Below are 53,292 nucleotides of genomic sequence, written 5' to 3' on the forward strand. Positions count from 1 at the left end.
GAGCAGGACGCCGACATGGTCATCCTCCTCCACCGCGAGTCCGCCTACGAGAAGGACAACCCCCGTCAGGGCGAGGCCGACTTCATCGTGGCCAAGCACCGCAACGGCCCCACCGACACCATCACCGTCGCTTTCCACGGCATGTTCTCGCGGTTCGTGGACATGCCTGTCTAGCCAGCGAGGTGTCGGGCCTTGCCTCTCGAGCGTTCGCTTCTTGGCGATTTGACAGACCGCATGGTCGGTTTTATTGTGGGGGAGGAGGACGACATGACCGGTAGCACATCGAAAGGCGAGGCGACTCGCGCCGAGATCGTTCGTGCCGCGGCCGGCGTGTTCGCCGCGAAGGGGTACGCCGCCACACGAATGGACGACGTGTTCCGGGCGGCCGGGCTGTCGAAAGGTGCGGTCTACTTCCACTTCACCTCGAAGGCCGACCTGGCGCGGGCCGTGGTCGCTGAGCAGAAGCAGCGCTGGCTGGCGCTCACCACCGAAGCGATCGCCGGCGGAGCGACGGCCACCGAGCAGCTGGCCTCGATGGGCGAGCTGCTGCTGAAGCTCATGTCGAGCGACTCGTCGGCCTGGAATGTCGTCAAGCTCAGCGCTCAGCTCGCGGCCGAGAACGACGAGGTCGCGCGAACCGTGGCAGCGGAGAACGATCCGCTGCGCGACTGGGTCTCGGTCGTTTCCGGCGTCATTGCTCGGGGCCAGTCCGACGGCGAGTTCACCGGATCGGCCACCGCCGACGACCTCGCGGCTCTCGTGGTCGGCTCGTTCGACGGGCTCAAGACCGTCAGCGACGCCCTCGACCCGGCCGACAGTAGAGCCTTCGCACGACGAGGGGCGCTACTGGTGGCGAGTATGCGCTCGATGCTCGTCGCCCCCTGAGCTCGCCCCGTGCATCCCCCGCTCATTTTTGCCCATAAAACAAACCATCTATGCTGTTTGGAGAAATCATGACCACCACCCTAATCACCGGAGCCTCGTCGGGAATCGGTGCAGAATTCGCTGCTCGCCTCGCCGCCCGCAAGCACGACCTCGTGCTGGTGGCGCGAAGCCGGGACAAGCTCGCCGCGCTCGCCGCACGCCTGCGGCAGTCCCACGGGGTCGTCGTCGAGGTGATCGCTCTCGACCTCGCGTCACCCACCGCTGCAGCAGAGTTGCACGCCGAGACCGACAGGCGAGGTCTTCAGATCGACTGGCTGATCAACAACGCCGGCTTCGGAATCCACGGCGTCTTCGGCGAGACCGACCTCGCGCGGCTCGCCAGCCAGGTGCAGCTCAACTGCGGAACCCTGGTCGATCTCACCGGCGCCTATCTGCCCGCGATGCGCAGGCGCGGCTCGGGTGCCGTGATCAACGTGGCCTCGACCGCGTCGTTCCAGCCGATTCCTCGCATGGCGGTCTACGGAGCGACGAAGGCGTTCGTGCTCTCGTTCACCGAGGCGCTGTGGGGGGAGAACCGCACGACGGGCGTGCGGGTGCTCGCCGTGTGCCCGGGGGCGACCGAGACGGGGTTCTTCGAAGTGGCGGGCGAGGCGGCGGCGGCAGGAGCGAAGCGGAGCCCGGCCCAGGTCGTGACGACCGCGCTGACTGCACTCGATCGCAATCGGCCGAGCGTGGTCGACGGGTTCGGCAACGCTTTCGTCTCTCGACTGCTCACGCGGCTGGTGCCGAAGCGCGCCCTGATCGGCATCGCTGGTCGCGCCGTCGCGGCCTGACGTCGGCGCGGCTCAGCCCGCGAGGGCGTTCTCGGTCTGGGCGATCGCCGCGGCGATGAAGCGGTCTCTGACGGGATCGGGGTCGCCGTCGCGCCAGAGCAGGCACACCCTGCTCGGCGAGAAGCCGGCGGACGGGACGACAGTCACGTCCGGTCGTCGGTAGGCCGCCGTCGTCGAACGCGGCAGAATGATGAATCCTCTGCCCGCCGCCACCAGTTCGAGCTTCTCCTCCACGGTGTCGGCGGCCGGCCCGCCTGCGGCGTCTCTGCGGCGCGACGCGGAGGCCTCCGCGAGCCACTCCGGCGCGACGGCGGTGTCTTGCAGAAGCAGTTCGTCGCGGAGGTCGGCCGGCGTAAGGCTGCTTCGTGTCGCGAGAGGGTGCCCGCTGGGGAGGACGATGTCACGCGGCTCTTGGACGAGCTCTCGGACGACGAGACCCGGAACGCCGGTGAGATCGCGTGCGTAGGCGACGTCGACGGCGCCGGATCGAACGGATTCCACCTGGTTGTTCCAGCCGAGTCGGATCACGTTCACCCGGCATCCGGGGACGGCGTCTTGGAAGTCGGAGATCGCACGAGTGGCGAGCAGCCCGGGCATGACTCCGACGAGCAGCTCGAGGTCCGAGTGCTGAAAACGCGCCAGACGCCTGCGGATCAGAGACGCGTCGTCGAGCACGATTCGGGCGTCGACGAGAAGCTGCGCGCCGGCGTCGGTCAGGGTCGTGCCGTGGGAGTCGCGGACCAGGAGGGCGATCTGCAGGTCGTCCTCGAGGGCTCGGATCTGTCGGGAGAGGACGGGCTGGGCGATGTGGAGGCGATCGGCGGCTCTGCCGAAGTTGAGTTCTTCGGCGACCGCGACGAAATAGCGGAGCTTGCGCAGGTCCAGGTCGGCGGGCATGTGTTCCATCCTCGCGGTCGTCGCTGGTGATGTCCATGGGGTATCGCCACGGACGGAATGAGTCTTGGACAGGCGGCGGCGCTCTGACGAGGCTTGAACTCGTCAACCGCTGAAAGGAACCCCACCCCATGTCACTCTCAGAATCGCGCGTCCTCCTCGTCGGAGGTACCTCTGGCCTCGGCCTCGCCACCGCGAAAGCGCTCGAATCCCACGGCGCGGTGCCGATCGTCGCGAGCCGCAACCCCGAAAGCGTCCGCCGTGCCCTCGAAGGGCTGACGTATGCCGAGGGCTTCACCGTCGACCCGACCGACGAGGAGAGCCTCGCGGACCTCGTCGGGCGCGTCGGCGACATCGACCACCTCGTCTACACGGCCGGCGAACCCCTCGCGCTCGTGCCGCTCACGGACCTCACTTCGGAGAGGATCGCCACGTTCCTCCAGACCCGCCTCCTGGGTGCGGTCGCGACCGTCCGCGCTTTCGCCCCGCATGTTCGTCCCGGCGGTTCCATCACGCTCGTCACCGGCACGGCGGCGGAACGGCCTGGTGCGGGCTGGGCTCTCGGGGCGATCGTCTGCGGGGCCGTCGTCTCGCTGACTCGGCAGCTCGCCATCGAGCTGGCTCCGATCCGGGTGAACGCCGTCATGCCCGGTGTGACTCGCAGCCCCCTCTGGTCGGGCTTCGGCGAGGCCGAGCAGCACGCGATGTTCGAGTCGATGAGTGGGCTCCCGCTGGGTCGGGCCGGCGAGGTCGACGATGTCGCGCGCGCGTTCGTGTACGCCATGGAGCAGGAGTACGCGACCGGCACGATCCTCACTGTCGACGGCGGGTCGCTGCTCGTATGACCGGGCGACGCATCCTCCTCGCCGCGGGTATCGCCAGACGGTGGCGACACCCGGCACCCACGCATCCCGCCGTCTCCGATCCGGAGTTCCAGGACGCCCTCCTCGACCGCTGTGCGCGATTCACCGGCGTCACCCTGCCCACCCTCACCCCGAAGGGGACCTCATGACCACCACGACACCTCCCGTCGCCACAACGGCTGCGCTGCCCCGCGGCATCGTCCTGCTCCTCTCCATCGCGACCGGCGCAATCGCGGCGAACCTCTACTACGCGCAGTCCCTCCTCGACGTGATCGGACGGAACCTGCACGCCCCGGGCAGGGCCGGCGTCCTCGTGACCGGGTCTCAGATCGGGTTCGCGCTCGGCTTGATCCTCATCCTGCCTGCCGCCGATCGCTTCGAGCGCCGCCGACTTCTGACGCTCCTGCTCGGAATCGACATCGTCGCGCTCGTCGGCGTCGCAGCATCGCCGAGCCTCGGCATCGCCCTCGCGGCTTTCGCCGTCGTCGGCGCCGCGAACGTCGCCGCGCAACTCCTGGTCCCCGCCGCAGCCAACCTGGCCTCCGACGCCGAGCGCGGAAAGGTCGTCGGGACGGTCATCTCCGGCCTGCTCGTCGGCGTCCTCGTGTCTCGGACCGTCTCGGGCGTGCTCGGGCAACTGATCGGATGGCGTGCCGTGTTCCTCATCGCAGCGGGTCTGACCCTCGTGGTCCTCCTCGTCCTGCGCCGGATCCTGCCTCCGCAGCCGGGCACGTCGACCGCGCACTACGGCTCCCTCCTCCTGTCGGGCCCGCGCCTGCTCAGGCAGTACCGCACCCTGCGGCTCCGCGCGATCTTCGGCGGCCTCGGTTTCGCGGCGTTCAGCGCCTTCTGGGCGACGGTGTCGCTGCATCTGGGCGGGGCCCCGTTCCATCTCGACTCGAGCCTGATCGGTCTCATCGCCCTGCTGGGCGCGGCCGGAGCGATCGTCGCCAACCTGACGGGGCGGATCCGGAACCCGGAGAAGTCCCGCCACACGCTCCTGGCCATCCTGGTCACGGCCGCGGCCTTCGCACTCCTGTGGGCGGGCGCGAACTCCGTCGCCGCGCTCCTGGTCGGCTTGATCGTGCTCGACATGGGAGTGCAGGGGATCCATGTCCTGAGCCAACGGCAGATCTACGAACTGGACGCGGCCGCCCGGAGTCGGATCAACAGCGTCTACATGACGTTCTACTTCGTCGGCGGCGCCGTCGGTTCCGCCGCCGCCACGACCGCCTGGAGCCTCGTCGGATGGACCGGGGTGTGCGTCGTGGGCTTGGTGATCGCCGCCGCTGCCTTCGTCCTCTGGGCGGTCTCGACACCCCGAACCAGGCGACTGCAGAGAGCCGAAACGCTGTAGCCGCCCGGGCGGAGGAGTCGGACTACCGTTCGGTCGACGGCGACGGGCTCTCTCGGATGATGTCCTCGAGTTCACGACTTCGAAGCGGGCGTGACTTCACCTCGGCCGTCAGGTTCGTGAAGCCGGCCAGCAGGAACGCCGTGTGGCGCTTCCAGGCGATGCTGTCGTCCACCCCGGCCACGTCGATCACGCCCGCGATGGACCACAGGGCGATCGCGACGTCCTCGGGAGTCAGGTCGGGACGCACGGTGCCGGCGTCGATCGCCGCCGTCACGAGACGGGTCTGCGACAGCCGCGACGCCGCCACCAGCTCCGTCGTGGCGGGAGAACTCCAGATGCGTGACAGCGTCCCGCGGTTCGCCTGGAGAACCCGGCCCACCTCGTCGAAGTAGCCGAACAGGCCGCGCCCGACGGGATCCCGTTCGTGGTGCTGCGCGATCGCGATGACCTCGCCGAGGAGGCGTCGGACGAGTTCGAGGACGAGCGCCTCCTTGTTCTCGAAGCGTCGGTAGATCGTTCCGAGACCGACGCCGGCGTTCTCGGCGACCACCTCGATGCTCACCTGGAGTCCGTCGCGAGCGAAGGTGGACCTGGCCGCATCGATGATGCGTTCCAGGTTCGCCTCCGCGTCCGCTCTCATCCGTCGAGGCGGCGACCCCGCCCCGGCGTCCGGCGAATCAGGCAACGAGCGCGGCCACATCGGCCAGGAACGTCGGGTTGCCGGTGGAGTGGGTCGGCCGGAGGCGCACGGACGTGATCTTCCATCCATCCGGCTGCCGGTGCAGGTGGTGGGTGCCCTTGCCGAAGATCGTCCAGGTGTTGATGTCCGGACCATCACCGAGGGCGGGATGCACGTGCAGAGCCTGCTCATAGAACGTCACCACGGCGTCGTCTCCGTCGATCGAAGCGACGACGCTGCTGATCATGTGCTGCGTCACCGCCACCGGGCCGATCGTGGCCGCCGCGGAATCGCGCAGGTCGTCGCGGCTGATGCGACCACCTGCCGGGCCGTCGTCGGACGCGGTGTCGTTGACACCGCCGAAGTCCACTTCGACCATCTCGGCGTGCAGGTCGCGGTAGGCGTCGAAGTCCTTCGCGTCGGGCGCGGTGAACGACGACAGGACGACCTGGGTCACTGCGACGACATCTTCATTCGTGGTCATGAATCTCTCCTAAACGGGAACTGATTTCCGCTTATGACTATAAGGAAATCATTTTCCGGTTGCAAGCGCGGTCGATGGTGCGGCGATCGGCCAGGCCCGAGCCGTGACCGTCGTCGGCGAGTCGCGTCAGTAGAAGAGACCATCCTGATTTGTCGTGAAGTCCACCACGGTCCAGGCGACGACGACGAAGCCTGCTCCCCCGGCGGCGAGTGCCGCGACAAGCCATCGCGTGGCGAGGTCGGTTCCCCACGGCGCGAGCGCCACGGTGAAGAGGACGACCGTCGTCGCGGCCGCAGTCGCGAATGCCACGACGATCAGGTTGGTCGGCGTCAGGGATTCGAGCACGCATCCGGTCAGGCCGCAGACGGCGAACGACGAGACGGCCCGTGCCACGTAAACCACGATGAAGCAGAGGGGAACCACCCAGGCGAGATTGAGGAACCTCACTCCCCGGCGTCGAGCGTCATTCGACATCGGACCCCCTTCGCTTGGGATTCTGCCGAGCCACGAGGTCCGGTCACCACCCCCACTTGTGGAGCTCGATGGCGGTCAGGCTCGATGGGCTCCGGGCAGTCACCCGTTCTGGGGACTGGCGGCGAGTTATCGATCATCGTTGTCTTAACGGCAATCGATAACCCGAGGAGCCCGCCATGCCGACCCGATCATCCACCCCTGCTGTCCGAGTGCTTCTGATCGCCATCGGCCTCGTCACGCTCGTCTGGGCGCTCGGCGTGGTCGTCTTCGGGACGGTCGACCTGATCACGCAGCTCGCGGCCCACACGATCCGCCCCACCATGTACTGGGCCACCGACCAGTACCGGTTCACGGACGATGGCGACGGGCGCAGCGGAGTGAAGATCTCCGGAGACGGGGGAGGCGTCACCACAGCGGTGACGGGGGTCTCGACCGGGACCATCGGCATCTACGCGGCGGCGACCATCGTGCGGCTCCTCATCGAACTGGCTCTCGGGGGCCTTGCGGTGACCCTGATCCAGCGGTTCCGATCGGGGCGCCCCTTCGTCGGTGCTGCCTGGCGCCTCGTTGCAGCGACCAGCGTTGCCGTCCTGGCACTCGGCATCGTCAGCCAACTGCTCGCCTGGTGGAGCCGCCTCGCCATCATCGCCGACGCGGGAGGGACCACGTTCTCGAAGGCGTTCGTCTTCGACCCGTTGACGGTGACGATCGGCTTGACCCTCGCCCTCGTCGCGATCGCCTTCCGCGTCGGCGAGCGGCTCCAGCACGAGACCGAAGGACTGATCTGATGGCGTCGGCGGACACCACGGACGACGGCGGCCTGATCCACTGCCGCCTCGACGAACTCCTCGAGGAACGGGGGATCACGCTCACTCGGCTGAGCGAGCTGGTCGGCCTCAGCTTGGTCAACCTCTCGGTTCTGAAGAACGATCGCGCCCGAGCGATCCGCTTCTCCACCCTCTCCGCCATCTGCGCGGCCCTCGACTGCGAGGTCGGCGACCTCCTCGTCACGGTCAGAACCTGACTGTGGACATGGACTCACGTCTAGATCCAGGTACCCGCGACTCGGATTCAGCCACCGCTGCTGAGAGCTACGCGACGGGCGCCCAACCGAGCTCGGGGCCGAGGTGCTCGGCCAGGTCGGTGAGGATCTGCGCGTAGTCGTCGGGCTCGAACGAGAAGGGCAGGGCGAAGGCGACCTCGTCGACGGCCTGGTACGCGGCGTCGGCGTGCAGGGCGTCGGCGATCTCGGCGGAGGTTCCGACGAGATCGGCTGCGAACAGCATTTTTCCCGGACCCTGGGGGATGCCGACGCGACCGACCCGCGATTCGGCGTAGGCCTCGTAGCGGGCTCGCTGCTCGGGAGTCGCCGAGTCGGTCGGCACGACGACGAGGCCCTGCGAGACGCGGGCGGACGCGCCGTCCGGGTGGGCGTCGCGGTACGCGTCGATCTGGGCGCGCTGATTCGTGGCGAAGTCGGTGCCGTCATCGGCGCGGGTCACGCTCGAGGCGAGCAGGCGGAACCCGTTCTCGCCCGCCCACACCGCCGAACGCGTGCTGCCGACACCGCACCAGAGCCGGTCGGCGAGGCCGGGGCTGTGGGGCTGGACGATGCCGCTGAACTCCTCGATGCCGCGTCGACCCGGCGACTCGCTCACGACGTCGCCCCGCACCAGGTTGCGGAGGCGGAGGAGGCGGTCGTAGCCCATGTCCTCCTGGTCCGCGGTGTCGGGGTAGATCGCGTCGCGGTAGAGGTCGAAGTTCATCGGGGTTCCCGCCGAGAAGCCGGGGTTGAGTCGGCCGCCGAGCAGCACGTCGACGGTGCCGAGGTCTTCGGCGAGACGGAACGGGTTCTCGGCGCCGATCGGAGTGACGGCGGTGCCGAGCTCGATGCGGCTCGTCCGTTGCGATGCCGCCGCCAGGATCGCGACGGGCGACGAGATGCCGGGCTGCAGGTGCCGGTGGCGCAGCCAGGCGCTGTCGAAGCCGAGCTGTTCGCCGCGCTCGATCACGCGCAGGGTGTCCTCGAGGCCGGCGGCCGGGGCCGCGGGGTCGAACGACCCGATCGTGAGGAAACCGAGGCGCTTGAGCGGGGAACCGTGGACGGGCATGCCTCAAGTCTGGCAGGGAGAGCCCGCCACGATCATGACGACACCGATGACGACGAACCCGGCCGCTACCCACGACTACGCTGCACACCGTGAACGTTCACGGCCCTCGAGCCCCCTCAGTCGTCGGCTCGGCCGGAAGCGTTTCCTCCTGGCGGAATGCGGTCATGGTGCTCTTCGCTCTGGGCGGCATCGCTCTCGCGACCTGGGGGCCGCGTTTGCTGAGCATCCGGGACTCGTTGCACATCGGGGACGGCCTCGTCGGCATCGCTCTGGCCGGCGTGACGATCGGGTCGATCACCGGCGTGGCGGTGTCGTCGCACGCTCTGACGCATCTGGGCCCGAAGGCGGCGATCGGATGCGCGGCTGTCCTCATCGCCGTAGGAATCGCCATCATAGGCACCGGCGCGGGATTGGCTGCATCGGTGCCTGCCACCGTCGTCGGATTCATCGTCGTCGGCTTCGGTGTCGGAGGCTTCGACGTCATGATCAACGTCCAAGGGGCTCAGGTCGAGAAGGCGGCCGGGAAGACCTTGATGCCCCTCCTCCACGCAGCCTGGTCCGCGGGAGCCGTCGTCGGATCCGGGATCGGCGCCGGCGCCGCGGCCCTGGGCATCGACTTCGTGTGGCAGTTCCTCGCAGAAGCCGCGCTCATCGCCGTCGTGGCCTTCGGCGCCATCCGCTTCCTGCGCGCCCCTGACGAGGTCGCTGCATCGGACGGTCCTTCGACCGAAGGCGCGTGGTGGGTGCGCCTGGGGCAGTCGGTCCGGCGACTGCTCGACCCGCGTCTCCTCCTGATCGGCCTCGTCATGCTCGGCGTGGAACTCGGCGAGGGAACCGCGAACAGTTGGCTGTCCCTCTCGGCGAGTGACGGGCACCACCAGACGGAGACGGTCGCGGCTCTGTTCTTCACCGTGTTCGCGATCTCCGAGACGGCCGCCCGCGTGGCGGGTGGTCCTGTCGTGGATCGCATCGGCCGCGTCGCGACGGTCCGAGCGACGACGGCCATCGGCGTCCTGGGCCTGGTGCTCTTCATCCTCGGCGGCCCTGTCTGGCTGGTCCTGATCGGAGTGGTGCTGTGGGCGGTGGGCGTCTCCATGGGATTCCCCCTCGGAATGTCCGCGGCAGCCGACAGCGGAGCGAACGGGGCCGCCCGAGTCAGTGCCGTCGCCTCGATCGGCTACCTCGCCAACCTGGCCGGCCCGCCCATCATCGGCAGCCTGTCGGAGGCGGTCGGCCTTCTGGGGTCGTTCTGGCTGGTCGCCGTGCTCCTGGCAGTGGCCTTCCTGGTCGCCGGCTCTCTCGGCACCCGCCCCCGGGCGACCCTTCGTCCGCCCAGCCAGGACGACCTGCGGTCGGCACGAGGCTGACCTCCTTCACGTCGACACAGGGCGGCGGGGTGTGGAACGCGGGCGTGCATCCCACGCTGCAGGGTTCGTCTCGGGGTGGGGGAGGGTCTGCTCCGCGAGGGGCTCTCGACAGACCCGTCGCGACACGGTCGCGCTCGAGGCCGCTCTCGATTCGGCGGTCGACCACTTGCGCTCGCTGTCGGCAGGAGTCGTGGTCTGAGCGGGTCCCGCGCTGACACGTGCACCCCTGGAGCCGCCGTCGACCCCTCGTCGACGGGGGGTCGCCGAGCGTAACGGGGGTGCGGCTCCGCGGGTGCGGGGTGCGGGTGCGGGGGAGGCGGGTGCGGGTGGCGCACTCGCCGATGATGAGAGAGGCCGGGCAGCGCCGCCGACCTCCGGGTCGGGCACTGATGCGAGGGGTGGCGGCAGGATCGGGGCCGACTTAGGATCGGGACGACCAAGGGGGAAGCACATGACGACATCGAACCGCCCACTGCCCATTCGAATGGCATTCGTCGTTCTGCGTGCCATCGGCCACCTGGCCGTCGTGGCCGCCCAAGTTCTGGGTGGGACGAATGGCGCCCGTTCCTTTGACCAGCCTGCCCGACCGAAGCCGCCGGAGTACCGCCCGTAGCCTGGCTGCTAGCGCAAGCCGTCCAGGAACACGTCGACCAGGTCGTGGGTGAACGCGACGTCCTCGTCGGGAACGGGGTGGCACAGGAGGGCGACGGCCGTGATCACGTGCTTGGCGCTGAGCTCGGAGCTGATGGCGCCGGCCCGGCGGGCCGCCTCCAGGAGGGTCTCGAGGGCCGGCTCGAGGTGCTCGCGCACATGGGGGCCGACCTCGAGGAGCGCGGGATCGTCGGAGTTCAGCGCGGCGGCGAAGCCCCGCTTGGTCGCGACGAGGTCGGTGTAGAGCCGGACCCAGGCCTTCAGCGCATCACCGGGAGAACTATCGGCGGCGATCGTCCGAGCGGCGTCGGCGCAGGCGTCGATCTCGCTCGCCATGACGGCTGCAACGAGGTCGGATCGCTTCGGAAAATGCCGGTACATCGTGCCGATGCCGACGCCCGCACGGTCGGCGATCTCCTGACCCGGAGCATCGACGCCGGACTCGGCGAAGACAGCCTTGGCTGCGTCGAGCACGGCGTCGAGGTTGCGCTGCGCGTCGGCTCGGAGGCGGCGGGGAGCCGCCGATGCGGTCTCGGACTCTGCGCTCATCCCGGTCCTTTGCTTGCGTAATCGGAGGATGCCTCCATATAGTTACGGAGGCACCCTCCGGTTGATGTCGAGTCTACGACGATCGACGGTGGGATGCGCATCCCACCGTCCCTCGGATCGGAGATCCCCCTCATGCAGTACCGCACCCTCGGCCGCACCGGCATCAAGGTCAGCCCCTACGCGCTCGGCGCCCTCAACTTCGCCACCCAGTTCGGCAATGCCGAGGCGGATTCCGCGCGCATCATCCACAAGGCCCTCGACGCGGGCATCAACCTCGTCGACACCGCCGACTCGTACGGCGATTCCGAGGAGGTGGTCGGTCGCGCCCTCAAGGGCCGCCGCGACGACGTCGTCCTCACCAGCAAGTTCGGCCTCGGCGCCGACGAGCACCACCGTGGTGCCTCTCGCCGCTGGATCACGACGGCGATCGAGAACTCCCTCCGCCGCCTCCAGACGGACCACATCGACGTCTTCCAGCTGCAGCGGCCCGACCCCGAGACCGACATCGAAGAGACGCTCTCCGCCCTGAGCGACCTCGTGCACGTGGGCAAGATCCGTTCGTTCGGCACCTCGATGCTGCCGGCGTCCGACATCGTGAACGCCCACTGGGTGTCCGAGCGCCGCGGCCTCGAGCGTCTCCGCACCGAGCAACCGCCGTACTCGATCCTGAACCGGAGCGTGGAGCGCGAGATCTTCCCCGTCGCCGAGCAGTTCGGCATGGGCATCCTCGTCTGGGGCCCTCTCGGACAGGGAATGCTGACCGGTCGAGTCCGCCGTGGCCAGACCACCGACCTCAACCGCGCGAAGTACTTCACGACGTTCACCGACGAGCGCCGCATCGATGCAGTCGAGGAGCTCGTCACGCTCTCGGAGGAGGCGGGGATCACGATGCCGCACCTCGCGATGGCGTTCGCCATCTCGCATCCCGCGGTCACCAGCGCTCTTCTCGGTGCGCGCACCGAAGCGCAGCTCGACGATCTGCTGGCCGGGGTCGACACGGTGCTGTCGGACGACGTGCTCGACCGGATCGATCAGATCGTGGCGCCGGGAACGGACATCGGCACGCTCGATCAGGCGTACGTGCCGGCCGCCATCGCGCAGGTCGGTCTGCGGCGTCGCCCGGTCGGGCAGCGGGGCGCGGCCTGATCGGGTGTTGGGGCGCTGCCTGATCGGCCCGCGGGGCGCGGCCTGATCGGGCGGCGCAGCGCGGCCTGATCGGCCGACCTGCTGGCGGCTGGATGCGTCGGACCCCGTCGTCGGCGAGGGGGCGTGAAGTCGTCGCGTCCGGCGCCGCTCATCAGACTCGGGCGCGCTGCGGGATCTCGCGGGCGAGGGTCAGCGCGACGAGCCCGAGGAGGGTGCCGGTGACGCGGCGCTGTGCGCGAGCCCAGCGCGGTCGTTCGGCGAGGAAGCGGGCGATGGAGCCGGCGCTGATGACGATGACGGCGTTGACGGTGAGGCTGACAGCGATCTGGACGGCCCCGAGAGTGAACCCCTGCGCGGTCGTGTGGCCTCGAGATGGGTCGATGAACTGGGGGATGAGCGCCAGGTACATGATCGCGGCCTTGGGGTTGAGCAGATTCGTGACGAGGCCCATGCGGAACAGTTTGGCTGCGGAGTCGCGGCGCAGTTCGCGCGTCTCGAAGAGGCCGTGGCCGCCGGGGCGGAGGGTCTGGAACGCCAGCCAGGCGAGGTAGACGACCCCGGCCGTCTTCAGGCCGATGTACAGCCAGGGAACCACGACGAAGACCGCGGCGAGGCCGACGTTGGCCATGGTCATGAACACGAGGAACCCGACGCCGGTGCCGATCAGCGAGACCAGTCCGGCCATCCGCCCCTGGCCGATGCTGCGGGAGACGAGGTACATCATGTTGGGGCCGGGGGTGAGGACCATGCCGAGGGCGGTCAAGGCCATCCCTCCGGCTGCGGCGGCTGAGACGTCCATGGGGCTCAGCCTGGCGAACCCGGGCGGCGGGCGCGAGGGCCAATCCGAGGGCGGTGGCTGGGGTGGGGTGTTCCGCGGTCGCGTCGTTCGTCGGGTGAACGCGCGACCGCTAGCGTTGCGGCATGACACGCCGCCGCACCTTTCTCACGTGGATCGTCGTCGCCGCGATCGTCTTCGTGGCGGCCGTCGTGGTCTGCGGGATCGCGACGGCGGCGGCCAGTCCGTACATGCCGGTCTTTCCCTCGTTCGGAGCGGAGGGGGGCTCCGTCGTCAGTACCAAAGAGCAGTACGACGCGATCGTCTTCCCCGCGCGAGTGGGCCGGGCGGCCGCCGGCGTCGCCCTCGCTTCGGTCATCACTGCCGTCGCGATCGCCGTCCGGTGGCGTTCGAAGCCGCGACGATCCGACGCCGCGGCCTGAGGGCGGCGAGTCCGGGGGAGGCACGGGGCAGGAGTGTCGGACCGTCTCGCCTCTGATGGCGCCGGGTCCTGGAGGGCGCGCGAGCATGCTCAAGTCGGGGTCCACTGCGCTGGTGTTCGCAGCGTCATCGCTGGACGGGGTGCTGCGGTGAATCGTTCTCGTTGCGCCGCGACCGGGCATGCGGCCCGCGGCCACGTGCACCCCTGGAGCCGCGGGGAACCCCGGTCAACCGAGGGTCGCGACGGGTGGCGAGGGTGCGGGTCCGCGGGAGCGGGGTGCAGTTGCGCGGGGCGGGGGTGCGGGTGCTTCCGGGGCAGGGGGAGTGGGGGCGTGCATCCCACCCTCTCTCGGCTTCGCGGGCGGGGGATCAGCGCGCTGCAGGCGCACTCGTAGGCTGGCGGAATGGAGCTTCTCGAACCGACGCGCATCCGCCACGAGCTGTCGCTGGTCACGCAGCACTGGACGCCGCGGGTCGTGGGGCGGGTCAACGACCAATACGTGAAGGTCGCCAAGCTGCTGGGCGAGCTGGTGTGGCATGCGCACGACGGCGAGGATGAGATGTTCGTCGTGGTCTACGGCAGTCTTCGGATCCAGCTCGAGGGTGAGCGCGAGGTCGAGCTCGGCGCCGGGGAGTTCTTCGTCGTGCCGAAGGGGGTGCAGCACAACCCGGTCGCGAACGAGGAGGTGGGCATCGTGCTGATCGAGACGGTGACCACCGCGCACACGGGCGACGTGATCGTCGAGGGCACCGTGCCGATCGAGGAGCAGCTCGGGTCGGCCGGGCGCGAGTAGGGGGGCTGCTGCGTCTGGCGGTTTCGCCGGCCTCCCCGGCCTCGCTGGCCTCCCCTGCCTCGCTGGCCTCGCCGGCCTCGCCTGCCTCGCCGGAGGGCAGCTGCACCCCCGAAACCGCCATTGACCCCTGGTCGACGGGGGATCGCGACGAGGCGATGGGGTGCGCGTTCGCGGGAGCGGGGTGCGGGTGCGCTCGCAGCAGCGGGCGGCGGGCAGCGGGCGGCAGGCGCCGGGCAGCGGTCAGCCGCCGTCAGCCGTCAGCCGTCAGCGGGCGGCAGTCACCGGGCCCGAGCTGCAGCGCGCCGACGACCGATCAGCAGGCCGAGCCAGAACGCGAGGAGGACGAGGCCGGCCACGAGGAAGAAGCCGCCCAGGAGGCCGAACGATGCGGCCCGGGTGGGAGCGAACGAGCTGCCGCTGTCCGCGAAATCGATGTACCAGTCCAGCGGCGCCGGGTGGAGAGCCGCCCACACGCGGGCGGCGGCACCGGCGGCGAGCAGCACGACTCCGACGATCAGCGCGGACAGCTCGACGGGGCGCAGCCGGGTGCGCAGGCGAGGCAGGTCTTCGAAGGGCACGGGACAAGAGTGGCACGCGGCTCAGGTGCACGGCGAGGGGGAGGTGGGCGTGCATCCCACCTTTTCGATCGAGGAGCGTGGGATGCACGTGCCCGCGACGTCGCGGGTGCATCGGTCGGCGCGGGGCGCGTAGCCTCCGGTCATGAGCGATTCTCGTCCGGCTAAGAGCACCTGGCGGTGGTTCGTGGGCACGCCCTACCGGTGGGTCGGAGTCGCGTGGATCGCGCTCGGGTTCTGCTGGTTCGCGCTCGCCCTGACGGAGAAGCCGGCGGCGTATCGGTGGATCCTCGGATCGTTCTGGACGGTCTTCGGCCTCGCGATGCTGCTCACGGCGCTCTTCGACCGGCGGCACGGGCGGGGTCGGTACGAGCGCCCGGGGAGTTCGGACCCGCACCCCTGAAACCGCTGCCGACCCCCGGTCGACAGGGGGTCGGAGTGGCTGGCGGGGTGCGCCTCCGCGGGACGCGGGTGCGGCTGCGCGGGGCCGGGGTGCGGCTGCGCGGGGCCGGGGTGCGGCTGCGCGGGACGGGGGTGCCCCTGCCGCACCGCACGGCGCCGCACCGCGCCGCGCGCCGCACCGATCAGCGGTTGACGGCGCCGCGCCCGACGACCCGCGTGTAGATGAACATCACGATGATGGCTCCGATGATCGAGCCGATGATGCCGGCGGGCTGGAAGAAGCCGTCCATCGGGTCGTGCTGGAAGATCAGGAAGCCGAGGAAGCCACCGACGAACGAGCCGATGATGCCCAGGATGATCGTCTTGAAGATGCCGAGGCTCTGGCGGCCGGGGATGACGGCCCGAGCGATGAATCCGGCGATGAGGCCGACGACGATGAGGCTGATGACGAGACCGAGCATGATGTTCTCTCCTTCTGATTGGCCGCCGGTTTCGGCGATCTGATGAACCGCCGGTTCCGGCGACCCGACTGGCCGCCGCTTTCGACGACGGACCGACTCAACCACCCGCAGGGGTGTGCCATCACACCCCTGGGGGTGGGATCCTCGAACCATGACGACGCTCACTCGACCCCTGCTGGTGACGCTCGTCGACGACTACGACGTGGTCCTGACCGGCCTCGCCCACATGTTCGACGACTACCGGGATCGGATCCTGGTCTCGGAGATCGACGCGAACGCGGTCCTCCACGACGCCATCGACATCGTGCTCTACGACTCGTTCGCGCAGCCCGAGTCCGACCACGAGGAGATCGCGGAGCTCGTGGCGAACCCGCAGGCTCGACACGTCGTGGTCTACACCTGGAACTTCCAGCCCGAGCTCGTCCAGGCGGCACTCGACGAGGGCGTGCACGGCTACCTGTCGAAGACGCTTCCGGCGAAGGAGCTCGTCGAAGCGCTCGAGGCGGTCGCGGCCGGGGAGGTCGTCGTGATCGAGCCCAAGCGCCGCGCTGCCAGTGCGGCTGGTCTCGACTGGCCGGGCCGCCGGGAGGGGATCACCGACCGCGAGTCCGAGATTCTGGCTCTGATCACGCAGGGCAAGAGCAATGCGGAGGTGGCGACGTTGACGTACCTCAGCCCGAACACCGTGAAGAGTTACATCCGGTCGGTGTACCGGAAGATCGGGGCGGAGAGCCGGACGCAGGCCGTGCTGTGGGGAGTCGGGCACGGCTTCACGCCCGACCACCACCGCATCGACCACTGGCTCGGGGGGCCGTGAACCGGTCTCCCCAGCGGGCGGGCGGGATGCGCATCCCACGGCCCGTCGATCGGCTCAGGCGGGCTGCGGCGATTATGGCGTACCGGCCGTGGACGACCTAGGCGGGCCCTTCGAGCACCTGGAGGAACCGGCCGGCCTCGTAGAGGAGGAACCCGATCAGGCCGTTGCGTCGATTGGAGACCGGGAAGCCCCAACAGGAGGGGCGTGCCGTCGCCGGGGCGGCCGCTCAGGACCGCGCCACCAGCTCCACGACCACGGCGCTCGCGGGCAGCAGAACCGGCATCTCGACGCCCACGACACCGAGCATCCGGCCGGTGAGCGTCATCCCGTCGGCCGAACCGTCACCGGGCACCCCGCCGGCAGGCGCCCCACCCACTGGCATCCCGCCGGCAGCCCACGCCAGCCGCGACTGGCCCGGCCCCGCGAGGTCGGCAGGCGGCAGGATCCGCACGTCGTACTCGGTCGACGAGAAGAGCCCCGGCAGCACGACGCGGCCGACGGGCAGGGTCGTGCTCGCCGTCCGCTGCGTCAGCACGAACACGGCCTCCCGCCCGTCGTCGGCGACCACCCCGCGCACGTCGACGCTGGGGTCCACCGGGTCGGCGTGCACCGAGCGCCCGGTGTGGAAGAGGGCGCGGTGCCGCTTGTGAAGAGCGACCCACCGCGCGAGGTCGGCCCGGGCGTCCTCGTCCAGGCGGGTCAGGTCGGTCTCGATCCCAAAGTGCCCGAAGAGCGCGACGGCCGCCTGGAATGCCAGGGGTGCCGTCCGCCCGGTCGAGTGCGACCGCTCGGCACCGACGTGCTGGCCCATCATCTCCGCCGGCACGAGCAGGTTCGTGTACGCCTGGTTGTCGAGCCGCTCGAGGGGGTCGATGCAGTCGCTCACCCAGATCCGCTCGGTGCGCTCGAGGATCCCCAGATCGACCCGCGCCCCACCCGACGCGCAGCTCTCGATCTCGACCCCGGGGTGCCGCCGCCGCAGCTCGTCGAGCAGGGCGTAGAGGGCGGTCGTCGTGTCGTGAACGGCGGGCCGACCGGACGCGGCGTGGGCGGCCTCGAGCAGGTCGCGGTTGTGGTCCCACTTGAGGTAGGCGATGTCGTTCTCGGTCAGCAGGGCGTCGAGCCGTTCGAGCAGGTACGCGAAGGCGTCCGGATGCGCGAGGTCGAGCACCTGCTGCTGCCGACCCGACACCGGCCAGCGCTCGCCGGGGTGGAGGATCCACTCGGGATGCGCTCGGGCGAGGTCGCTGTCGAGGTTGACCATCTCCGGCTCGACCCAGAGGCCGAACTCGAGCCCCAGCGCCGTGACCCGCTCGATCAGCGGAGTCAGCCCGTCCGGCCAGACGCCCTCGTCGACGAACCAGTCGCCGAGCCCGGCCGTGTCGTCGCGGCGGTGCCGGAACCAGCCGTCGTCGAGCACGAAGCGCTCGACTCCGATCTCGGCCGCGGCGGCGGCCAGGGCGCTCAGGCGTTCGAGGTCGTGGTCGAAGTAGACGGCCTCCCACGTGTTCAGGGTCACCGGTCTCGGCGACGACGGGTGCGTGGGCCGGGCGCGCAGGTCGTCGTGGATCCGGGCCGCAGCCTCGTCGAGCCCCTCGCCCCAGGTGCCCACGAGCCACGGCGTCGTGTAGGTCTCGCCGGCCCGCAGCAGCCCCTCGCCAGGCGCGAGCAGCTCGCCGGCCACCACGAACGCGTCGGCCGTCGACGTGCGGACCGCGCTCAGCCGGTGGTTTCCGCTCCATGCCGCGTGCACGCCGTGGACCGTGCCCGACCGGAACCCGAACCCGGTCTCGCCGGCGAACAGGAGCAGCGTGGCGTCGGCGCCGGGGCGACCGCGCCGGCTGGCACGCACGTGCTCACCGACCGTGAACGGCTGCCGCTGGGGCGAGCGCTCCTTGAGGTGGCGTCCGGTCGTGTCGAGCAGTTCGCGAGCAGTGGCCGGGAGGGGGAAGGTCGCCTGAAGTGCCGCGACGAGATACTCGGTGTCGTGATCGTTGCGGAGCGACAGCCGCTGGCGGAGCAGACCGCTGACCCCCAGAGCGACCTCGATGGTCACCGTGAGCCCGGCCTTCGCGTCTTGGGCGACCACGTGCATCCCGCGCTCGTCGTTCCGCCTGTCGAGGACCGTGAAACGCGGGCTGAAGTCGACGCCTCCCGCCCTCGAGCCCGAGAGGCCGGGTTCGTACTGCCACCCGTCCGATTCGACGGGAAGCAGGGATGCCCGGGTCGGCTCGTCGAGACCGCCCGAGACCCGCTGCGGCCGGGCGGCCCGCGCCAGCGAGCTGAGTGCGGACGGCCCCACCTCGCCGAGGTCCGCCCCCCAGTGCACGACGACGGGAAGCCGGTCGCCGCTCACGTCGAGGACGAGGCTGGTGCCTCCTGCGCGGAGGTGGACGACGTCGGTGTCGGTCATGGGACCATCCTTCCGAGGGATGTCGGGAACGGGCGGAAACTCGCCCGCAGCCGAGACTCTCGTCCCGGCTGCGGCCGTGCGGTGGATCGGTGCTGCTACTTGACGGGGATCGACTGCGCCTTGAGGGCGGCGATCGTCTTGGTCTGCCCGGACTCCAGCGCCGACGACAGGGTGCCCGAACCGGTCGTGGCCGAGCCGAACCCGTCGGAGACGTCGCTGTAGGTCTGCGTCATGGTCGGGCCCCAGGTGAACGGCTTGATGTTCTTCGCCGCGGTGGCGAACTCCTTGTAGATGGCCTGGTTGCCGTAGAACTCGACGCCCGAGGTGAGCGCCGGCAGGTCGGCACCGGTGGTCGAGGCCGGGTAGAGGTTGGCCTCCTTGTTCAGCGCGGCCAGAGCGGTCTTGTTCGTGTTCAGCCAGATCAGGAACTTCGAGGCCTCGGCGGGGTGCTTGCTGCCCTTGAAGACGACGCTCGACGAGCCGCCCCAGGCCGCGGAGGCGGTGTCACCGGCGGTCCACTGCGGCATCGGGGCGACGGCCCAGTCGCCGCTGGTGGTCGGAGCGCCGCTCGAGATGGTGTTGGCACCCCAGACGGCGGAGACCCAGGTCCAGTCCTGGCCGGTGTCGTAGGCGTTGTTCCACTCGTCGGAGAAGCTCGGGAGGGTGTTGACGAGGTTCTTCGAGATGAGGTCCTGCCAGTAGTCGGCGACCTTCGTCGACGCCGAGGAGGTCAGGTCGACGTTCCAGGTGCCGCCCTTGGTCGAGAACCACTGACCGCCGGCCTGCGACACGAGACCCGCGAACTGGTTGACGTCGCCCTTGGCGAAGTTGGTGATGTTGCCGCCCAGCGCCTTGATCTTCACCGCGTCGGCGGCGTACTCGGCCCAGGTCGTCGGGATGGGGATGCCGGCCTTCTCGAACAGGTCCTTGCGGTAGTAGAGGGCCATGGGGCCGGAGTCCTGCGGGATCGCGTAGACGGAGTTCGCCTCGCCGAAGGTGACCTGGTTCCAGAGCCCGGAGGAGAAGTCGGCCTTGGCGGCCGTGACTCCGGCGCAGGAGGCGATGTTCGCGAGGCCGTCCTGGACGCGGAACGCGGGCAGGGTGTCGTACTCGACCTGGCCGATGTCGGGGGCGTTGCCGGCCTTGAGCTGGTTGAAGAAGTTCTTGTAGGTACCGCTGTTGCCGTTGGGGACGATCGAGACCTTGACCTGGATGTTCGGGTTGGCCTTGTTCCAGGTGTCGACGACCTTGTCCATGTTCGGGACCCAGGTCGTGAAGTTCAGCGTGACCTTGCCGGTCGACGCCTTGCAGGACGAGGAGTCGGACCCGGACGCAGAACTGCTGGATCCGGATCCGGAGCTGCAACCGGCGAGGGCGATGGTCGCGGCGAGGGCGACCGCCGCGACGGTGGCGAGTTTCGATTTCTTCATGCGATTTCCAATCGGGGTGCTGCGCCGGGTCGAGGTGACCGGGCGCGAGGGAACGACGTCGTTGCCCTGCGGAAGGAGGGAACTGTGGAGGGAGGGAACTGTGGAGGGAGGGAGCGGTGGACGGTGCTGCTGTGTGGGGGTGTCGACCTACTTGAGGCCGCCGGCTCCGAGGCCGCTTCGCCAGAACCGCTGGAGGCTCAGGAACGCGACGAGGAGAGGAATGATCGACACGAACGCCCCGACGAGGACGAGCGTGCGGAGTTCGGGGTACTGGCTCACGTTGGAGTTCCAGGTGTAGAGGCCGAGCGTCACGGGGAAGAGGGTCTGCGAGCGCAGCATGACGAGAGGCAGGAAGAAGTTGTTCCAGATCGCGACGAACTGGAACAGGAACACCGTGACGAGAGCGGGCGACATCAGTCGGACGGAGACGGTGAAGAAGGTGCGCACCTCGCTCGATCCGTCGATGCGTGCCGCCTCGATGATCTCGTCGGGCACGCTCGAGGCTGCGTAGATGCGGCTCAGGTAGACGCCGAAGGGGCTGACGAGGCTCGGCAGGAAGACGGCCCAGAAGGTGTCGGTGAGCTGCACCTTGCTGAAGATGAGGAACAGGGGGAGCGCGAGCGCCGTCGCCGGCACGAGCACGCCGCCCAGGAAGATGTTGAACAGCGCCTCGCGCCCCCAGAAGCGGTACTTCGCCAGGGCGTAGCCGCACATCGCGGCCAGGACGGTGCCGAGGGCGCCCGCGACCGTCGCGTAGACGATGCTGTTGAGCATCCAGCGAGGGAAGATGCCGCCGTCGTAGGTGAACAGGCGCCCGAGGTTGGTCAGGCCGTCCTGCAGCGACGTCGGGGTGAACCAGAGCGCGGCGGTGGTGTTGAAGTTGCCGAGGGTCTTGGTCGACGAGACGAGGAGCCAGAAGATCGGGATCAGGAAGTAGAGCGTGAACACCCCCATGATCAGCATGGCGGCGGAGCGCGACAGGACGCTCTCGCGGGGGCCGCGGCCGCGCTTCGGCTGCGGTGTCGTCTTGTCGTCGAAGGTCTCGGCGGGACGAAGGGGTGTGTCGACGGTCACTGGTCGGCCTTCCGCTGGGTCAAGCGGAGGAATCCGATCGACAGGATGAACGTGGCTACTGCGAGCACGACGCTGAAGGCGGCCGCGAGGTTGAAGTTGGGCACCGACGAGGTCGAGTACACGAGCATGTTGGGCGTGAAGGTCGACGAGATCGTCGACGTGAACTGGCGGAAGACCAGGGGTTCGGTGAGGAGCTGCAGCGTTCCGATGACCGAGAAGACGGCGGTGAGGATAATCGCCGGGATGACGAGCGGGATCTTGATCGAGACCGCGATGCGCCACTGCGAGGCGCCGTCGAGGCGAGCGGCCTCGTAGATCTCGGTCGGGATCGCGAGCAGCGACGAGTAGATGATCAGCATGTTGTAGCCGACGTAGACCCAGGTGACGACGTTCGCGATCGACCAGAGGATCCCGCCGCCGCCGAGGAGGTCGACGTTGCTCGTCACGAAGGTGAAAGGCGACAGCCGCGGCGAGTAGAGGTAGCCCCACATGATCGCGGCGATGACACCGGGGACGGCGTACGGAGCGAAGAAGGCCAGGCGGAAGAATCGTTTGCCGCGCAGGAGCGGCGAGTCGAGCAGGAGCGCGAAGAGGAGTGCCAGAGCGAGCATGACGGGAACCTGCACGACGCCGAAAGCGACGACGCGGAGGATGGACGACCAGAACTCGCTGTCCTGGAAGACGAGGACGTACTGGCTGAGGCCGCCGAAGACCTGTGTCGGCGCTCCGAACGTCCCCACCCGCTGGATCTTCTGGAGCGACTGGAACACCGCGTACAGGATCGGGACGAGGTAGAACGCGGTGAAGAGGATGCCGAACGGCAGCACGAAGATCGCGATCGCGCGGCGATAGCGGAACCCGCCCTTGGGCTTGGGCGCGACGGACGAGGCCGTCGTCGCGGCCGTCGCCTTCCGGCGTGAGGGGATGACGGTCATGATGCCTTCCTGTCCTGGCGGATGACGTGGGTGCCGCCCGCAGCCAGCTCGATGCGCCCCGAGAGGGTCTTCTCGGTCACGAGGTCGTAGCCCTCGAAATCGTGGACGACGTCGTCGTCGGAGTGGTTCATGACGAACACCCATTCCTTGTCGACGCAGGCGCGGCGGACGACTTCGACGTCGTGGGCAGGGTCGGCGAGGGTCGGACGATCGACGCCGGCGGCGTCGAGGATCTGGCGGACGAGGGCCTGGAGAGGCGCCGGTTCGAGGACCGTTGAGACGTACCAGGCCGAGCCCTGTCCGTGCTGGTTCCTCGTCACCGCGGCCCGACCCGCGAGAGTGCCCGTCGCGTAGGTCGTGACGGCCTCGGCGCCCTGCAGGTCGAGGGGCTCGGACCACAGCGAACCCGTGGAACCGTCGGAGAGGGCGACGACGTCACCGCCTGCGAGAGGCGAGAACTCGTCGGCGCGCACGCCGAGCATCCCCCGGAAGGCCCCGGGGTAGCCGCCGGTGCGGACGCCGTCGGTCTCGTCGACGATGCCGCTGAAGAAGGTGACGAGCGCTGTGCCGCCGTCGGCGACGAAGGAGTCGATCACGGCCGCCTCGGAGTCGCGGACCAGGTAGAGGCTCGGCACGACGACCACGGAGTAGTCGTCGAGGGAGGCGCCGGGGGCGACCACGTCGACGGTGACCCCGAGGTCCCAGAGAGCGGTGTAGACGCCGAGGACTTGGTCGAAGTAGGAGAAGTCGGTTGTCGGGTGCGCCTCGAAGTCGGCGGCCCAGCGGTTCTCGTAGCTGAAGACGAGTGCGACGTCGGCGACGAGGCGGGATCCCTTCAGCTCCCCCAGGCGGGCGGCCAGGGCGCCGAGTCGGACCGATTCCTGCCAGACCCGCGAGTCCGTGCCGGCGTGGGGGAGGAGGGCCGAGTGGAACTTCTCGGTGCCCTTGACGGAGGCTCGCCACTGGAAGAAGCACACTCCGTCGGCCCCGCGAGCCACGTGGGCCACCGTGTTGCGGACCATCTCGCCGGGCTTCTTGGTGAGGTTGTGCGGCTGCCAGTTGACGGCGCTCGTGGAGTGCTCCATCAGGATCCAAGGGGTGCCCTGTGCGAGACCGCGAGTGGTGTCGGCGGCGAGGGCGAGTTCGACGTGCGGGCGGTCGAGACGACTGTCGAGGTAATGGTCGTTGGCGATGACGTCCATGTCGCCGGCCCAGTCCCAGTAGTCCAGGTTCTCGATGTGGGCGGCGACCATGAAGTTGGTCGTGACCGGCACGGAGCTCGAGCGGCGGACGACCTCGGCTTCGGCCCGGTAGTGGTCGAGCAGCTCGTCGGAGCTGAAGCGGTGGAAGTCGATCGACTGCATCGGATTCTTGAACGAGAGGGTCTCGCGCGGCGGCTGGATCTCGGACCAGGCCGAGTAGCGCTGGCTCCAGAACGCGGTGCCCCAGGCGGAGTTCAACGTATCGACGTCGCCGTAGCGGGCCTCGAGCCAGCGACGGAACGCCGCGGCGGACTCGTCGCAGTAGCACAGGGCGTTGTGGCAGCCGAGTTCGTTCGACACGTGCCACAGCCGGACGGCCGGGTGCTCGCCGTACCGCTCCACCGTGCGGCGGACGAGCTCGAGGGCCAGTTCGCGGAAGACGGGGGAGCTCGGGCAGTAGGCCTGGCGCCCGCCCGGCCAGCGGGTGGTGCCGTCGGCGGTCTGCGGGAGGACGTCGGGGTGGAGGGCGGTCAGCCACGGCGGCGGCGACGACGTGCCGGTGCCGAGGTTGACGCCGATGCCGTTGTCGTGGAGGAGGTCGATGATGGTGTCGAGGTCGTCGAAGCGGAACTCGCCGGGGGTGGGCTCGACCTGCGACCAGCCGAAGACGTTGATCGCGACGAGGTTCACCCCGGCCTCGCGCATCAGGGCGACGTCGTCGACCCAGGTCTCGGCGGACCACTGCTCGGGGTTGTAGTCGCACCCGAAGACGAGGCCGTCGGACCCGAGCCCGAGGGCGGTCGTCGGCGCGTGGGTGTGGGGCTGGGTGAACACGGGGTCCTCGGCTTCATCGGCGGGTGTTCCTCCGCGACGATCGACCTGTCGGCCCCTCGACTGTGAAGGTTCACACATGTGGTTCTGTGATCGTTCACAGATTCGCTCGGACGCTGACGACCGAGACTTTCTGGGAACGTTCACAGAGTAAAACCCATCTGGTCGTGAATGTCAAAGGGCATCTTCTCGAAGCGGGTCGCCGGGCACTCGGCCGCTCCGCTATGGTGACCTCATGGCCGGTCGACGATCAGGGGGCCGCCGCGCCACGATCCACGACGTCGCGGCCGAAGCGGGCATCTCGCGTGGCACGGTCTCCCGGGTGCTGAACAACGAGCCCTACGTCTCCGACACCGCCCGCCGGGCCGTCCAAGAGGCGGTCGCCAAGGTCGGATACGTGCGGAACGCCGCAGCGCGGAACCTCGTCACGCAACGCTCTCGGGCCATCGCCCTCATCATCCACGAGCCGCATTCCCTCGTGCTCGAGGACTCCAACATCGGAAACATCTTGATCGGCACGAACTCGGTGCTCTCCGGGGCGGACCATCAACTCGTCACCCTGATGATCGACTCCCAACGAGACAGCGATCGCGTCGTCGAATATCTCCGCGGCGGCTTCGTCGACGGGGCGATCATCTTGTCGGCTCGCACAGGCGACCCGATCTCGGCGGCGATCGCGGAGATGGACCTGCCCGCCTCGATGGTCGGTCACCCGTCCGACGCACCCGACATCCCCTTCATCGGCATCGACAACCGGGCTGCAGCCGAAGCCATCGTGCGCCGGCTGATGGCGACGGGCCGGCGCCGGATCGGGATGCTCGCCTCCGGCCTCGACCGCGACTCCGGTCAGGACCGCCTCCTCGGATTCACGGCGGCCCTGGGGGATGCCTACGACCCGGATCTCGTCGTCCGCCACCAGTTCTACAGCTATGCCGCCGGCATGGAGGGGATGGAGGAGCTGCTCGCTCGCGATCCTTCGATCGACGGAGTGTTCGCGGCGTCCGACGCCGTCGCCGCGGGTGCCCTGGACGTCCTGCATCGACGAGGTGTCGTGGTGCCCGACGACATCGGGGTGATCGGCTTCGACGACAGCTCTTGGGCGCTTCGGTGCACCCCTGCCCTGTCCACCGTCCGTCAGCCGGCGGAGACCCTGGGTGGCCTGGCTGCCCAACAGGTGCTCGACCAGCTCTCCGGAGTCGACTTCGAGCGAGCTCTGATCCTGCCGACGGAGATCGCCTGGCGCGAGAGCGCCTGATCGCGGGGGATGCGCGGGCCGCTCGTCTCGGGAGGTGCGCGACCGTAGTACTCACTCCGCGTACTGCGCCACGCCCCCGCCGAACGACCAGTTCTCCTTGGGCACCTCGACGAGCGAGATCATCACGTCTTCGGTGCGCAGGGCGACCGCGTCGTGGAGGCCATCGGCGATCGCGCGATACAGGGCCTTCTTGATCTCGAGCGTGCGCCCGCCGTTCAACGTGATCTGCACGATCAGCGCCCGGTCGGTGCGGTCGACGAAGTAGTGCGGATCGATCAGCAGGTTCTCGGCCGCGTGTTCGGAGACGACGACGAACCGGTCGTGCTCGGGAGCGCCGGCCACGTCGACGAGGGCCCGGTAGACCACCTCGGCGATCCGGGCGCGGTGGTCGGCGGTGGTGCCGGTCGGGACGTCGATTCGGACGAGGGGCATGGTCACTCCGGGAGGGGTCGAGGGCGGTTGATTGATTCCACTCTCCGCCGACCGGGGCTTCGGCACCAGTGCGAGTCGGCTCGGCTCGGCCTCTGCCGCCGCAGGCGCAACCGTGCCGACCTCCTGATCCCGGGTGTTGGCTGGGGCGATGCCTCAGCTCGCCGGAATCGACCACCTCGCCCTCACCGTCCGTGACCTCGCCGTGTCGGCGGCGTTCTACGAGCGCCTGTTCGGGTTCGCGCCCATCGGCGAGCTCGAGGGGGAAGGCCTGCACAGGCGGCTGTTCCGGTTGCCGTCGGGCACGAACATCGGTCTGACCCAACACGAGACCCCGGTGGACGGCGACTTCTCGCCCTTCACGCCCGGCCTCGACCACGTCGGGTTCGGCGTGGCCGACGTCGCGACGCTCAGAGAATGGGCGGCGCATCTGGACGAGCAGGGGATCCACCACAGCGGGCTGGTCGAGGCCCCGTACGGAACCGCCCTCAGCGTCAAGGACCCGGACGGGGTGGCGCTGGAGTTCTTCGTCGGCGCGTGACGCCGACGGCCCGCGCCCGCGCCTTGATCGCCAGGATCACCTCGGTCTTCGCGTCGGAGTAGTCGTTCATGTCGCTCCACCGTCGCTCGAGGAGGGTGCGTTTGGTGCTCTCGTAGAGGGCGCGGTCCGGGGCGTCGGCTCGGAGGTGGTCGCGCAGCAGCAGGTACTCGGAGACGGCGGGATCGCCGCGCTCGAACACGTGCACATGCACGTCGCGGGCCGGTGTGCGCACGAGCCGGTGCCCGGGTTCGCGCACGCGGAGCAGGTAGCCGGCCTCCAGCAGGGCGTCGAGGTAGTCCTCCTCGGCCGTGATGTCGGCGACGGCGACCACGACGTCGACGATCGGCTTGGCGGCGAGCCCGGGCACCGACGTCGAGCCGATGTGGTGGATCTCGGCGCGGGCAGGGGCGAGCGCGTCTCGGATCCGCTGCTCGTGCCCCTCGTACAGAGCGGGCCACCGGTCGTCGTACTCGTGCAGCGCGAGTTCGAGCGGCTCCGGGCCGCCCACGATGCCGACGGTCGTGACGTCGGGGCGGCGGGGCGTGCGGGGGTTTTCCACAGAAGCATCCTCGCAGGGTGGCGTGGGTGGCGGTCGGCGGGGCGCTCGCTCGGCAGCTGGTCCACGACGTGCTAGCCAGGGCCTGCCGAGCTCAGGCCATGTGCGCCGGGTGGCGGTCGGCGGCGTGGGCGGGGTGGGCGCGTACGGAGACGGCGGGCTCGGGTACAGCGGTCGGCTCGGGCGAGAGTGTGACGTGGGATGCGCGGGTCGGCTCGGGCGCGCGGGCCGGGTCGGGCGAGAGCGCGGCGTCGGTGGCCCGCGTGGCGCCGGCCTGCGTCGGCAGCTCGTCCTGCACGAGTTCCACCGTGATGCCCTGGCGGAAGTGGCCGATCAGCGCGAGAGCGATGCCGAAAGCGGACCATCCGGCGACGACGAGCCACGGGAACACCGTGCCGGCGTTCGGGAAGTACGACAGGTCGCGCAGCAGCGTGTTGCCGGCCCCCGGCGGGAACCACTGCCCGACCTGTCCCCACGGCTGGGGCAGGAACTGCAGCGGCTGCGTCGCCGACGAGATCGGGTTCGCGACCAGGAGGAAGAGCACGGGGCCGACCAGGGATCCGAGACGCCCGACGAGCGAGGTGACCCCGACGATCGTCGCACTGATGGCGAGCAGCGAGAGGGTGATGGCCCCGGCGTTCAGCAGGTAGTTCCCCTGCAACACCCCGAACCAACCCTGCAGGATGCCGGCGAGGGCGAAGCCGGCGATGACGACGTAGGCCGAGATGGCGACGACCCGGCGCCAGGCGCCGACGATCAGGAGCGAGGCGGCGAGACCGCCGAGCATGCCGCCGAGCGTGAGGGGGAAGGCCGCTGCGGCCAGGCCCGCGCCTCGGGGGTCGTTCGACGAGAGCGGGACGACATCGGTGAGCTTCACGGTCACGGTCTGCGTGGCGGGAGCCCCGGCGGCGTGCGCTGCGAGAGTGAGCTGCTGCTGGAGCTTCGGCGCGAGGCCCGTGAAGATCTGGTTGGTCACGGTGCTCGCGGCCGACGAGGTCAGGACCTCAGGGGCTGCGCCCAGCACGACCGCGCCGGAGGTGGTCCGGTCCTCGATCTGCGAAACGGCTTCGGCGCGATCGGCCGCCGCGACGAACGAGAAGGTGTCCGGTGAGGCGGCGTCGAGGGCCTTCTCCACCTGGGCGACCTGCGCCGACGAGCCGGCGATCGAGACCGGGACGTTCTGCGCCTTCGCCGTGACCGACGGCCAGGAGAAGGCCAGGACCACGAGGGCGACGACAGCCGCGAGTCCCACGCCGATGAGGATGATGCGCGTCCACGGGGTGGGAGCGGGTGGAGCGGGGGGAGCAGTGACCGTGCTCATGGGTACCTCCAAAAAGGGAATGTTCGTTCTTTTTGAGTGTGAGGCGTTGTACGCTGACTGTCAAGAACGAATGTTCTTTTTTCTGTGGAGTCGGACTGCCGAGGGCGACCCCGGCACGGATCGGAGGTGGACATGCCCAAGGTGACAGCGGAGTACCGCGAGGCCCGTCGCGACGAGATCACGGCTGCGGCCATCCGCACCTTCGCGAACAAGGGGTTCGCAGGAGCGTCGATGGCGGACATCATCGCCGAGTCCGGGCTGTCGGCGGGGGCGATCTACGGGCACTTCGCCGGCAAGCACGAGATCATGATGGCCGTCGCCCGCGAGGTGATCGGCTCGCGCGTCGACGACCTCCGGGAGTTCGCCGAGGGGCGCCCCGCTCCGTCGCCCAGCGAGGTCCTGTCGCACATGCTGCCGGGGCTCTCGAACGACCTGGCCCAGCCTCCGCTGCTCCTCCAGGTGTGGGGGCAGGCCATGGTCGAAGAGGGCATGCGGCGCCTGCTGTGGGAGGTGTTCGCCGACCTGCGCCACGTCTACGCGAGCTACTTCGAGGCGTGGGCTCGAGAGCACGAGGGGATGGACGAGACGACGGCCCGTGCGTGGGCGCAGCGTCTGCTCCCGCTGGCGATCGGTCTCGGCCAGGGTTTCATCGTCCAGTCGGCCGTGTTCGAGGACTTCGACGCCGAGGCCTACCTCGCATCGCTGCGGGAGTTCCTGCCGCACTGATCTCCCGTCCGGAGCGGGAGGGAGAGACGGGCGGGGCGGGTCAGGCGCTCTCGAGCAGCGAGTCCAGAGACGGCTCGTCGAGCACGCGGTCCGCGGTGATCAGGGCGAGGCCGGTCACGCCGGTGAACTGCCCGAACCGACTCGTGCTGATCTCGAGGGCTCGCGTGGCCAGCGGCAGCGCACGCTGATGCACTCGCTCCTGCACGCCCGTCAGGAGGAGCTCCCCGCAGGCTGCGAGCTGGCCCGAGATCACGACGATGCGCGGGTTGAGGATGCCCACGAGGTCGGCCACCGCGTCTCCGAGAACGCGCCCGGCCTGCCGCACGAGCCCGACGGCGGTGATGTCGCCCCGCGCGACGAGCGCGACGATGCCCGCGACGTCGGCGACCTCGACACCGGCCGCGCGCAGATCGCGCAGGATCGCCCAGCCACCGGCGTAGGCCTCGACGCAGCCGGTGTTGCCACAGCGGCAGGCCGCCTCGGGCTCGCCCTCACGGATGGCGGCCCGGGTGTGTCCGATGTCGCCGGCGGCACCCTCGTGCCCGCGGATGATCCGGCCGTTGAACACCAGGCCGGAGCCGATGCCGGTGCCCACCTTCAGGCTGATCAGGTCGTCGCAGTCCAACGCCCGCGACTCGGCCACGGCTCGCGCGTTGACGTCGTTCTCGACCACGACGGGCACGCGGTACCGGTCGGCGAACCAGCTCTTGATGTCGAAGCGGTCCCAGCCGGTCATGATGGGCGGGCTGACGACCTGGCCCGAGGCGAAGTCGACCGGGCCGGGCACCCCCACCCCGATGCCCCAGATCTCAGTCGCCTCGCCGTCCGTCACCTCGGCGAATGCCGACGCGACCTCGGTCAGCACGGGAAGCGGCCCCTCCCAGACGTCGATCCGCCGCGTCGTGTGCCGGACGACGACCCCGTTCAGATCGCAGAGCGCCGCGGTGAAGCCGGAGGCGCCGATGTCGGCGGTGAGAAGGCGCGCGCGGTCGGCGTTGAAGGCGAAGCGGCTCGAGGGTCGGCCGCCGTTCGACGACCCGCCCTCCAGGGGCACGAGAAGGCCGCCCCTGGTGAGTGCGGACAGGCGGTGGTTGACCGTGCTGCGCGACAGCCCGGAAAGCTGCATGACGTCGAGACGGCTGATCTCCCGACGCGAGCGGAAGAGGTCCAGGACGCGGCTCGCGTGCGAATTTATCTCGGAGACCACGGCGTTCCCTTCCCTCTCCAACCCACTTCACTATAGGACTGCACTCGAAAGGTCAGGACTTTTGAGTTGCAGAAACACAAAAGGGGGTCTAGTTTCGAGCTATCGGCACTGGATACCGCTGTTTTGAGAAGGACGATGATGTCGCACGACACCGAAAGCACCCGCGCTGCGCGCCGCAACAGGATCGGCGTCCACGCTCAGGTCTGGGTGGGCGGCTGGTCGCGCGAGGCCGCGACGTACGCCGTCACCGAGAGCGCGGCCGCCGGGTTCGACCTCATCGAGATCCCTGCCGGCGACGTGCCGCACTTCGACGTCGCTCACACGGCGAAGCTCCTCGCCGACACCGGCATCGGTGCGGTCCTCTCGCTCGCGCTTCCGGCCGACGGCGACATCGCCTCCGAAGACACCGCCCGGGTCGCGCGGGGCGAGCAGCTGCTCACCGCCGCCGTCGACCTCGCCGCCGAACTCGGACTCGACTACGTCGGCGGGGTGACCTATTCGAAGATGGGTCTCTCCGCGCATCCCGCGTCGCCTCGCGCTCGTGCCAACTCGCAGGCCGTCCTCGGCCGCGTCGCCGCCCGGGCCGCCGCCTCGAACGTCTCGATCGGCCTAGAGTACGTCAACCGGTACGAGAGCAACCTGCTCAACACCGCCGCCGACACCGTCGCGTTCATCCGCGAGATCGGCGCCGACAACCTCCGCGTGCACATCGACACGTTCCACGCCAACACCGAGGAGCGCAGCCAGGCCGCCGCCGTCCGCGACTCGGGCGATCTGCTCGCCTACGTCCACGCCGGCGAGAACCATCGGGGCCGCCTCGGAAGTGGCAGCATCGACTGGTCGTCGTTCTTCGCATCCCTCGCGACCTCGGGTTTCTCCGGCCCGATCACGTTCGAGTCGTTCTCCGATGCCGTCCTCGACGACACCATTTCCCACCCGCTGGGCCTGTGGCGAACACCGTGGCGGGATGCCCGGGCCACCGCCCGACAGGCCCGCGAGTTCATCGCGGCCCAGCTCGACGCCGCCGCGCCCTCCTCCTGACTCCGTCCCACCGCCCTGCCCCACCCGCTCCTGAAAGGCCCCCCATGACCATCAACCCCCTCGGAATCCACGCCCTCGTCTTCGCCGGCGGCACCACCGACCAGGAGATCGACCGTTCCGTCGCCGAGGCGAAGGCCGCCGGCTACGACATCCTCGAGCTGTCGCTGCACGACACCGACAACCTCGACGTCGCCCGCACCAGGAAGGCCTTCGAAGACGCCGGCCTCGACCTGGTGGGGTCGCGGGGACTCGCCTTCGACGCCGACATCTCCAGCGAGGACCCCGCGGTCGTCGCCCGCGGCGAGAAGCTCCTGCAGGACTCCGTCGAGATCGTCCACGGCCTCGGCGGCAAGCTGCTGACCGGCGCCCTCTACAGCGCGTTCGGCAACTTCGGGCACTCGCTCAGCGCGAAGGGTCGCGCCAACGTCGTCTCGGTGCTCTCGAACCTCGCGGTCGAGGCGGCGTCGAAGGACGTCACGCTGGGCCTCGAGGTCTGCAACCGCTACGAGACGAACGTCGTCAACACCGCCGAGCAGGCGCTCGCTCTCGCCGACGACATCGGCCAGGACAACGTCGTGATCCACCTCGACAGCTATCACATGAACATCGAGGAGGACGACTTCGTCCGTCCGTTCCAGCTCGTCGGCGACCGTCTCGGCTACATCCACATCGGCGAGAACCACCGCGGCTACCTCGGCTCCGGGCACATCGACTTCGCGGCGTTCTTCCACGCGATGAGCGACATCGGCTACACCGGCGGCATCACCTTCGAGTCGTTCTCGTCGGCCGTCGTCTCGCCGACCCTGTCGAACGACCTCTCCATCTGGCGCAACCTCTGGAACGACGGGCCGGCCCTGGCCCGCCACGCCCATTCCTTCATCTCCAACGCGATCGCGGCGAACAGTGACGAGCGCTGACGCGGCCTCGGGCGCCCTCGCGGCGAACGTCGACGCCCTCGCCCGCAGGGCCCTCGCGCTGCTCGACGGGAGCGAACGCATCCGCGTGGTCGTCGGCATCGCCGGGAGTCCCGGGTCCGGCAAGACGACCTTGGCCATCGGCCTCGTCGAGCGTCTGAACGAGCTTCGCGAGGGCGCGTTGGCCGTGCACCTGCCGATGGACGGCTACCACCTCGCCAACGCCACCCTCGATCGGCTCGGCCGGCACGACCGCAAGGGCGCGATCGACACCTTCGACGGCTGGGGCTACGTGGCCCTGCTGCGACGGCTGCGCGACGAGACCGAGCACACGGTGTACGCGCCGAGCTTCGATCGGACCGTCGACGAGGGCGTGGCCGGCGAGATCGCCGTGCCGCCGTCCGCACGCATCGTCGTGACCGAGGGCAACTACCTGCTGGTCGACGACGGTCCGTGGGCCCAGGTCGTGGATCTGCTCGACGAGACCTGGTTCTGCGAGACCGGGCCGGACGAGCGCCTGCGTCGCCTGGTCGACCGGCACGAACGCCACGGACGCACCCCCGAAGAGGCCGAGGCCTGGGCGACGTCGGTCGACGGCACGAACGCCCTCCTCATCGAGGCGTCGGCACCCCGCGCGGTCATCCGCGTCTCCGGCGTCGACGCGTCGATCGTCCCCTGATCCGCACCACCCCGTGGCCCGAGGGCCGCGACCACCCGCACCTCCGATCTGAAAGACCCGCACCACCGAACAGCCTGGCGAAGGAGCCATCATGACAAGTACGACCACCCGGACGACCGACGCCGCCCTGCCGCCCCTCGGCGCCCCCGGCGTGCTGAGCAGACGGCTCGGCTTCATCTCGGTCGTCGCCTGCTTCGGCGGTCTGCTCTTCGGCTACGACACCGGCGTGGTCAACGGAGCCGAGACGCCGCTGCAGGTCGACCTCGGCCTGAACCTCGTGCAGCTCGGCCTCGTCGTCGGGCTCCTGCCGTTCGGTGCCGCCCTCGGGGCGCTCCTGACCGGCAAGCTCTCCGACGCCATCGGCCGTCGCACCTCCGTCATCCTGCTGGCGGTCCTGTTCTTCCTCGGCGTGCTGCTCGTCGTCTTCTCGCCCGGTGGCAACGGCACGTTCTCGGCCCTCGGCTACGCGTCGGTGCTCGCGGGGCGCACGATCCTGGGGCTCGCCGTGGGTGGTGCGTCGGTGGTCGTGCCGGTCTTCCTCGCCGAGCTCGCGCCCTACGAGATCCGCGGGTCGATCACCGGCCGCAACGAGCTCGCCATCGTGAGCGGTCAGCTCGCGGCCTTCGTCGTCAACGCGGTCATCGCCAGCGTTTTCGGCACCGAGGGGCACATCTGGCGCTACATGTTCGCCGTCGCCGCGATCCCCGCGATCTTCCTCTTCTTCGGCATGCTGCGGATGCCGGAGTCGCCGCGCTGGCTCGTGAAGAAGGGTCGGGTCGAGGACGCCCGCCGTGTCCTCCTGACCGTGCGTCCGCCCGAGCGCGCCGACGCCGAGATCGACCAGCTCGTCGAGGCAGTCGAGGACGAGGCCGGCACACGACTCGGCCTCGGCGGGCTCCTGCGCAGCAAGTGGCTCCTGCGGATCGTCGCGATCGGCTTCGGTCTCAGCATGGTGCAGTCGCTCACCGGCACCAGCTCGGTCATGTTCTTCGGCACGCGCGTGCTCCAGGACTCGGGCATGACCGCTGAGGAGGCCGTCCTCGCGAACATCGCCTTCGGTGTGGTCGCGGTCATCGGCGGGATCATCGCCGTCCGTTCGATGGACCGCGTCAACCGCCGCAAGACCTTCCTGACCGGGCTCACGCTCACCACGTCGTTCCTCCTGCTGACCGCCATCGCGGCGACCGTCCTGCCGGAGGGCAGCGCCGCCCGCCCGATCGTCGTGCTCGTGCTCGTCGTCGCCTTCGTGCTGTCGATGCAGACGTTCTTGAACATCGCCGTCTGGGTCTGGCTGGCGGAGATCTTCCCGCTGCACATGCGCGGCCTCGGAATGGGCATCGCCGCGACGGGCGGCTGGCTCGTGCAGGGCGTGCTCGCGATCTTCGTGCCGTCGCTGCTCTCGTCGATCGGGGTGCAGGGCGTGTTCCTGATGTTCGCCGTCTTCGGTGTGCTGTCGATCCTGTTCGTCTGGAAGCTCGTGCCCGAGACCCGCGGCCGCACGCTCGAGTCGCTCGAGCGCGACGTGAGCACCGGCGCGATCTACACGATGAAGAAGTCGAGCTAGAGCCGCGAACGCGAAAGGGCCCGACGTCGTTATGACGTCGGGCCCTTCTCGTACTGCTGTGGTGCTGTGGTGCGGGTGGTGCCGGTGGCTACTTGCCGAGCTCGTCCTTGACGTCCTCGGTCTTCTTGCGAGCCTCGCCCATGACCTGGTCCTTCTGGCCCTGGTGCTTCAGCTCGTCGTCGTCGGTCTTCTTGCCGACGAACTCTTCAGCGTGGCCGGCGGCCTTCTGGACGAAATCCTTGGCCTTGTCTCCAACGGACATGATGTTCCCTTCTCGAAACCTGCCGCCGGGGATCCCCGGCGTGAGGCAGATGGTAGGCGTGCCCGATCGTGCGACGTTCAGGGAGTGCATCCCGTGCATCCCCCGCATCTCATTCGCCCGGACGACTCGCGCGGCCCGAGCTACGGCGCAGGGGCGATTCGATCGGGGGATGCGCGTTCCTAGGCTCGGGGGATGCACGCGTCACGGTCGACCCTCCCCCGCCGCACGGCGGCAGCGCTGGTCGGACTGGCCGTCGTCCTGCTGCTCGCCGGCTGTTTCTTCGACGCGCCGCCGCCCAAGGGCTCGGAGGCGGCCCTGACGTCGCTGCTGTCGCGGATCGAGCACCTGCCCGGCGTCGCGACGGCCAGCGGTGAGGTGCGGCAGCGCGATGCGAAGGACGCGCCCAAAGACTGGCTCGCCGACATCCGCATCACGGCAGGTGGATCCGGGCTCGATACCGCGCGCGAGGTCCGGGAGGCCGCGGCGAAGGGGGTGACCGGCACGAGGCTCTTGGTGACTCTCGACGTGCCCGGGGCCCCCGGCCTGGCCGAGGTCACGGTCGACCCGATGGAAGCCGGGCTCGTTGCGCTCGTCGATCGGCTCCGGCGGGAGTCGGTCGTCGCATCGGTGTCGGGCGATGCGTACGGTTCGACGGTCGGCCTCGCGGCGCAGGCGTCGATCGCAGGAGCGGTGACGAGCATCCGACCCCTTCTCGAAGGCCGCTCGGCGACCCTCGAGCGCGGCCGGTCGTCGGTGGGGGTGACCGCGACGTATCCGGGGCCGTCGCTTCTCGGGGCTCTCGACGGCCTCGACTCCGATGCCGCCGTGAGCGAGATCGACTACACCGCGGGCACGAGCTACGCGGCCGAACCGGGCGGCTCGGCCGAGAGGCCTCGGTTGTCGGTGGAGGCGAGAGGAGCCGGTGTTCCGGCGACGCCGGCCTCGACGCCGGCCGCGGGGCAGGCCTCGACGTCGGCCGTCACGGCGCTCGCCGCAGCACTCGCGCGGACGACCGACGAGGCCGCCGACGCGCATGTCGCTCCGCGGACGGCGTTCTCGGTGGGGGCCGGCGACGACACCGACGCCAGCGGCTGGCTCGGCCTCCCGCTCGGTTCGGCGCAGCCCGACGACGACGCCCCGGTGGTGAAGACGCCCGGCCCGCTGCCGACCGATGGAAGCGCACCGGCCTACGAGACCTGGGTGCCCGCGGACGTGGCAGCTCAGACCGCCGCTCTGACGGACTTCCTCACGCGGTCGGCCGCTGCCACGACGGTCGGCTCGGCGGTGACGACCGGCGTCGAGCAGTGCTCGCCGACGGACAAGTCCGATCTCTCCGGCACTCGTGCCACCGCCTGGACCGTGGTCCCGATCTTCACGGTGTACGACGACGGGCAGAAACCGTTCGATGCGGTTGCAGCGCTGTGGTCGACCGCCGGGATGCGGCTGACGGATCACGCGATGGGGCAGGACCACTGGGCGGCGAGTGCAAAAGCGGCAGCGGGCGGCGTGGCCTCGGCGGACATGGAGGGAACGGTCGACGGGCTGAGCATGAGGGCCCAGTCGGGATGCGTGGGCTGAGCGGGGGATGAACGGGGTCGGGCGGGCGGGTCAGGCGGGCCGGCGAGACGGGCGGGTCTGGCCAGCGTCTCAGACGAGCGGGCGGGCGAGGCGGCCGGGGTGGTCGAGCTGCTCAGACGAGAGCCAGGACGAGGCCCGCGGCGACGAGGATCGCGGCGGTGGCCGCGTGGACGCTCAGGGCTTGACGGAGGGTGCCGCCGTTCGTGACGACGATGATCGCGTCGCCGATCGGAGTGGTCGCGGCGGCGACCAGGGCCCAGCCGAACGGGTGGGACCCGGCGACGGCGAGGACGACCAGCGGGACGATGCCTGAGGTGATGTCGCGGACGCCCTTGATGCTGGTCAGCGCCCGGGTCCGGTCGTCGGTCACGCCGAAGCCGGCCAGAGCGACCCGAGGGGCGAGGAGGAAGCGGGCCCCGATGAACAGGATGAAGAGGCAGCCGGCGAGGGCGACGAGGAGGGCGGCGAGAGTCATGGGTGGACCTTTCGGATTCGTAGGGTAACAACGTTCGCTAACGACGCTAGCGGCCGTTTCGCATCTCGTCTACCACCGTTAGCTAACTTTGATAGAGTCACTCTCATGTCTCCCCGAAAAGCCCCTGATCTCGACGTGCGACGCGGTCAGATCGTCGATGCAGCCAGCGAGATCGCGCAGTCGGAGGGCTGGCCGGCCGTCACGATGCGCCGTGTCGCGACCGAGATCGGCGTCACGCAGCCGGTGCTCTATTCGGCGTTCCCCGACGGTCGCCAGGCGCTCGTCGACGCCGTCGCCGTCAGTGGATTCGCTGCGCTCGCCGCAGCACTCGACGCCGTGGCACCCGAACCCCGGGCGCGCATGCAGGCCTACCTCGACTTTGCCGCCCGGCAGCCTCACCTCTACGAGGCGATGTTCTCGATGCCGTCGGACCTGGAGTTCGGAGCCGGCAACGGTCACGAGCCGCTCGGGCGGGCCTTCGCCGCGATGGCGGAGGCGTTCCCCGGTTCGGAGACGCGCGCGGAAGTCGCCTGGGCGACAGTCCATGGTCTCGCGAGCCTGCAGAACGCCGGGCGGCTGCCGGCGTCCCGGGCGCACGAGCGCCTCGAACTGGCGTACGGGATGCTCACCGACTGACGTGTCGTCGCCGCGGCTGTGCTGGTGGCAGCAGTTCGGCCGGACGATGTCGCGGGCTATTGCGGGTTCTTGCGGGCTGTTGCGGCCTGCCGCGGGATGAGCAGGCAAGGCTAAGCATGCTGGCGCGCCGACCTCCGAGTGTCGATGCTGGGGTGATGAGCACAGCCGAGAACGCTCCCACCACCCACCCCGACGAGCCCCACGCCGGAGGCCTGGCCGGTCGGTTGAACTGGCTTCGGGCCGGTGTGCTCGGCGCCAACGACGGCATCGTGTCGGTCGCGGCCATCGTCGTCGGCGTCGCGGGTGCCACGTCGTCGACGGGGGCGATCGCCACGGCCGGTGCCGCCGGGCTCGTCGGCGGTGCCGTGTCCATGGCCCTGGGCGAGTACGTCTCGGTGAGTAGTCAGCGCGACAGCCAGAACGCCCTCATCGACCTGGAGCGGACCGAGCTGGCGGACGACCCGGAGGGCGAGCTCGAGGAGCTGACCCGGCTCTACGAAGAGCGCGGCCTGACCCGGAGCACGGCCGAGCAGGTCGCCCACGAGCTGACGGCACGCAACGCCCTCCAGGCCCACCTCACGATGGAACTCAACATCGACGAAGAGGATGTCGTCAGCCCCTGGCGTGCCGCCGGCGCCTCCGCCCTCGCGTTCGTCTCCGGCGCGATCCTGCCGCTGCTCGCGATCCTTCTTCCGCCCACGGGGCTGCGGGTGCCGATCACGTTCGTCGCCGTTCTGGTCGCTCTCGCCGTCACCGGCGCGGTCGGGGCCCGGATCGGCGGCGGATCCAAGGCGCGGGCCACCGTCCGGGTCGTCATCGGAGGGGCGATCGCGCTCGCAGCGACCTTCGTCATCGGACTCCTGCTGCACACGGGCGGGGTGGCCTGACCCGCCTCACCGGTCTGAACTGCCTGCCCAGGTGGTGAGTGTCCCCGATCGGCTGATGGCGAGGGCACGACATCAGCCGATCGGGGACACTCACCGCGGCGCGTGCGAGCCAGCGGCTCGCGCTAGCGTGGAGCGATGGGGGAAGCGACGATCCGGTGGGCCGCTGTCGACGACGCACGAGGTGTGGCGGTGGTGCACGTCGAGACCTGGCGCGCGGCCTACGCCGGCCTGATCGACGACGCGGTGCTCGCCGGGCTCGACGTCGACCGACGGACGGCGGGGTGGACCCGGTGGATCACACACTCGCTCGCCGGCGAGGAGACCGACGGGCCGGGCGTGCCGCCGCAGAAGCTGGTGGTCGCCGACGTCGACGGTCGGGTCGTCGGATGGGCGGGCTTCGGTCCGGGCCGCGACGAGGGAACGGCAGGCCGGGGTGAACTGGGCGGTCTCTACGTGCATCCCGCCTTCTGGTCGCAGAAGATCGGCCATGCACTCGTCGACCGCGTCGAAGCCGAACTGACGGCGGCCGGGTTCGCGAGCGCCTACCTGTGGGTGCTCGACGGGAACGAGCGGGCGATCCGCTTCTACGAGCGGCACGGCTGGGCGGCCGACGGGGGCGAGAAGGTCGGCGCCGGCGGTGGCGCGACTGGTCTGCACGAGCTGCGGCATACGCGAGTGCTCGGCTGAGCATCCCGCCGGCTGAGCATCCCGCCTGGTGAGCATCCCGCCGGGTGAGCATCCCGCCGGGTGAGCATCCCGCCGGGTGAGTGTCCCCGAATGGCTGATGGTGAGCGCACACCATCAGCCATCCGGGGACACTCACCGCTCAGGCGGAGACGGGGTACGGCGCGCGACGGTCGAAGCGCTCGCCGGCGGGGTTCGACGGCAACAGCGTCAGCACGAGCACGACGACCAGGGTGGCCACGAACGCCAGCCCCGAGATGCCGAGCAGGACGCCGCCGGGCACGAGCGAGGCACCGTCGCCGCTCGCCACGTGCAGCGCGAACAGCCCCGAGATCGCGAGAACGGTGCCGATGACGCCGAGCGCTATCGGGGCGAAGGCCCAGAGGCCGCTGCGACCCGTGTCGTGCAGGCGGCGCCAGAGCAGGGCGAGCGTGGGGATGACGATGGCCAGACTCCAGAGGCCGGCCAGCCCCTGGAACACGCCGCCGACCGGTCCGCCGCTGCGGCCGAGGGAGTTCAGCACGCCGTTCACGATCACGGCGACGAGGTACCACCACCAGTACTCGCTCCGGCTGGCGCGCCCCGAGAACGTGGCGTACTTGCGCCAGAAGCGAGAGACCGCCTGGCCGAGGGATGCACCGAGCAGCGGTCGATCGAGGGGAACGGGTTCGGGCTGAGCGAGCGAAGACATGGCGTCCTTCCGGTTCGTCGGCCACGAGGTGACCGTCGGCCACGAGGCGTGACCGTCTGCCGAGCGACGCTAGTGGTCGGTGGGTGCCGTCGTCCCGGTGCCGTGGTGCCGACCTCCGGTGCCGTGGTGCCGACCGGGACGGGCTCGCGGTACCGGATGCGGGTACCGCCGGGTGGGTGACGGACGGCGGCCCGAGGAGCAGGATCGACGCATGACAATCTCACTCGTCACCGGAGCCACCCGGGGCATCGGGCGTGAAGTCGCCCGTCGTCTCGTCGAGGCCGGTCACACCGTCTATCTCGCCGCCCGCGATCTCGAGAAGGGTCGGGAGGTCGCCGCCGCCGTCGGTGCCACCGCCGTCCGGCTCGACGCCACCGACACCGCCTCGATCGACGAAGCCGTTGCCCGCATCGTCGACGAGCACGGCCACCTCGACGTGCTCGTCAACAACGCCGGCATCTCGGGCGCCCAGAAGAAACCCGGCGAGGCGACCCTCGACGACCTCCGCACCGTGTTCGAGACGAACGTCTTCGGCGCGGCCGCCGTCCTCGACGCGTTCACGCCGTTGCTCGAGGCGAGCGAGGCGCCCGTCGTGGTCAACGTCTCCAGTGCCGTCGGGTCGCTGACTCTCAACTCGAGCCCGGATGCGCGCTGGAACATCGTCGCCTACCCGATGTCGAAGGCGGCACTGAACATGCTCACGATCCAGTACGCGAAGGCGTTCCCTCGCTGGCGGGTGAACTCGGCGACCCCCGGCCTCACGGCGACCGAGTTCACCGGCAGCAAGCCCGACCAGGCCGCCGTCGACCGCATCAAGGAGGCCGGCGTCACGATCTACACCGTCGAGGAGGGGGCCGAGATCATCGTCGAACTGGCCTCGCTCACGCCCGACGGCCCGACCGGCACCTTCGAGGGGAACGAGGGGCCCGTCCCCTGGTAGGCGGGGACGCGCATCCCGCCTGAGGGGTTCTGCGCCTGAGGGGTTCTGGCCAGGGGTGCCCCAGTGGTACCTCGCAGGCGGCGCCACCGCGGACGTAGCGTCGGGGCAGGCCCGGAGCGGCACGTCGGCTCCGTCGGCCCGCCGCCTCCACGAAAGGAATCGCACATGGACTACCGCCTTCTCGGACGCACCGGCGTCGAAGTCAGCCCCCTCGCCCTCGGCACGATGATGTTCGGGGCGTGGGGCAACGCCGACCACGACGACTCGATCCGCATCATCCACAAGGCCCTCGACGCCGGCATCAACTTCGTCGACACCGCCGACGTCTACTCGGCCGGCGAATCCGAGGTGATCGTCGGCAAGGCGCTCAAGGGGCGCCGCGAAGACGTCGTGCTCGCGACGAAGTTCTTCATGCCGACCGGCGACGGCCCCAACAGCAGCGGAGGGTCTCGGCGCTACGTCATGAAGGCCGTGGAGAACTCGCTCCGCCGCCTCGACACCGACTACATCGATCTCTACCAGATGCACCGTCCGAGTGCGACGACCGACGTCGAGGAGACGCTCGGCGCTCTCACCGACCTGGTGCAGCAGGGCAAGGTCCGCTCGATCGGGTCGTCGTCGTACTCCGGCTCGCAGATCGTCGAAGCGCAGGTCGCCGCCGAGCGCCGCAACCTGTCCCGCTTCACGACGGAGCAGCCGCCGTACTCGATCCTGGTGCGCGGCATCGAGGAGGACGTCCTGCCGACGACCCTCCGCTACGGCATGGGCACCCTCGTCTACAGCCCGCTCTCCGGCGGGTGGCTGACCGGCCGCTGGCGCAAGGACGCCCCGGGAGCCCCCGTCTCGAAGAACCGTCCGGCCGCCCGCTTCGACATGTCGAGCCCCGCGAACCAGCGCAAGCTCGATGTCGTCGAAGAGCTCGCCCTGCTCGCGGAGGCCAACGGCATGACGCTGATCGACCTCGCGATCGCCTTCGTGCTCGACCACCCGGGCGTGACCAGCGCCATCGTCGGCCCGCGCACCATGGAGCAGCTCGAGTCGCAACTCACCGGCGCCGACGTCACGCTGTCGACCGAGGTGCTCGACCGGATCGACGAGCTCGTCGCCCCCGGCGTCACGCTGAACCCGGACGACAACAGCTACGGCGCGGTGTCGCTGACGGCGGCGGCCCGGCGGCGCTGACCCCCGGTCCGCGCGCCGTCTCCGACGAGGGGCGAGCGGGGGATGCTCAGCAGAGGAAGATGCGGCGACGCGCCTCGTCGTCGAGATCGAGTTCCGCCAGGGCGGTGTCGCCGGCCCGGGGCGCGTAGCCGTCGAGCAGCACCTCGGCGCACCGCCGCCAGGCCTGGGGATCGATCTCGCGGGTCGCATCGGCGACCGTCCCGACCATGAGCATGAAGAGGTCGACGTCGGAGGCGGAGAAGCCCTGCCGCACGGCGCCGGCCTCCTTCGCCTGCTGGACCAGCTTCGCCCAGACGTGCAGCAGCTCCGTCACCCTGCGGTGGCCCTCGGGCGAGCGGTCGCCCGACTGGAAGACGACCTTGAACAGCCCGCGGTCGTTCGCCCGGGCCTCGGCTGCGCTGAGCATCAGGCCGCGGAAGGCGTCGCCGACGGAGCAGTTCGCCAGCGTCTCCTGCATGCCGTCGCGGATGAGCTGCAGCTTGTGGTCCGCCAGAGCCGCGATCAGCGAGGGTTTGTCGGGGAACCGCCGGTAGACCGTGCCGACCCCGAGGCCGGCCTCGTGGGCGATGTCGTTGAGCGTGACCTCGATGCCCCGTTCGGCGAACAGGCGGGTCGCCGTCCGGAGGATGAGCTCGCGATTCCGCTCGGCGTCGGCGCGCAGGGCGCGGGGCGCGGACTCGGCGCGGATGGTCATGGGCCGAGTCTAGAACTTTTCTCGAGAAGTGGATAACCCGACTCCACTTTGCGCTACAGTCGAACCCGGCGTCCAGCGAGGTGCGCACGCATCCCCCTCCGCTTCGACGAATTCAGGTCCCCGTGAGCATCACGCACCCTCCCAAAGACCACCGCTGGCTGGCGCTCGCCGTCGTCGGCCTCGCCCAGCTCATGGTCGTGCTCGACTCGACCATCGTGAACATCGCCCTGCCCAGCGCGCAGGCCGACCTCGGCTTCAGCAACGACAACCGCACCTGGATCGTCACGGCCTACTCGCTCGCCTTCGGCAGCCTCCTGCTGCTCGGCGGCCGCCTCTCCGACATCTTCGGGCGCAAGACGACGTTCATCATCGGCCTGCTCGGCTTCGCCGCCGCTTCGGCCCTGGGTGGCGCGGCCGACGGCTTCGGCCTGCTCGTCACGGCTCGGGCGCTCCAGGGCGCCTTCGGGGCGCTGCTCGCGCCGTCGGCCCTCGGCATCCTCACGACGACGTTCTCCGAGCCGAAGGAGCGCAGCAAGGCCTTCGGCATCTTCGGCGCGATCGCCGGTTCGGGTGCCGCGGTCGGCCTGCTCCTCGGCGGCGTGCTCACCGAGTACACCTCGTGGCGCTGGTGCCTCTTCGTGAACGTGCTCTTCGCCATCGTCGCGGTCATCGGCTCGTTCGTGTTCCTCCGCAAGTCCGCACCCGCCGCGGTCAAGCCCCGCGTCGACGTCCCCGGCGTCCTGGCCGTCACTCTCGGCCTCTTCGGCATCGTCTACGGCTTCTCGAACGCCGAGACCAACGGTTGGAGCGCCCCGCTCACGATCATCTGCCTCGCCGGCGGCGTGGTGCTCCTGGCCGTGTTCGTCCTGCTCCAGGCGCGCGTCTCGCATCCCCTGCTCCCCCTCCGCATCGTGCTGAACCGCGATCGCGGCGGCGCGTACATCGTGCTGGCGCTGATCTCGATCGGCATGTTCGCGGCGTTCCTCTTCCTCACCTACTACCTGACCGGAACCCTCGGCTACTCGTCGCTGAAGACCGGCTTCGCGTTCCTGCCGATGCCGCTGTCGATCATGTTCACGGCGACCATCGTCGGGGCGCGCCTGCTCCCGGTCGTCGGCCCGCGCATCCTCGTCTTCATCGGCGGTCTCGTCGCCGCGGTCGGAATGGGCCTGCTCACCCGCACCGCGCTCGATTCCGGCTACGCCGCCGTGGTGCTCCCCGCCCTGATCGTCATGGGCCTCGGACTCGGCCTGATCTTCTCGTCGGCCATGAACATCGCCACGGCGGGGGTCTCGCGCGAAGACGCGGGCGTCGCGTCGGCGACGGTCAACACGATGCAGCAGATCGGTGGCTCCATCGGCACCGCGCTGCTCTCGACCCTCAGCGCCAGTGCGGTGACGGCCTACCTCACGAGCCACGGCACGTCGAAGCTCGACCAGGCGAACGCGACTCTGTCGGGCTACCACCTGGCGTTCGGCATCTCGGCGGGCATCTTCGTGATCGTCGCGATCATCGGCGGCACGCTGATCGAGCGGCACTCCGTGCGCAAGGCGCGGGTGGCCGACTCGTCCGCCGAGGCCGCCGACGACGTGCCCGTGATGGCGCACTAGGTCGCTGCCGAGCTGCCCTCTGCTACGGCGATGACAGCGACAGGGCCGGGGCCGGCGCGAGCCGGTGGGATGCACGGCCCCACCCCCGCGGTCGGCTAGCGCAGAATCCGCTCCAGCAGCCGCAGCGTGCCCGCGATGTCGACGGAGCGCTCGAGCAGCCACTGGATCTGGAGGCCGTCGAACGCCGCGATGACGAGCGACGCCACCATCTCGAGGTCGAGGTCGGAGGCACGGCCCGCCGCCTCGAGCTCGTTCCGCAGGTCGGCGGCGAGGACGGCACGCGAACGGGCGAATCTCTCGGTGAAGAACGCGCGTGCATCCTCGTCGCCGGCCTCGACGCTCGCCGCCATCATGGTCGTGTGCAGCGCCACGAGTTCGGGCGCCAGGACGTTGTCGTCGGCGGCGGCCGCCATGCGGGCGAAGACGGTGGGCTCGTCGGCGACGCGGGATTGGGACTTGCGGTCGCGTTCGCGGAGCACCTCCAGCAAGAGCTCTTCTCGCGACGCGAAGTAGTGGCGGAGTGCCGCGTGCGAGACGCCGATCGCCTCGCCGATCGCTCGCAGCGACGTGCCTTCGAAGCCCTTCTCGGCCACGACGTCGATGGTCGCGTCGAGGATCTCCTGGCGGCGCTGGATGCCCTTGGCGTAGGGGCCTCGAGGCGCGGAGGAGGTCATCGGTCGAGCATATCGCCGGGTCTCGACGATGATTTGCGATGAAAACCCCCATACGGAGGTTTTCGGTGCTACTTTCGTCCCGACGGGCAAAGCAGCGCGTCCCGGGCAACGTCGCCCGCTACCGAGGAGTCACCGTGGATCAATCCCGAGAGTCAGTCGCCCCGCTGGGCGATGCCCCCGCGTTTCCGCTCACCGAACTGCCGCCGACCACGAGCATCGGCATCAATGCTCAGCCGCGTTACCCGATGTTCGCCGTGCCGATCGCGATGTTCGGCCTCATCGTCGCGCTGCTCCCACCCCTGCTGGTCACGATCGCCGTTCGTCTGAACGAGATGAACCCGACGTCCGCCGCCGGCAACGTCAGCCTCGTGTTGGGGGTCGGCGCCTTCTTCGCGTTCGTCGCCAACCCGATCGGCGGCCGTCTCTCCGACCGGACGATGAGCCGGTTCGGCATGCGCAAGCCGTGGATCATCGTCGGCGTGCTCGTCGGCTACGTCGGCATCGTGCTCATCGCGACGGCCCCCGGCGTGACCATGATCCTGGTCGGCTGGGCGATCACGCAGATCGGCTTCAACTTCGCGCTCGCCGCCCTCATCGCCATGCTGCCCGACCAGATCAGTGCCAGCCGCCGCGGGCGGGTCGCCTCGTTCGTGAGCCTGGCGCAGAACGTGGGCAGCGTCGCCGCGACCTTCCTCGTGCAGCTCTTCCCCCTCGGCCTCGCTCAGAACCTCGTGCCGAGCGCCGTCGGCCTCGTCATCCTGTTCGTCTTCCTGCTGCCGATGCACGACCGCGTCCGGACGGAGAAGCCGACCGAGACGTTCAACCTCAAGACGCTCTTCGGCTCGTTCGTCTTCAACCCGAAGAAGCACCCCGATCTCGGCTGGGCCTGGCTCACCCGGTTCTGCCTCATCGTCGCGAACACGACGGCCACGAGCTACCTGACGGTCTACATCATCAAGGACCTCGGGGTAAAGACGGCGGATGCACCGCACCTCGTCTTCCAGGCGACCCTCGCCAACGCGCTCGGCATCGTCCTGACCACAGCAGTCCTCGGCTGGCTGTCCGACAAGCTCGGTCGCCGCAAACCCTTTGTCGTGGTCTCCGCGATCATCGCCGCGGTCGGGCTCTCGATCATCGCGTTCTCCGGCTCGTTCAACGGGGTGCTGCTCGGCGAGCTGATCCTCGGTGCCGGCATGGGCTCCTTCCTGGCGGTCGAGCTCGCGCTGATCTCCGACGTGCTGCCGAGCGACGCCGACTCCGGCAAGGACCTCGGCGTCGTCAACATCGCCCAGGCGCTGCCGCAGTCGCTCGTCCCGGTCGGCGCACCCGCCGCCGTGGCCGTGTTCGGCTACCCCGGCCTGTTCATCGGCGGGGCGATCTTCGGGATCATCGGCGCCATCTCGGTGACCCGGGTCAAGAAAGTCAAATAGAAGCGTCCGCGGGCAACCGCGGCAGAAGAAGCGTCCGCGGGCAATCGCGGCAGAAGAAAGGTAGATCATCATGGCAACGCACATCTCGCTCCAGCTCTACGCAGTCAACGACGCCCTGTCCAAGGACCTCGACGGCGGCATCGCCCGTCTCGCCGAGATCGGCTTCGACACCGTCGAGGCGTTCGACTTCGTCAGCCGCCCGGCCGAACTCAAGGCCGTCTTCGACCGTCACGGCATCACCGCCCGCACCGGCCACGCCATCTTCCTCAGCACCGAGGTCGCGACCCCCGACGGCATCCTCGGCGACATCCCGGCCCCCGCCGTGACCTTCGCCGCCGCCAAGGAGCTCGGCCTCGACGTCGTCATCGACCCGTTCGTGCCCGCCGACCGCTGGGCGACCCGCGCCGACGTCGAAGACACGGCCGCGCGCCTCAACGCCGCCGCGAAGGAGGCCGCCGCCTACGGTCTCGCCGTCGGGTACCACAACCACGACCACGAGTTCCGCACGCAGATCGACGGCGTCACCGCCTACGAGGTCTTCGCCGGCCTCCTCGACGAGGGCGTCCGTCTCGAGCTCGACCTCTACTGGGCCACGGCCGCGGGCGTCGACGTCGCTGCGCTCCTCGAGCGTCTCGGCGAGCGCGTCATCGCCGTCCACGTGAAGGACGGCCCTATGCGCGAGGGCATCTCGACGGCCGACCTGCCGCAGGACCAGTCGCCCGCCGGCCAGGGCGACGTGCCCCTCGCCGCGGCCTTCGCCGCCGCCCCCGCTCTCCAGTACGCGGTCATCGAGTTCGACCACTTCGAGGGCGACATCTTCGACGGTGTGAAGCAGAGCTTCGACTGGCTGACGGCCAACCTCGGCGCCGAGGTGTCGGCATGAGCCGCACCGGTCGCGTGGGAGTCGGCTTCATCGGCTCCGGCATGATCAGCGAGCAGTACCTCGAGAACCTCACGAAGTTCCCCGACATCGAGGTCGTCCGCATCGGCGACATCGACACCGAGCGCGCCGCGGCCTCCGCGGCGAAGTGGGGCGTCGACCGCTCGGGCACCGGCGACGAGGTGCTCGCCGACGACGACGTCGAGATCGTCGTCAACCTGACCCTGCCCGCCACCCACGTCGAGGTCTCGACCGCCGCGCTGCGTGCCGGCAAGCACGTCTGGAGCGAGAAGCCGATCGGCGTCGACCGCGAGTCGGCGAAGGGTCTCGTCGACCTCGCCGCCTCACTCGGCCTGAAGCTCGGCATCGCGCCCGACACGATCCTCGGCCCGGGGTGGCAGACCGCCAAGCGCGCCATCGAGGCCGGAGTGATCGGCACGCCGCTCACTGCAGTCACGAGCATGCAGTGGCAGGGGCCGGACGTGTTCCACCCGAACGCCTCCTTCCTCTACGCGAAGGGTGCCGGCCCGCTGTTCGACATCGGCCCGTACTACTTCACGGCACTGGTCCACCTCCTCGGCCCGATCGCCTCGGTGGTCGCCACGGGCACGAAGTCGCGCGATCGCCGCGATCTCGTCACCGGTCCGCACGCAGGGGAGTCGTTCCCCGTCGAGGTCCCGACGCACGTGTCGGTCCTGTCGTCGTTCGAGCAGGGCGGTCAGGCGCAGTCGCTGCTGAGCTTCGACACCCCCCTGTTCCGACACGGCGTCTTCGAGGTCAACGGCACCGAGGGCACGATCGTCCTCCCCGACCCGAACATGTTCGGCGGCGGCTGGCCGATCCGCGTCGCCCGCCCGCTGAGCAAGGACGACTCGTTCCCCTTCACCCAGCAGTGGGAGACCATCCTCGACGAGGAGCCGAACGTCGGCCGCGGCCTCGGCATCCTCGACATGGCCCGCGCCCTCCGCACCGGCGGCTCGCACATCGCCACCGGCGACGTCGGCTACCACGTGCTCGACGCGATGGTCAGCGTCGAGGAGTCGATCGAGCGCCGCGCGTTCGTCGAGGTCGAGAGCACGGTCCCACCCGTCGCCTCGCTCCCGGACGGCTTCGACCCGTTCGCGGCGACGCTCGAGAGCGTGACCGCCTAGAAACCGTGACCGCCTAGAAACGGGGGATGCACGACCCGCGCGAGGCCGCGGACCCACAGGGTTCGCGGCCTCCGTCGTGCCCCGGCCCGTGCATCCCCCGTCTCCTTTTCTCCTGCCTCGCCGGGTTCGCCGGGCGCGCCCACCCGTTCTCGGTAAGACTGGGTCGTTCCGTGCACGAGTCGAGGAGGCCGCCATGCTCGGCCCCGCCCTCGTCGTCGCCCTCGGGCTCGCGCTCGCCGTCGCCACGGCCGTCTCGAGCCGCACCCGGATCGCGGCGCCCGTGCTGCTGCTCGTGTTCGGTGCGGCGCTCGCGTTCATCCCGGCGTTCGCGACGATCAAGCTGCCGGCCGACGCGGTCCTGCTCCTCTTCCTCCCCGCCCTGCTGTTCTGGGAGAGCCTGACCACCTCGCTGCGGGAGATCCGCAAGAACCTGCGGGGCATCATCCTGATGGGGTCGCTGCTGGTGGCCGTGACTGCGGGCGGCGTGGCGGTGCTGCTGCACGCGATGGGGCTGCAGTGGGGCCCCGCCTGGGTCCTTGGCGCCGCCCTGGCGCCGACCGACGCCACGGCCGTCGGCGTGCTGACGAAGATGCTGCCCCGCCGCAACGTCACGGTCCTCCGCGCCGAGAGCCTCGTGAACGACGGCACGGCCCTCGTCATCTACGGGATCGCGGTGGCGGTCACCGCGGGCACCGAGAGCCTCTCCGCCTGGGGCGTCACGGGCAGTCTCGCCCTCTCGTACGCGGGCGGACTCGCCTCCGGCGCCGTCGTGGCGTGGGCGGGGATGCACGTCCTCCGTCGCGTGAACACGGTCGCGCTCGAGAACCTGGTCACCCTCCTGGTCCCGTTCACGGCGTTCCTCGTGGCCGAGGCGATCGGCTCGTCCGGCGTCCTCGCCGTGGTCGTCGCGGGGCTCGTCGTCAGTCAGATCGGCGTCAAGGTCAACCGCGCCGACTCGCGGCAGGAGATGCGCGCGTTCTGGACCTTCGCGATCTTCCTGCTCAACGGCGCCCTGTTCGTGCTGGTCGGGATCGAGGCGACCACCGCCGTCCGCGACCTGCCGAACTCCGAGATCGCCCGGGGCGCGATCCTCGTCGGTCTGGTCACCGTCACCCTGATCGTGATCCGGTTCGCCTTCCAGTTCGTCGCCGCCGGCGGCATCCGCATCGTCACCCGCTTCACCGGAGGGGCGCCCCGGGAGGGCAACCGCGACCGCGCCATCAGCGGGTTCGCCGGGTTCCGGGGCGCCGTCTCGCTGGCGGCGGCGGTGGCCGTGCCCGCGACGACCTCGTCGGGAAGCCCGTTCCCCGACCGCGGCCTCATCGTCTTCGTGACGGCCGGCGTCGTCGTCGCGACCATCGTCGTCCAGTCGCTGATCCTCCCCGCCGTGGTCCGCCGGGCGAACCTGCCCGTCGACGAGGAGCTCCACGAAGAGCTGCACGCCGCCGAGGAGACGTCGACCGAAGAGGCGTTGGATGCCCTGCCCGACCTGGCGGAAGACGCCGGCGTCTCGGACGAGGTCGTAGACCGGGTCCGCGACGACTACAACCGGCGGCTGGAACTGCTCGACGCGAGGCGCTCCGAGGAGGAGAACCACCCCGTCGTGCAGGGCCACGACGCGGCCGTGCAACTGAAGCTCGCATTGATCCGGCAGAAGTCCGCGACAGTGATCCGCATGCGCGACGACGGCGACATCGACGACACGGTGCTGCGGCAGGTGCAGGGCCGGCTCGACGCCGAGGAGGCGCGGCTCCTGGAGCAGGCGCCCGAGGAGCACTAGCGCTCCCGGCTTCTCAGAGAATTCTTCGAAGAGGTGCGCTTCACTCGAACCGTGCCACGCCCTGACGCCCCGCTCCACAGCGGACGCCTGCCCCGCGCCGTCCCGTGGGCGCTCGGCGCGATCGGCCTGCTGCTCGCCGTCTGGGGCTCCTGGATCCCGTCGCTCTGGGGCGACGAGGCCGCGAGCGTCCTCTCGGCGAAGCGCTCGATCCCGTCGCTCTTCACCGAGCTCGCGCACGTCGACGCCGTCCACGGCACGTACTACTTCGCCCTGCACCTCTGGGTCGACCTGTTCGGGGCATCCCCCTTCTCGGTCCGGTTCCCGTCGGCCGTCGCGGTCGGTCTCGGCACCGTCGCTGTGGTGCTGCTCGCCGAGCGCCTGGCGGGGCCTCGCACGGCCGTGATCGCCGGAGTCGTCTACTGCCTGCTGCCGCGGGTGACCTACATGGGCGGCGAGGCGCGGGCGTACGCCTTCGACGCCGCGATCGCCGCCTGGGCCCTGGTGCTGCTCGTCGACCTGATGCGGGGCCGCCGACGAGCCGCCGGCTGGTGGGTGGTCTACGGAGCCCTCACCGCCCTCGGCGTCTACGTCTTCCTATACCTCGGCCTGTTCGTCGTCGTCCACGCGATCGTGCTGGCGACGTCGCGTGCTTCCCGCCGTGTCTGGAAGCGCTGGGCCCTCGCCACGGCGCTCGGCATCGTCGCAGCCGCCCCCGTCGTCGTCTTCGACCTCCTCGAACGGCAGCAGGTCGCCTTCCTCGCCGACCGGAGCACCACGAGCTTCGACACGCTGTTCGCCGGACTCTGGTTCGGCGACGGCAAGGTCGCGGTCGTGGCCTGGGCGCTCGTGCTCGTCGCCGCGGTCACCTGGGTCGTGCGCCGGTGGCGCCGGTGGCGCGAGGGGCGCGAACAAACGGGGGATGCACGGCTCGCGTCGTCCGTGGAACGGGCGTCGAGCATCCCCGCCGCCCCGTCCGTCGAGGTCGTCGCCTTCGCCGCGCTCCTCGTCCCCGCCGCGCTCCTCCTGCTCTCCAACCTGGTGGTGGCGGACTTCTCCGCCCGCTACGTCTCGATGTCAGCACCGGGGGCCGCGCTGGCGGTGGCCGTGGGGATCGACCGACTGGTGTCGCTGCCGTGGCGGCGGTTCACCGGGGCGACCCGCGGCAGGCGGACGGTGGTGGCCGGGCTGGTCACGGCGCTGATCGTGGTGCTGTGCATCCCCGTCTATCTCGCGCAGCGCACGCCCTACGCGCAGAACTCGAGCGACTGGGCCGAGATCAGCGCGACGATGAAGGCGCATGCGCGGCCCGGCCAGGCGGTGCTGTTCGACGAGGACGTCCGGCCGTCGCGTAACCCCCGGCTCGCCTACCGGACCTATGCGGCGGGCTTCGCGGGCCTTGCCGACATCGGTCTGAAGACGCCGTACTGGGAGTCGACGAGCTGGCACGACATCGCCTACCGCGTCTCGAGCGCGGTGGTGCAGCAGCGACTGACGGAGTACCCGACAGTGTGGCTGATCGAGTACCGGACGCCGACGCACGTCGACGACTACGGGCTCGACGGCCTCCGCACGGCGGGGTACGTGGCGGCGGCGACGTACCGCACCCACCGCAGCGAGATCATCGAGCTGAGCCGCGGGACCACCACGGGCGAGTGACCGCGGGCTGCTGCCGCAGCGCCGCTACAGCCAGTGCCGCCGCTTGAAGATGCCCCAGAGCCCGAATCCGAGCCCGAACATCAGCACCAGCGCGAACGGGTAGCCGAAGCGCCAGTGCAGCTCGGGCATGTCGTCGAAGTTCATGCCGTAGATCGAGGCGATCAGCGTGGGGGTGAAGAGGATGGCCGCCCAGGACGAGATCTTTTTGACCTCCTCGCCCTGCTCGATGGTCTCCTTCGCGAGACGGCGGCTCTCCTCCCCCTGTGCGAGGCTCGCGCTCGACATGCGTCGCATGGCGTCGTTCTGCTCCAGCGACACGAGCGTCGAGTGCACGGTCAGCGCGCTGTCGAGCAGGGTGCGCAGGGTGTCGACGCGCTCGGTGATGCGGATCGAGTGGTCGTAGACGTTGCGCAGTCGGTTCTCGACCTCTTCGTTGGTGCCGTACTTCGAGGTGCCGCGCAGCAGGGCCTTGAGCATGTCGGGCAGGGGTCCGATCGCCCGCTGGAACGCGATGACCTGCGACAGCAACTGGTAGATGCGTTGCGAGAGCTTCGTGTCGACTTTGCCGCCGAACAGCTGGTCCTCGATCTCGTCCACGTCGTTCTCGAGCCCGGCGGCGACGGGCGCGTACCCGTCGACCACGTCGTCGAACACGGCGGTCATGACGGCCTCCGAGCCCAGGGCGAGGAACTCCGGATCGCCCTCGAGCCGCCGCCGGACCTCGGCGAGGTTCGGCTTGGCCGCGTGCCGCACCGTCACCACGAATCCCCGGCCGGTGAAGAGGTGGATCTCGCCGAAGTCGACCTGCTCGTCGGCGTCGTCGTACCAGGCGGGCCGCAGCACGGCGAAGAGGGTGTCGCCGTAGCGCTCGAGCTTGGGCCGCTGGTGGCCCTTCTCGGCGTCCTCGACGGCGAGCGGGTGCAGGTCGAACTCCGTCGCGACGCTCGTCAGCTCGCCGTCGCTCGGTTGGTAGAGGCCGATCCAGGCCAGCCCCTGCGTCTCGGCGAGGGACTCGTAGGTGCGGTGCAGATCGGCCGGGGTCTCCACCCGGCTGCCGTCGACGTAGATGCCGTTGTCGATGAGGGTCATGTCGTGCCGTCCTTCGAGGTCCCGCCCAGCCTATTCAGACGAGGGAGGTACTGGCGAAGCAGGTACTGACAGGCCTTCTCGACGGGGGGATGCACGGGCCTAGCCTCGGGGCATGACAGAACTCCTCACCCTCAACAACGGCGTCACCATGCCCGCCCTCGGGCTCGGCGTCTTCCAGAGCTCGGCCGAGGACACGGCCGCGGCCGTCGAGACGGCCCTGCGCACCGGCTACCGCCACATCGACACGGCAGCGGCGTACCGCAACGAGCGCCAGGTCGGCGAGGGCATCCGCGCCTCGGGTGTCGACCGCGACGAGA

At 69.8% G+C, this 53,292-nt stretch carries 58 protein-coding genes and 1 pseudogene (2 of these 59 only partly in view); 34 read left to right on the forward strand and 25 right to left on the reverse strand.

Features of this window, described 5'->3' with window-relative positions; all coding sequences use genetic code 11:
- The 3 genes from dnaB to ABEA39_RS10585 form a co-directional block, all read left to right on the forward strand.
- A protein-coding gene (dnaB, locus tag ABEA39_RS10575) for a replicative DNA helicase (RefSeq protein ID WP_425556954.1) crosses the window boundary here: on the forward strand, positions 1-174 show its final stretch. The gene continues 1,233 nt to the left of window position 1, outside the view; only the last 174 of its 1,407 coding nucleotides appear in the window; its start codon lies beyond the left edge, outside the window; it ends in the stop codon at positions 172-174.
- A 93-nt stretch (positions 175-267) separates the two neighbouring features.
- The gene (locus tag ABEA39_RS10580) at positions 268-885 is read left to right on the forward strand and encodes a TetR/AcrR family transcriptional regulator (RefSeq protein WP_345375817.1); all 618 of its coding nucleotides are present in this window, start codon (positions 268-270) and stop codon (positions 883-885) included.
- Positions 886-953: 68 nt separating this feature from the next.
- Positions 954-1,718 carry an SDR family NAD(P)-dependent oxidoreductase gene (locus ABEA39_RS10585; protein WP_345375818.1) on the forward strand — a complete coding sequence of 255 codons (765 nt, stop codon included), beginning with the start codon at positions 954-956 and terminating at the stop codon, positions 1,716-1,718.
- 12 nt (positions 1,719-1,730) lie between these two features.
- Here the strand turns inward: ABEA39_RS10585 and ABEA39_RS10590 are convergent, their stop codons facing one another.
- Entirely contained in the window at positions 1,731-2,615 is an 885-nt protein-coding gene (locus ABEA39_RS10590; protein WP_345375819.1) for a LysR family transcriptional regulator, read from the reverse strand.
- Between the two features lie 128 nt (positions 2,616-2,743).
- On the opposite strand from ABEA39_RS10590, the gene ABEA39_RS10595 reads away from it, so the two are divergent.
- Genes ABEA39_RS10595 through ABEA39_RS10605 form a run of 3 tightly spaced genes read left to right on the forward strand, consistent with a single transcriptional unit; the run spans position 2,744 to position 4,832 of the window.
- Positions 2,744-3,457: an SDR family oxidoreductase gene (locus tag ABEA39_RS10595; protein WP_345375820.1), complete on the forward strand. Its 714-nt coding sequence runs from the start codon at positions 2,744-2,746 to the stop codon at positions 3,455-3,457.
- Positions 3,454-3,624, forward strand: coding sequence for a hypothetical protein (locus ABEA39_RS10600; RefSeq protein ID WP_345375821.1), 171 nt, complete (start codon positions 3,454-3,456; stop codon positions 3,622-3,624). The genes ABEA39_RS10595 and ABEA39_RS10600 overlap by 4 nt, the downstream gene beginning before the upstream one ends.
- Positions 3,621-4,832, forward strand: coding sequence for an MFS transporter (locus ABEA39_RS10605; RefSeq protein ID WP_345375822.1), 1,212 nt, complete (start codon positions 3,621-3,623; stop codon positions 4,830-4,832). The genes ABEA39_RS10600 and ABEA39_RS10605 overlap by 4 nt, the downstream gene beginning before the upstream one ends.
- A gap of 22 nt (positions 4,833-4,854) precedes the next feature.
- On the opposite strand, the gene ABEA39_RS10610 is transcribed toward ABEA39_RS10605, so the two are convergent.
- The 3 genes from ABEA39_RS10610 to ABEA39_RS10620 all read right to left on the reverse strand — a co-directional run bounded on the left by ABEA39_RS10610 (position 4,855) and on the right by ABEA39_RS10620 (position 6,469).
- Positions 4,855-5,472, reverse strand: a complete 618-nt coding sequence (locus tag ABEA39_RS10610; protein WP_345375823.1) for a TetR/AcrR family transcriptional regulator — start codon at positions 5,470-5,472, stop codon at positions 4,855-4,857.
- A 37-nt stretch (positions 5,473-5,509) separates the two neighbouring features.
- Positions 5,510-5,995: a nuclear transport factor 2 family protein gene (locus ABEA39_RS10615; RefSeq protein WP_345375824.1), complete on the reverse strand. Its 486-nt coding sequence runs from the start codon at positions 5,993-5,995 to the stop codon at positions 5,510-5,512.
- 126 nt (positions 5,996-6,121) lie between these two features.
- Positions 6,122-6,469, reverse strand: coding sequence for a hypothetical protein (locus ABEA39_RS10620; RefSeq protein WP_345375825.1), 348 nt, complete (start codon positions 6,467-6,469; stop codon positions 6,122-6,124).
- Between the two features lie 176 nt (positions 6,470-6,645).
- Here ABEA39_RS10620 and ABEA39_RS10625 point away from each other — a divergent pair, with 176 nt between their 5' ends.
- The gene (locus ABEA39_RS10625) at positions 6,646-7,257 is read left to right on the forward strand and encodes a hypothetical protein (RefSeq protein WP_345375826.1); all 612 of its coding nucleotides are present in this window, start codon (positions 6,646-6,648) and stop codon (positions 7,255-7,257) included.
- On the forward strand, positions 7,257-7,493 hold the full coding sequence (locus ABEA39_RS10630; RefSeq protein ID WP_345375827.1) for a helix-turn-helix domain-containing protein: 237 nt from the start codon (positions 7,257-7,259) through the stop codon (positions 7,491-7,493). The genes ABEA39_RS10625 and ABEA39_RS10630 overlap by 1 nt, the downstream gene beginning before the upstream one ends.
- 67 nt (positions 7,494-7,560) lie before the next feature.
- Here the strand turns inward: ABEA39_RS10630 and ABEA39_RS10635 are convergent, their stop codons facing one another.
- Entirely contained in the window at positions 7,561-8,580 is a 1,020-nt protein-coding gene (locus ABEA39_RS10635) for an LLM class flavin-dependent oxidoreductase (protein WP_345375828.1), read from the reverse strand.
- Between the two features lie 164 nt (positions 8,581-8,744).
- Here ABEA39_RS10635 and ABEA39_RS10640 point away from each other — a divergent pair, with 164 nt between their 5' ends.
- On the forward strand, positions 8,745-9,947 hold the full coding sequence (locus tag ABEA39_RS10640) for an MFS transporter (RefSeq protein ID WP_345375829.1): 1,203 nt from the start codon (positions 8,745-8,747) through the stop codon (positions 9,945-9,947).
- Between the two features lie 621 nt (positions 9,948-10,568).
- Here ABEA39_RS10640 and ABEA39_RS10645 read toward each other — a convergent pair.
- Positions 10,569-11,147 carry a TetR/AcrR family transcriptional regulator gene (locus ABEA39_RS10645; RefSeq protein ID WP_345375830.1) on the reverse strand — a complete coding sequence of 193 codons (579 nt, stop codon included), beginning with the start codon at positions 11,145-11,147 and terminating at the stop codon, positions 10,569-10,571.
- 93 nt (positions 11,148-11,240) lie between these two features.
- Here ABEA39_RS10645 and ABEA39_RS10650 point away from each other — a divergent pair, with 93 nt between their 5' ends.
- Positions 11,241-12,293 carry an aldo/keto reductase gene (locus ABEA39_RS10650; RefSeq protein ID WP_345375831.1) on the forward strand — a complete coding sequence of 351 codons (1,053 nt, stop codon included), beginning with the start codon at positions 11,241-11,243 and terminating at the stop codon, positions 12,291-12,293.
- A gap of 151 nt (positions 12,294-12,444) precedes the next feature.
- On the opposite strand, the gene ABEA39_RS10655 is transcribed toward ABEA39_RS10650, so the two are convergent.
- Positions 12,445-13,092 (reverse strand): LysE family translocator, encoded by a 648-nt coding sequence (locus ABEA39_RS10655; RefSeq protein WP_345375832.1) that lies wholly within the window; start codon positions 13,090-13,092, stop codon positions 12,445-12,447.
- A 122-nt stretch (positions 13,093-13,214) separates the two neighbouring features.
- Here ABEA39_RS10655 and ABEA39_RS10660 point away from each other — a divergent pair, with 122 nt between their 5' ends.
- Together ABEA39_RS10660 and ABEA39_RS10665 are read left to right on the forward strand one after the other, a co-directional pair.
- Positions 13,215-13,511, forward strand: a complete 297-nt coding sequence (locus ABEA39_RS10660; RefSeq protein ID WP_345375833.1) for a hypothetical protein — start codon at positions 13,215-13,217, stop codon at positions 13,509-13,511.
- Between the two features lie 402 nt (positions 13,512-13,913).
- Entirely contained in the window at positions 13,914-14,303 is a 390-nt protein-coding gene (locus ABEA39_RS10665; protein WP_345375834.1) for a cupin domain-containing protein, read from the forward strand.
- Between the two features lie 278 nt (positions 14,304-14,581).
- Here the strand turns inward: ABEA39_RS10665 and ABEA39_RS10670 are convergent, their stop codons facing one another.
- Positions 14,582-14,881, reverse strand: coding sequence for a hypothetical protein (locus ABEA39_RS10670; RefSeq protein WP_345375835.1), 300 nt, complete (start codon positions 14,879-14,881; stop codon positions 14,582-14,584).
- 142 nt (positions 14,882-15,023) lie between these two features.
- Between ABEA39_RS10670 and ABEA39_RS10675 the strand changes: the two genes are divergently transcribed.
- Positions 15,024-15,281: a hypothetical protein gene (locus ABEA39_RS10675; protein ID WP_345375836.1), complete on the forward strand. Its 258-nt coding sequence runs from the start codon at positions 15,024-15,026 to the stop codon at positions 15,279-15,281.
- A gap of 181 nt (positions 15,282-15,462) precedes the next feature.
- Here ABEA39_RS10675 and ABEA39_RS10680 read toward each other — a convergent pair whose 3' ends face one another.
- Positions 15,463-15,741 (reverse strand): GlsB/YeaQ/YmgE family stress response membrane protein, encoded by a 279-nt coding sequence (locus ABEA39_RS10680; protein ID WP_345375837.1) that lies wholly within the window; start codon positions 15,739-15,741, stop codon positions 15,463-15,465.
- 151 nt (positions 15,742-15,892) lie between these two features.
- Here ABEA39_RS10680 and ABEA39_RS10685 point away from each other — a divergent pair, with 151 nt between their 5' ends.
- Entirely contained in the window at positions 15,893-16,558 is a 666-nt protein-coding gene (locus ABEA39_RS10685; protein WP_345375838.1) for a response regulator transcription factor, read from the forward strand.
- Positions 16,559-16,655: 97 nt separating this feature from the next.
- Here ABEA39_RS10685 and ABEA39_RS18840 read toward each other — a convergent pair.
- From ABEA39_RS18840 to ABEA39_RS10710, 6 genes and pseudogenes are all read right to left on the reverse strand, one after another.
- Positions 16,656-16,727: pseudogene (locus tag ABEA39_RS18840) on the reverse strand (hypothetical protein); the annotation flags it as partial.
- A 57-nt stretch (positions 16,728-16,784) separates the two neighbouring features.
- Positions 16,785-18,971, reverse strand: coding sequence for an alpha-galactosidase (locus ABEA39_RS10690; protein ID WP_345375839.1), 2,187 nt, complete (start codon positions 18,969-18,971; stop codon positions 16,785-16,787).
- A 95-nt stretch (positions 18,972-19,066) separates the two neighbouring features.
- Positions 19,067-20,401 (reverse strand): ABC transporter substrate-binding protein, encoded by a 1,335-nt coding sequence (locus tag ABEA39_RS10695; protein ID WP_345375840.1) that lies wholly within the window; start codon positions 20,399-20,401, stop codon positions 19,067-19,069.
- A gap of 147 nt (positions 20,402-20,548) precedes the next feature.
- Entirely contained in the window at positions 20,549-21,382 is an 834-nt protein-coding gene (locus ABEA39_RS10700) for a carbohydrate ABC transporter permease (protein ID WP_345375921.1), read from the reverse strand.
- Positions 21,383-21,471: 89 nt separating this feature from the next.
- Entirely contained in the window at positions 21,472-22,410 is a 939-nt protein-coding gene (locus ABEA39_RS10705) for a carbohydrate ABC transporter permease (protein WP_345375841.1), read from the reverse strand.
- Positions 22,407-24,446: a beta-galactosidase gene (locus ABEA39_RS10710; protein WP_345375842.1), complete on the reverse strand. Its 2,040-nt coding sequence runs from the start codon at positions 24,444-24,446 to the stop codon at positions 22,407-22,409. The genes ABEA39_RS10705 and ABEA39_RS10710 overlap by 4 nt, the downstream gene beginning before the upstream one ends.
- 232 nt (positions 24,447-24,678) lie before the next feature.
- On the opposite strand from ABEA39_RS10710, the gene ABEA39_RS10715 reads away from it, so the two are divergent.
- Positions 24,679-25,698: a LacI family DNA-binding transcriptional regulator gene (locus ABEA39_RS10715; protein WP_345375843.1), complete on the forward strand. Its 1,020-nt coding sequence runs from the start codon at positions 24,679-24,681 to the stop codon at positions 25,696-25,698.
- A 51-nt stretch (positions 25,699-25,749) separates the two neighbouring features.
- On the opposite strand, the gene ABEA39_RS10720 is transcribed toward ABEA39_RS10715, so the two are convergent.
- On the reverse strand, positions 25,750-26,130 hold the full coding sequence (locus tag ABEA39_RS10720) for a tautomerase family protein (protein ID WP_345375844.1): 381 nt from the start codon (positions 26,128-26,130) through the stop codon (positions 25,750-25,752).
- 148 nt (positions 26,131-26,278) lie between these two features.
- Here ABEA39_RS10720 and ABEA39_RS10725 point away from each other — a divergent pair, with 148 nt between their 5' ends.
- Positions 26,279-26,668, forward strand: a complete 390-nt coding sequence (locus tag ABEA39_RS10725; protein ID WP_345375845.1) for a VOC family protein — start codon at positions 26,279-26,281, stop codon at positions 26,666-26,668.
- Here ABEA39_RS10725 and ABEA39_RS10730 read toward each other — a convergent pair.
- The gene (locus ABEA39_RS10730) at positions 26,622-27,227 is read right to left on the reverse strand and encodes a GrpB family protein (RefSeq protein ID WP_345375846.1); all 606 of its coding nucleotides are present in this window, start codon (positions 27,225-27,227) and stop codon (positions 26,622-26,624) included. The two genes, ABEA39_RS10725 and ABEA39_RS10730, sit on opposite strands and share 47 nt — an antisense overlap.
- A 91-nt stretch (positions 27,228-27,318) precedes the next feature.
- Complete coding sequence (locus ABEA39_RS10735) at positions 27,319-28,545, reverse strand: ABC transporter permease (protein ID WP_345375847.1); 1,227 nt, start codon at positions 28,543-28,545, stop codon at positions 27,319-27,321.
- 132 nt (positions 28,546-28,677) lie between these two features.
- Here ABEA39_RS10735 and ABEA39_RS10740 point away from each other — a divergent pair, with 132 nt between their 5' ends.
- Positions 28,678-29,271 (forward strand): TetR/AcrR family transcriptional regulator, encoded by a 594-nt coding sequence (locus tag ABEA39_RS10740; RefSeq protein ID WP_345375848.1) that lies wholly within the window; start codon positions 28,678-28,680, stop codon positions 29,269-29,271.
- A gap of 40 nt (positions 29,272-29,311) precedes the next feature.
- Here the strand turns inward: ABEA39_RS10740 and ABEA39_RS10745 are convergent, their stop codons facing one another.
- Complete coding sequence (locus ABEA39_RS10745; protein WP_345375849.1) at positions 29,312-30,478, reverse strand: ROK family protein; 1,167 nt, start codon at positions 30,476-30,478, stop codon at positions 29,312-29,314.
- 135 nt (positions 30,479-30,613) lie between these two features.
- Between ABEA39_RS10745 and ABEA39_RS10750 the strand changes: the two genes are divergently transcribed.
- The 4 genes from ABEA39_RS10750 (at position 30,614) to ABEA39_RS10765 (ending at position 34,676) form a co-directional block, all read left to right on the forward strand.
- On the forward strand, positions 30,614-31,519 hold the full coding sequence (locus tag ABEA39_RS10750; protein ID WP_345375850.1) for a sugar phosphate isomerase/epimerase family protein: 906 nt from the start codon (positions 30,614-30,616) through the stop codon (positions 31,517-31,519).
- A 44-nt stretch (positions 31,520-31,563) separates the two neighbouring features.
- A complete protein-coding gene (locus tag ABEA39_RS10755) occupies positions 31,564-32,436 on the forward strand; it encodes a sugar phosphate isomerase/epimerase family protein (protein ID WP_345375851.1) in 873 nt (290 codons plus the stop codon).
- Positions 32,423-33,112, forward strand: coding sequence for a nucleoside/nucleotide kinase family protein (locus ABEA39_RS10760; protein WP_345375852.1), 690 nt, complete (start codon positions 32,423-32,425; stop codon positions 33,110-33,112). The genes ABEA39_RS10755 and ABEA39_RS10760 overlap by 14 nt, the downstream gene beginning before the upstream one ends.
- A 91-nt stretch (positions 33,113-33,203) precedes the next feature.
- Positions 33,204-34,676: a sugar porter family MFS transporter gene (locus ABEA39_RS10765; protein WP_345375853.1), complete on the forward strand. Its 1,473-nt coding sequence runs from the start codon at positions 33,204-33,206 to the stop codon at positions 34,674-34,676.
- An 88-nt stretch (positions 34,677-34,764) separates the two neighbouring features.
- On the opposite strand, the gene ABEA39_RS10770 is transcribed toward ABEA39_RS10765, so the two are convergent.
- Entirely contained in the window at positions 34,765-34,938 is a 174-nt protein-coding gene (locus tag ABEA39_RS10770; protein WP_345375854.1) for a CsbD family protein, read from the reverse strand.
- 192 nt (positions 34,939-35,130) lie between these two features.
- Between ABEA39_RS10770 and ABEA39_RS10775 the strand changes: the two genes are divergently transcribed.
- Positions 35,131-36,516 carry a hypothetical protein gene (locus tag ABEA39_RS10775; protein ID WP_345375855.1) on the forward strand — a complete coding sequence of 462 codons (1,386 nt, stop codon included), beginning with the start codon at positions 35,131-35,133 and terminating at the stop codon, positions 36,514-36,516.
- 112 nt (positions 36,517-36,628) lie between these two features.
- On the opposite strand, the gene ABEA39_RS10780 is transcribed toward ABEA39_RS10775, so the two are convergent.
- Positions 36,629-36,991 (reverse strand): DUF4267 domain-containing protein, encoded by a 363-nt coding sequence (locus tag ABEA39_RS10780; RefSeq protein ID WP_345375856.1) that lies wholly within the window; start codon positions 36,989-36,991, stop codon positions 36,629-36,631.
- Between the two features lie 105 nt (positions 36,992-37,096).
- Here ABEA39_RS10780 and ABEA39_RS10785 point away from each other — a divergent pair, with 105 nt between their 5' ends.
- The 3 genes from ABEA39_RS10785 (at position 37,097) to ABEA39_RS10795 (ending at position 39,201) form a co-directional block, all read left to right on the forward strand.
- Entirely contained in the window at positions 37,097-37,627 is a 531-nt protein-coding gene (locus ABEA39_RS10785; protein WP_345375857.1) for a TetR/AcrR family transcriptional regulator, read from the forward strand.
- Between the two features lie 155 nt (positions 37,628-37,782).
- Complete coding sequence (locus ABEA39_RS10790; protein WP_345375858.1) at positions 37,783-38,514, forward strand: VIT1/CCC1 transporter family protein; 732 nt, start codon at positions 37,783-37,785, stop codon at positions 38,512-38,514.
- Positions 38,515-38,649: 135 nt separating this feature from the next.
- Positions 38,650-39,201 carry a GNAT family N-acetyltransferase gene (locus ABEA39_RS10795; protein WP_345375859.1) on the forward strand — a complete coding sequence of 184 codons (552 nt, stop codon included), beginning with the start codon at positions 38,650-38,652 and terminating at the stop codon, positions 39,199-39,201.
- 139 nt (positions 39,202-39,340) lie between these two features.
- Here ABEA39_RS10795 and ABEA39_RS10800 read toward each other — a convergent pair whose 3' ends face one another.
- Positions 39,341-39,889 carry a DUF805 domain-containing protein gene (locus ABEA39_RS10800; protein ID WP_345375860.1) on the reverse strand — a complete coding sequence of 183 codons (549 nt, stop codon included), beginning with the start codon at positions 39,887-39,889 and terminating at the stop codon, positions 39,341-39,343.
- 211 nt (positions 39,890-40,100) lie between these two features.
- Between ABEA39_RS10800 and ABEA39_RS10805 the strand changes: the two genes are divergently transcribed.
- Both ABEA39_RS10805 and ABEA39_RS10810 read left to right on the forward strand, forming a co-directional pair.
- The gene (locus ABEA39_RS10805; RefSeq protein WP_345375861.1) at positions 40,101-40,829 is read left to right on the forward strand and encodes an SDR family NAD(P)-dependent oxidoreductase; all 729 of its coding nucleotides are present in this window, start codon (positions 40,101-40,103) and stop codon (positions 40,827-40,829) included.
- A gap of 165 nt (positions 40,830-40,994) precedes the next feature.
- Positions 40,995-42,011, forward strand: coding sequence for an aldo/keto reductase (locus ABEA39_RS10810; RefSeq protein ID WP_345375863.1), 1,017 nt, complete (start codon positions 40,995-40,997; stop codon positions 42,009-42,011).
- 46 nt (positions 42,012-42,057) lie between these two features.
- Here ABEA39_RS10810 and ABEA39_RS10815 read toward each other — a convergent pair whose 3' ends face one another.
- Complete coding sequence (locus ABEA39_RS10815; protein ID WP_345375864.1) at positions 42,058-42,705, reverse strand: TetR/AcrR family transcriptional regulator; 648 nt, start codon at positions 42,703-42,705, stop codon at positions 42,058-42,060.
- Positions 42,706-42,827: 122 nt separating this feature from the next.
- Between ABEA39_RS10815 and ABEA39_RS10820 the strand changes: the two genes are divergently transcribed.
- Positions 42,828-44,315, forward strand: a complete 1,488-nt coding sequence (locus ABEA39_RS10820; protein WP_345375866.1) for an MFS transporter — start codon at positions 42,828-42,830, stop codon at positions 44,313-44,315.
- 95 nt (positions 44,316-44,410) lie between these two features.
- On the opposite strand, the gene ABEA39_RS10825 is transcribed toward ABEA39_RS10820, so the two are convergent.
- On the reverse strand, positions 44,411-44,989 hold the full coding sequence (locus ABEA39_RS10825; protein WP_345375868.1) for a TetR/AcrR family transcriptional regulator: 579 nt from the start codon (positions 44,987-44,989) through the stop codon (positions 44,411-44,413).
- A 134-nt stretch (positions 44,990-45,123) separates the two neighbouring features.
- Between ABEA39_RS10825 and ABEA39_RS10830 the strand changes: the two genes are divergently transcribed.
- From ABEA39_RS10830 to ABEA39_RS10850, 5 genes are all read left to right on the forward strand, one after another.
- Positions 45,124-46,419: an MFS transporter gene (locus ABEA39_RS10830; RefSeq protein ID WP_345375869.1), complete on the forward strand. Its 1,296-nt coding sequence runs from the start codon at positions 45,124-45,126 to the stop codon at positions 46,417-46,419.
- A gap of 70 nt (positions 46,420-46,489) precedes the next feature.
- Positions 46,490-47,302 carry a sugar phosphate isomerase/epimerase family protein gene (locus tag ABEA39_RS10835; protein WP_345375871.1) on the forward strand — a complete coding sequence of 271 codons (813 nt, stop codon included), beginning with the start codon at positions 46,490-46,492 and terminating at the stop codon, positions 47,300-47,302.
- Positions 47,299-48,450 (forward strand): Gfo/Idh/MocA family protein, encoded by a 1,152-nt coding sequence (locus tag ABEA39_RS10840; protein WP_345375872.1) that lies wholly within the window; start codon positions 47,299-47,301, stop codon positions 48,448-48,450. Before ABEA39_RS10835 ends, ABEA39_RS10840 begins: the two co-directional genes overlap by 4 nt.
- Positions 48,451-48,643: 193 nt before the next feature.
- On the forward strand, positions 48,644-50,230 hold the full coding sequence (locus ABEA39_RS10845) for a Na+/H+ antiporter (RefSeq protein ID WP_345375873.1): 1,587 nt from the start codon (positions 48,644-48,646) through the stop codon (positions 50,228-50,230).
- A gap of 51 nt (positions 50,231-50,281) precedes the next feature.
- Positions 50,282-51,886, forward strand: a complete 1,605-nt coding sequence (locus ABEA39_RS10850; RefSeq protein ID WP_345375874.1) for a glycosyltransferase family 39 protein — start codon at positions 50,282-50,284, stop codon at positions 51,884-51,886.
- A gap of 24 nt (positions 51,887-51,910) precedes the next feature.
- On the opposite strand, the gene ABEA39_RS10855 is transcribed toward ABEA39_RS10850, so the two are convergent.
- Positions 51,911-52,975, reverse strand: coding sequence for a magnesium and cobalt transport protein CorA (locus ABEA39_RS10855; RefSeq protein ID WP_345375875.1), 1,065 nt, complete (start codon positions 52,973-52,975; stop codon positions 51,911-51,913).
- A 112-nt stretch (positions 52,976-53,087) separates the two neighbouring features.
- On the opposite strand from ABEA39_RS10855, the gene ABEA39_RS10860 reads away from it, so the two are divergent.
- Positions 53,088-53,292: the 5' portion of an aldo/keto reductase gene (locus ABEA39_RS10860; RefSeq protein WP_345375876.1), read on the forward strand. Its footprint extends 686 nt past the window's final position; the window shows 205 of its 891 coding nt (coding positions 1-205); its start codon is at positions 53,088-53,090; the stop codon falls past the right edge of the window.

Origin of the sequence: Frondihabitans cladoniiphilus (assembly GCF_039544345.1) — a bacterium.
Classification (GTDB): domain Bacteria; phylum Actinomycetota; class Actinomycetes; order Actinomycetales; family Microbacteriaceae; genus Frondihabitans; species Frondihabitans cladoniiphilus.

Bases quoted from the DNA above. Each gene is read 5' to 3' on its own strand.
- ABEA39_RS10585 (WP_345375818.1), top strand. From the start codon at position 954: ATGACCACCACCCTAATCACCGGAGCCTCGTCGGGAATCGGTGCAGAA.
- ABEA39_RS10655 (WP_345375832.1), bottom strand. From the start codon at position 13,092: ATGGACGTCTCAGCCGCCGCAGCCGGAGGGATGGCCTTGACCGCCCTC.
- ABEA39_RS10615 (WP_345375824.1), bottom strand. From the start codon at position 5,995: ATGACCACGAATGAAGATGTCGTCGCAGTGACCCAGGTCGTCCTGTCG.
- ABEA39_RS10645 (WP_345375830.1), bottom strand. From the start codon at position 11,147: ATGAGCGCAGAGTCCGAGACCGCATCGGCGGCTCCCCGCCGCCTCCGA.
- ABEA39_RS10660 (WP_345375833.1), top strand. From the start codon at position 13,215: ATGACACGCCGCCGCACCTTTCTCACGTGGATCGTCGTCGCCGCGATC.
- ABEA39_RS10780 (WP_345375856.1), bottom strand. From the start codon at position 36,991: ATGACTCTCGCCGCCCTCCTCGTCGCCCTCGCCGGCTGCCTCTTCATC.
- ABEA39_RS10605 (WP_345375822.1), top strand. From the start codon at position 3,621: ATGACCACCACGACACCTCCCGTCGCCACAACGGCTGCGCTGCCCCGC.
- ABEA39_RS10625 (WP_345375826.1), top strand. From the start codon at position 6,646: ATGCCGACCCGATCATCCACCCCTGCTGTCCGAGTGCTTCTGATCGCC.
- ABEA39_RS10800 (WP_345375860.1), bottom strand. From the start codon at position 39,889: ATGTCTTCGCTCGCTCAGCCCGAACCCGTTCCCCTCGATCGACCGCTG.
- ABEA39_RS10680 (WP_345375837.1), bottom strand. From the start codon at position 15,741: ATGCTCGGTCTCGTCATCAGCCTCATCGTCGTCGGCCTCATCGCCGGA.
- ABEA39_RS10825 (WP_345375868.1), bottom strand. From the start codon at position 44,989: ATGACCTCCTCCGCGCCTCGAGGCCCCTACGCCAAGGGCATCCAGCGC.
- ABEA39_RS10695 (WP_345375840.1), bottom strand. From the start codon at position 20,401: ATGAAGAAATCGAAACTCGCCACCGTCGCGGCGGTCGCCCTCGCCGCG.
- ABEA39_RS10765 (WP_345375853.1), top strand. From the start codon at position 33,204: ATGACAAGTACGACCACCCGGACGACCGACGCCGCCCTGCCGCCCCTC.
- ABEA39_RS10715 (WP_345375843.1), top strand. From the start codon at position 24,679: ATGGCCGGTCGACGATCAGGGGGCCGCCGCGCCACGATCCACGACGTC.
- ABEA39_RS10750 (WP_345375850.1), top strand. From the start codon at position 30,614: ATGATGTCGCACGACACCGAAAGCACCCGCGCTGCGCGCCGCAACAGG.
- ABEA39_RS10630 (WP_345375827.1), top strand. From the start codon at position 7,257: ATGGCGTCGGCGGACACCACGGACGACGGCGGCCTGATCCACTGCCGC.
- ABEA39_RS10685 (WP_345375838.1), top strand. From the start codon at position 15,893: ATGACGACGCTCACTCGACCCCTGCTGGTGACGCTCGTCGACGACTAC.
- ABEA39_RS10755 (WP_345375851.1), top strand. From the start codon at position 31,564: ATGACCATCAACCCCCTCGGAATCCACGCCCTCGTCTTCGCCGGCGGC.
- ABEA39_RS10650 (WP_345375831.1), top strand. From the start codon at position 11,241: ATGCGCATCCCACCGTCCCTCGGATCGGAGATCCCCCTCATGCAGTAC.
- ABEA39_RS10805 (WP_345375861.1), top strand. From the start codon at position 40,101: ATGACAATCTCACTCGTCACCGGAGCCACCCGGGGCATCGGGCGTGAA.
- ABEA39_RS10705 (WP_345375841.1), bottom strand. From the start codon at position 22,410: ATGACCGTCATCCCCTCACGCCGGAAGGCGACGGCCGCGACGACGGCC.
- ABEA39_RS10675 (WP_345375836.1), top strand. From the start codon at position 15,024: ATGAGCGATTCTCGTCCGGCTAAGAGCACCTGGCGGTGGTTCGTGGGC.
- ABEA39_RS10640 (WP_345375829.1), top strand. From the start codon at position 8,745: ATGGTGCTCTTCGCTCTGGGCGGCATCGCTCTCGCGACCTGGGGGCCG.
- ABEA39_RS10740 (WP_345375848.1), top strand. From the start codon at position 28,678: ATGCCCAAGGTGACAGCGGAGTACCGCGAGGCCCGTCGCGACGAGATC.
- ABEA39_RS10785 (WP_345375857.1), top strand. From the start codon at position 37,097: ATGTCTCCCCGAAAAGCCCCTGATCTCGACGTGCGACGCGGTCAGATC.
- ABEA39_RS10815 (WP_345375864.1), bottom strand. From the start codon at position 42,705: ATGACCATCCGCGCCGAGTCCGCGCCCCGCGCCCTGCGCGCCGACGCC.
- ABEA39_RS10775 (WP_345375855.1), top strand. From the start codon at position 35,131: ATGCACGCGTCACGGTCGACCCTCCCCCGCCGCACGGCGGCAGCGCTG.
- ABEA39_RS10595 (WP_345375820.1), top strand. From the start codon at position 2,744: ATGTCACTCTCAGAATCGCGCGTCCTCCTCGTCGGAGGTACCTCTGGC.
- ABEA39_RS10600 (WP_345375821.1), top strand. From the start codon at position 3,454: ATGACCGGGCGACGCATCCTCCTCGCCGCGGGTATCGCCAGACGGTGG.
- ABEA39_RS10810 (WP_345375863.1), top strand. From the start codon at position 40,995: ATGGACTACCGCCTTCTCGGACGCACCGGCGTCGAAGTCAGCCCCCTC.
- ABEA39_RS10620 (WP_345375825.1), bottom strand. From the start codon at position 6,469: ATGTCGAATGACGCTCGACGCCGGGGAGTGAGGTTCCTCAATCTCGCC.
- ABEA39_RS10610 (WP_345375823.1), bottom strand. From the start codon at position 5,472: ATGAGAGCGGACGCGGAGGCGAACCTGGAACGCATCATCGATGCGGCC.
- ABEA39_RS10855 (WP_345375875.1), bottom strand. From the start codon at position 52,975: ATGACCCTCATCGACAACGGCATCTACGTCGACGGCAGCCGGGTGGAG.
- ABEA39_RS10835 (WP_345375871.1), top strand. From the start codon at position 46,490: ATGGCAACGCACATCTCGCTCCAGCTCTACGCAGTCAACGACGCCCTG.
- ABEA39_RS10690 (WP_345375839.1), bottom strand. From the start codon at position 18,971: ATGACCGACACCGACGTCGTCCACCTCCGCGCAGGAGGCACCAGCCTC.
- ABEA39_RS10795 (WP_345375859.1), top strand. From the start codon at position 38,650: ATGGGGGAAGCGACGATCCGGTGGGCCGCTGTCGACGACGCACGAGGT.
- ABEA39_RS10845 (WP_345375873.1), top strand. From the start codon at position 48,644: ATGCTCGGCCCCGCCCTCGTCGTCGCCCTCGGGCTCGCGCTCGCCGTC.
- ABEA39_RS10840 (WP_345375872.1), top strand. From the start codon at position 47,299: ATGAGCCGCACCGGTCGCGTGGGAGTCGGCTTCATCGGCTCCGGCATG.
- ABEA39_RS10580 (WP_345375817.1), top strand. From the start codon at position 268: ATGACCGGTAGCACATCGAAAGGCGAGGCGACTCGCGCCGAGATCGTT.
- ABEA39_RS10590 (WP_345375819.1), bottom strand. From the start codon at position 2,615: ATGCCCGCCGACCTGGACCTGCGCAAGCTCCGCTATTTCGTCGCGGTC.
- ABEA39_RS10665 (WP_345375834.1), top strand. From the start codon at position 13,914: ATGGAGCTTCTCGAACCGACGCGCATCCGCCACGAGCTGTCGCTGGTC.
- ABEA39_RS10790 (WP_345375858.1), top strand. From the start codon at position 37,783: ATGAGCACAGCCGAGAACGCTCCCACCACCCACCCCGACGAGCCCCAC.
- ABEA39_RS10735 (WP_345375847.1), bottom strand. From the start codon at position 28,545: ATGAGCACGGTCACTGCTCCCCCCGCTCCACCCGCTCCCACCCCGTGG.
- ABEA39_RS10725 (WP_345375845.1), top strand. From the start codon at position 26,279: ATGCCTCAGCTCGCCGGAATCGACCACCTCGCCCTCACCGTCCGTGAC.
- ABEA39_RS10770 (WP_345375854.1), bottom strand. From the start codon at position 34,938: ATGTCCGTTGGAGACAAGGCCAAGGATTTCGTCCAGAAGGCCGCCGGC.
- ABEA39_RS10635 (WP_345375828.1), bottom strand. From the start codon at position 8,580: ATGCCCGTCCACGGTTCCCCGCTCAAGCGCCTCGGTTTCCTCACGATC.
- ABEA39_RS10720 (WP_345375844.1), bottom strand. From the start codon at position 26,130: ATGCCCCTCGTCCGAATCGACGTCCCGACCGGCACCACCGCCGACCAC.